This window comes from Rhizobium sp. BR 249, assembly GCF_047445895.1.
Classification (GTDB): Bacteria; Pseudomonadota; Alphaproteobacteria; order Rhizobiales; family Rhizobiaceae; genus Rhizobium.
Genome location: NZ_JARWKX010000008.1, coordinates 112704 through 168749 on the forward strand (window position 1 = coordinate 112704; position 56046 = coordinate 168749).

Genomic DNA, 56046 nt, shown 5'->3' on the forward strand with positions numbered 1-56046 from the left:
GCCGCATGCAGGCGGCGAAGCTCGTCCCATTCCGCGGCGTTGCGGCTGAAATAGGCCTGCGCCCGCTCGGCCCGCTGCCGCTTGACCTGCGAAAGCCGCTCGCCGTCGCGAAGGATGGTCGGATCGTTCTCGGAGACATGTCTCAGCAATGCCCGCACCAGCATGGCCGCCTTGCCGTCCTGCTTGAGCCGGAAATAGGCCCAGGCGCCCTCCTGATAGCGTTCGATCAGTTCGGCTTCGCCGAGCAGCTTCAGGTGGCGGGAGATACGCGGTTGGGATTGACCGAGGATTTCGGTAAGATCGGTCACCGTCAGGTCGCCGCCATCGAGAAGCGCCAGAAGACGCAGGCGCGTAGGTTCGCCGGCCGCCTTCAAGACGTCCACCAGCCCATCCAGTCCCAGCTTCAAAGGTTCGCTCATCATCGGCCCAATCAAGATATAAAGATATCTTTATGTGATTTGAAAAGCGGTGGCAAGCGGCAATTCGCACTCTCCGCGAAATTGCCTGCTCAAATTGCGACAGGCAAAATTGGGTGCGACCCAGAAGCGGTCAGCGCTTTTGGGAGGATAATATGGATAAAAAACAAAGATTTAGGCGCGTCGATTGAATCAGGTTCGGAGCACGACACGATTATACGAAAAAGCCCGAACAAACCGGGCCTCGGTTTGTTGACAAATCTCGTTCTTCACTTGACGTCATCCTCGGCGCCTTGTGCCGAGGATCTGCTGCCCTATCGACCGGAGGCAGATGCTTGGGGCACAAGCCCGAGCATGACGAAAGAGAAGTTGGCGGCTTCACCAGTTGTCAAAGCCCCGGCTGAACCGGGGCTTACAAGGCGAAAAGTCGCTGATCAGCGTGTCAGGCGCTTATGGGCCTGGCTGCCCGGGTTGAGCGCATCCGGGCCGAGGCGGCGGACCTTGTCCTGCTCGTAATCCTCGAAGTTGCCTTCGAACCATTCGACATGGCCCTCGCCTTCGAACGCCAGGATGTGCGTTGCCAGACGGTCGAGGAACATGCGGTCGTGGCTGATGATAATGGCGCAGCCGGCGAAATTCTCGAGCGCGTTTTCAAGAGCGCCCAGCGTTTCCGTATCGAGGTCGTTGGTCGGTTCGTCGAGCAGCAGAACGTTGCCGCCCGCCTTCAGCATCTTGGCGAGGTGCACGCGGTTGCGCTGGCCGCCCGAGAGATTGCCGACCTTCTGCTGCTGGTCGCCGCCCTTGAAGTTGAAGGCGCCGCAATAGGCACGCGAGTTCATGTCGAACTTGCCGAGCTTGATGATTTCGGCGCCGCCGGAGATTTCCTCCCAGACCGTCTTGTCGGCGGCCAGCGCGTCGCGGCTCTGGTCGACATAACCGAGATGCACGGTCTCGCCGATGCGGACCGAACCGCTATCCGGCTTTTCCTGGCCGGTGATCATCTTGAACAGGGTCGTCTTGCCGGCGCCGTTCGGGCCGATGATGCCGACGATGCCGCCCGGCGGCAGCTTGATCGACAGGTCGTTGATCAGCGTGCGGCCCTCGAAGCCCTTGGTGATGCCTTCCAGCTCGATGACCACCTGGCCGAGACGCTCGCTGACCGGGATGATGATCTGCGCGTCGCCGGGACGCTGCTTTTCGGCGGCCTCGACCAGCTGCTCGTAGGACTTGATACGCGCCTTGGACTTTGCCTGGCGGGCCTTCGGGCTGGAAGCGATCCATTCCTGCTCGCGGGTGATCGCCTTCTGGCGGGATGCTTCTTCGCGGTTTTCCTGCAGCATGCGCTTGGCCTTGGCCTGCAGGTAGGCGGAGTAGTTGCCTTCGTAGGGGATGCCGCGGCCGCGGTCGAGTTCCAGGATCCAGCCGGTGACGTTATCCAGGAAGTAGCGGTCGTGGGTAATCATCATCACGGCGCCGGGATAGTCGCGCAGATGCTTTTCGAGCCAGGCGATGGTTTCGGCGTCCAGATGGTTGGTCGGTTCGTCGAGCAGCAGCAGGTCCGGCTGCGACAGCAGCAGGCGGCAGAGCGCGATACGGCGGCGCTCACCACCGGAAAGGCTGGTGACTTCGGCGTCGCGCGGCGGGCAGCGCAGGGCTTCCATCGCCATCTCGACCTGGCTTTCCAGATCCCAGAGGTTCTGGCTGTCGATGATGTCCTGGAGCTTGGCGCCCTCTTCCGCCGTCTCGTCGGAATAGTTCATCATCAGTTCGTTGTAGCGATCGACGATGGCCGTCTTGGAGGCAACGCCTTCCATGACGTTCTCGAACACGGTCTTGTTCGGATCGAGTTTCGGCTCCTGCTCGAGATAGCCGACCGTGGCACCCTCGGCGAGCCAGGCTTCGCCGGTATATTCCTTGTCCTGGCCGGCAATGATGCGCAGCACGGTGGATTTACCGGCGCCGTTCGGGCCGAGGATGCCGATCTTGGCATCGGGGTAGAAGGAAAGGTGGATATTCTCCAGGATCTTCTTGTTGCCGTAGGCCTTGTTGAGGCCGGACATGTGGTAGATGAACTGACGTGCCATACTGCGCTGCTCCGGGCGGGAAACTTCGATTGTGCCGCTATGTAGGCGAAACAGCGCCTGCGGGCAACGCCGAAACCCGGTTTAGGCAGGATTTCCGGTCAGAAGCCCGCAGCGTCGACGACGCCCTCATTGCAGCCGAACGAGGTTTTTCCCGCTCCCTGGATGAGATCGCCGAGGGCCGCGGTTTTTGCCGATGCCGTCCCCGCGTCCTGGGAAAGCCCGATCGTCAGCTCGCTGATCACCCTGACATTGCCGGCCCGGCGGCAGCTCATCTTGACGCGGTCGCCGGCCCCAGGCCCGAAGCTCTTGTCGAAAGCCGCCTTGATCGCCTCGGCCTTGACGGTCTTGCCGATATTGGCGGCAAAGAGATCGCGCACCGCCGAGGCATTGAGCGCGGTCAGCAGATGCATGCTGACGCCGAAATAATCTTCCGCACTCATCTTCGTGCAGGTACCGTGCTTGACCCATTCATGCCGGTCCAGGCCGGATTGCGTGCCGGGCATCGCTTTTGCGAGCGCGGCTTGAGTCTCGGACGCCAGCGTCACCGCCGGCAGTTTGTTCCAGTCGCCGTCCTTGTCCACGCTTTTCTGGTCGTCGCTCACGCCGCAGTAATCCTGCTTCATCGGCCAGAGCCCGTGCAGCGAGAAGTTCGTCGCATCAGGACGCTCACCTGTCTGGCTCGCACATTCGGCTTTCTTCTGGTTGGTCTGGCAGAAGGCGGGCTGCCAGCTCGCAGCCAGAATGAAGCGGGTGCGCCCGCCGCCCTCCTGCGCCGTGGCGGCGCCGGCAAGAACCATCGACACGGCAAACGCCAGGGAACGCAACTGCATGCTGATCATTTCAACCCCCAAAAGAACAATACAGGAACAAATAAGCACGAAGCATGAAAGCCCGCAACCCTGAATCGCAGCAAGGTCGTAAAATTGTTATCGGATAAATCAAACGCTGATGTTGCATTTACTGGCCGATCTGGTCTCTTGCGACAGGGAGGATCTGCATGTTTTCAGATACGCAAAGGCTGGCCTTGCCGGAGGCGTCGCTCGCCTATCACCATGCCGAGGCTGCCGCGCCGGCGCGCGGCATCCTGTTGATATCGCACGGGCTCGCCGAACATTCGAAGCGCTACCGCGTCTTTGCCGAGACGATGACGGCGCGCGGCTATCACGTCTACGCCCATGATCATCGCGGTCATGGCGAGACGACGGCGCCCGACGCGCCGATCGGCCGCTTCGCCCGGCGCGGCGGCGTCGAAAGGGTGATCGGCGACGTCATCGCCATGCGCGCCCACGCAACCTCCCGTCATCCGGGCCTGCCGGTGATCCTCTTCGGCCATTCGATGGGCGGCCTCATTGCCCTCAATGCCGCGGTCACGGCTCCGGGCGACTTCGACGCCGTCGCCGTCTGGAACTCGAATTTCGCCGTCGGGCTTGCCGGCCGCGCCGCCCAGGCAATCCTGCTGGCCGAGCGCATGCTGAAGGGCTCCGACGTGCCGAGCGGACTTCTGCCGAAACTCACCTTCGGCGCCTGGGGCAAATCGATTCCCGGCCGCCGCACCGAGTTCGACTGGCTGTCGCGTCTTCCCCATGAAGTCGACAAATATGTCGCCGATCCGCTCTGCGGCTTCGACGCCTCGGTCTCCCTCTGGCTCGACGTCTTCGAGCTGACCTTCCGCGCCCCGCAGAAGGTCCGCCTCGACCGGCTGGCGCGCGACATGCCGATCCATCTCGTCGGCGGCGGAGAGGACCCGGCAACGGAACGTGGAAAAGCCATTCTCTGGTTGTCAAACCATTTGAAAGGCCACGGCTTCTCCCGTATCAGCACCGTGATATATCAGGATATGCGGCACGAAACGCTGAACGAGATCGGCGCGGAGGCTGCAACCGCAGCTTTCGCGGACTGGTGCGACGAAACCGTCGCCGGATCGCAAACGGCCAAATCCTGAGCAATAGGGATTCCATCATGAGCAGCACGACCGCCCGCCCCGCTTCGTCCACCTCCGAGGTGACGACGGGACTCGCGCTGATGTTTCTTTCGGTGATGTTCTCGCCGCTCATCGATATTTTCGCCAAGCTTGCCGTCGTCACCGTCCCCTCCGCCGAGGTCACTGCCGGCCGCTTCGTCGTGCAGGCGCTCTGCATGCTGCCGATCGTGATATGGCGGCGCAGTTTTGCCGATTTCTCCTGGCGCCAAAGCCTGTTCCATGCCATCCGCGGCGCGATCATCACCATCTCGATGATCTCTTTCGTCACCACGCTGAAATACATGGCGGTCGCCGACGCGATTGCGATCTTCTTCGTCGAGCCGATCATGGTGACGATCCTCGGCGGCATTTTCCTGAAGGAAACCATCGGCTGGCGGCGCTATACGGCCTGCGGCGTCGGCTTCTTCGGGGCGATGCTGATCATCCAGCCGAGTTTCGAGGAGGTCGGCTACATCGCGCTCCTGCCCGTCGTCAGCGCACTCTGCATCGCAATCTTCGTCCTGATGACCCGCGTCCTCTCGCATAGGGAAGATCCCTGGGCGATGCAGTTCCAGATGGGCATCTGGGGTCTCATCTTTTGCGCGCTCCTGCTTTTTATCGGCAACGGAAGCGGCTCCGATCTCTTCGACCCCGTCATGCCCGTGGGCAGCGCCTGGTTCTACGTCGCCGGCGTCGGCGCCATGGCCGCGATCGCCGGCATCTTTGGCGTCTATGCCTATCGCGCCGCCCCGGCCTCGACGCTGGCGCCGCTGCAATATTTCGAGATCGTCTCGGCGACGATCTTCGCCTGGCTGGTTTTCGGCGACTTCCCGGATGCGATCAAATGGCTCGGCATCGCTATCATCATGGCGTCGGGCCTCTATATCCTGTGGCGCGAGCGCCGCTTTGCTTCAAAGCCCGTATCCGATACATCTGAGGTGACGCTGGCGCCGTAGAGATTGCCGGGAGGAACATGACGGAGACCACGACCAAAAAGCCGCCGCTCGCTGGCATCAGGGTGATCGAGCTTGCCCGCGTGCTCGCCGGCCCCTGGGCGGGACAGATGCTTGCCGATCTCGGCGCCGATGTCATCAAGGTCGAAAATCCCGACGGCGGCGACGATACGCGCCAATGGGGGCCGCCCTTCGTCGAAAGGGCGGACGGCGAAAACCTCTCGGCCGCCTATTACCACGCCGCCAATCGCGGCAAGCGCTCCATCACCGCCGACCTGAAGAGCGAGGAGGGTCAGGATCTCGTCCGCCGCCTCGTCGCCACCGCCGATGTGGTGATCGAGAATTTCAAGCTCGGCGGCCTCGTCAAATACGGGCTCGATTACGACAGTCTGCGGAGGGTGAACCCGAAGCTCGTCTATTGCTCGATCACCGGCTTCGGCCAGACCGGCCCCTATGCCAGCCTCGCCGGCTACGACTACATCGTCCAGGGCATGTCCGGCTTCATGTCGATCACAGGCGAGCCGGGCGGCCAGCCGATGAAAGCGGGGGTGGCGATCGCCGATATCTTCACCGGCATCTATGCCGTCTCGGCGATCGAGGCCGCGCTGATCCACGCGCTGAAATCGGGCGAAGGCCAGTTGATCGACATGTCCCTGCTCGACGTGCAGTCGGCCGTGCTCGCCAATCAGAACATGAACTATCTGATCTCCGGCGCCGCACCCACCCGCCTCGGCAACGCCCATCCCAATATCTCGCCCTATGAGGTCGTGCCGGCAGCCGACGGTTATCTCATCCTCGCCGTCGGAAACGATGGCCAGTTCCGTCGCCTCACCACCATCCTCGGCCTGGAGACGATCGCCGATGACGAGCGTTTTTCCACCAACAAGGCCCGCGTCGCCAATCGCGGCGAGGTGCGCCGCCTCATCTCCACCGAGACGCTGAAATGGCAGAAGGCGGATCTCCTGAAGGCCTGCGAGGAGAATGCGGTTCCCGCTGGCGCGATCAACACGATCGAAGAGATGTTCGCCGATCCGCAGGTGCAGTCCCGCGGCCTGCGCATCGATCTTGCCGATGCCGCCGGCACGATCATCCCAGGCGTCCGGACGCCGATCGTTCTGTCCGAGACGCCGTTGCACTATGTCAGGCCGAGCCCGCGCCTCGGCGAACATAACGAAGAAATTCTGGCGGAACTCGAAGAGCGCGAGAGGAAGGCATCGTCATGAAGAAGAGCGGCGGGGCACTGATCGTCGAGGCGCTGAAGGCGAACGGCGTCAAACGCCTCTCCTGTGTGCCGGGAGAAAGCTTCCTCGCCGTCCTCGACGCCCTGCGCGACAGCGATATCGACGTTCTCGTCTGCCGCCAGGAAGGCGGTGCGGCGATGATGGCGGATTGCTGGGGCCGGCTGACCGGCGAACCCGGCATCTGCATGGTGACCCGCGGCCCCGGAGCCACCAATGCCTCCGCCGGCCTTCACATCGCCAAGCAGGATTCGATCCCGATGATCCTCTTCATCGGCCAGGTGCAGCGGGAGGCGCGTGAACGCGAGGCCTTCCAGGAGGTCGAGTTCCGCCGCGCCTTCACCGAATTCGCCAAATGGGTGGGCGAGATCGACGATGCCGCCCGCATTCCCGAATTCGTCACCCGCGCTTTTGCGATTGCCACATCGGGTCGCCCCGGCCCCGTCGTGCTGACGCTGCCGGAGGACATGCTGCACGACGAGGTGGAAGCGCCGCGCGCCAGGCGCTACGCCAGCGTCGAAGCCCATCCCGGCCGCAGGCAGATCGACGATCTCTATCTGCGTCTCCTGAAGGCCGAGCGGCCGATGGTGATCCTCGGCGGCACGCGATGGGATGCCGATGCGGTTGCCGATTTCCAGGCCTTCGCCGAACGCTTCCAACTGCCCGTCGGCTGCTCCTTCCGCCGGCAGATGCTGTTCGACCATCTCCATCCTTGTTATGCCGGCGATGTCGGGATCGGCATCAATCCCGCGCTGGCCAAGGAGATCAAGGAGAGCGACCTGCTGATCCTGCTCGGCGCCCGTATGTCGGAAATGCCGTCTTCCTCCTACACGCTGATCGATATCCCCTACCCCCAGCAATCGCTGGTCCATATCTATCCCGACGCTTCCGAGCTCGGCCGCATCTACCGTCCGGATCTTCCTATCTGCGCAGCCCCTGCCGATTTCGTCGCCGCACTCGCCGATCTGGAAGCCCCGGCCGAGCCGCACTGGGCGGAGCGCACCCGGCGCATGCACCAGGCCTATCTTTCCTGGTCGAAGCCGCCGGCGACCGGCCCCGGCGCCGTCCACATGGGACCGATCATGGAATGGCTGGAAGCCAATACCGGGCCGGACACGATCTTCACCAACGGCGCCGGCAACTACGCCACCTGGCTGCATCGCTTCCATCGTTTCCGCCGCTTCAACACGCAGGCCGCCCCGACCTCCGGCTCGATGGGTTACGGCTTGCCGGCCGCGGTGGCCGCCAAGCGGCTCTTTCCCGAGCGCGAGGTCATCTGCTTTGCCGGCGACGGCTGCTTTCTGATGCACGGCCAGGAATTCGCCACCGCCATCCGCTACGACCTGCCGCTCATCGCGATCGTCGTCAACAACGGCATGTACGGCACGATCCGCATGCATCAGGAGCGCGAATATCCCGGCCGCGTCAGCAGCACCGATCTGACCAATCCCGATTTCGCAGCCCTTGCCCGCGCCTATGGCGGCCACGGCGAAACGGTGGAAAGCACGGAGGAATTCGCCCCCGCCTTCGAGCGGGCGCGAGCGAGCGGCAAGCCGGCAATCATCGAGGTGAAGCTCGATCCGGAAGCGATCACGCCGACCCGGACGCTCTCGGAAATCGCGCAAACAAAAAGCCGGTGAGAGACTCACCGGCTTCAAGCAATCTTAAATCTGTGCGACCTTAGTCGAGCGCGGCCGTGACGATGAATTCGACCTTGTACTTCGGCGCAGCGAGCTTGGCTTCGCTGGTGGCGCGGGCCGGCGGGTTTGCCGGGTCGATCCAGGCTTCCCAGGCTGCGTTCATTTCGCCGAAATAAGCAATGTCGGAGAGATAGACGAGGGTCTGCAGGATCTTCGACTTGTTGCTGCCGGAAGCGGCAAGCAGACGGTCGACCTCGGCAAGCGCAGACTTGCACTGATCGGTGACGCTTTCGCCTTCGCCGACCTGGCCTGCGAGATAGATCGTGTTGCCGTGAATGACGGCGCCGCTCATGCGCGCGCCGACGTCGATACGCTTAATGCTCATTATAGTCTCCTTGGTGAATGAAAGGGCGCGGCGCCAAGGCGCAGCGCCGGGAAATCAGCGCCCGGAACGGGGCTCAGCTGCGGATATGATGCGTCTTCTGGTAGATCGCCGTCGAGCGGGCGCCGGAGCGGCAATAGCCGAGCATCGGCCGCGGGAATTCGTCGAGCGCATCGACCATGCCCTGCACCGCTTCCTCCGTCACGCCCATCGGTCCAACAGGCACATGGGCGATATCGAGACCGAGCTCTTTGGCGCGCGCCTCGATGGCGGAAAACGACGTCTGGTCCGGGCTTTCATGATCGGGGCGGTGGCAGACGATCGATTTGAAGCCCAGCGCCTTGATCTCATCGAGGTCTTCGAGCGTGATCTGACCCGAAACCGAATATTCATCGTCGATCTGGCGAATATCCATCGTCTTGTCTCCTCATAAATCGTGGGCTGAAGGTCTACGACGGTAGCCCGGCAAGCGTCAACAACACTTCGCTTACACGAAGGCAAAGGTCAGCGCATAGCTGCGGCTCTCGCCGGGCGCCAGCATGTTGAACTCGCCGGCCGCCTCGAGCTCGTCACGCAACACCCAGCGATGCGAAACCGGCTCGATGCCGATGATATGGGCCGGCGCCTTCTGGTTCCGCCAGATCTGCAGATAGGGCAGCGTATCGGCGCGGAAACGCACGCGCAGCGTCCTGCCGCCGATCGCGGCGATCGGACCGAGCCTGACTTCCGCAAAGCCCTCCTCCGTCGCCGGCGCATGAACGCAGAAGATGCCGCCCGGCTCTTCGCCGAAGGTCCAGGGAAAGCCGCCATTCTCCAGCATCCGGCCTTCCAGGCGCGTGCCCTCGTCCAGCCATTTGCCGCCAGTGTTCATGTGATACATCAGGAAGGTCGGCACCGTCTGGTCGCTGGTGTTGACGACCCGGTCCTCGAGCCGCACCTCGCCGGTCGCTCCGTCGATCCGCCACAGCCGCTCGATGCGCTGCGGCAGTCCGTCGACGGTCACGATGTCGATATCGGCGCGGCATTCGGCATTGCCGTTCTCGAATTTCGTCCACAGCACCTTGGCTGCATGGCCGGAGGCCGATCCGTGCAGCGGATAGACTTTGCCGTCGGCCCGGCCGGGGATCGGCTGGCGATGGCGGATATGGTCAGGCCCGCAGGTGAAGAGGAAACCTTCGAGCGAGTGATCGATTCGCGGATCGCCATCGTCGGGAATGGCCCGCTTCGGCGCGATATCCACGCCTTCGACGATGCATCCGCCGATATCCAGCACCGATGTTTCGTCCAGCATCAGGCGCGGCCCGCTTGCGGCGGCAAATTCGATCATCTCGGGTCTCCTTAGGGAATTATCGGCGGCGTAGGGTTAGGTTTCCCACCGCTCTTCGTCAATCGGCGCCGTTCCCGTCTTGTGTTTCTGCCGCAACCATGGATTTTGCGGAACTGACGCGGAGACGCAAACGTTTATGAGTAAAAGGAAATCTTAGTGATTTTCATATTTTGTTCAGCACGGTTTCATAAATTCCACACTAGCGTCAAAATTGACGGGTGTGTGTCTGCCCAGTCACTGTTCGAGGTGTGAGACGTGAATCGCTTTTTGAAGACGGCATTTTCCGTTGTGGCCGTGCTGGCAGCCTTTGCCGCCGCAGCGCCCGAGGCAGGCGCGCAGCAGTTCCGCGATCGGCGCCAGGGCGACATCGTGCTGGTCACGCCGAACGGCGAAATCCTCGACTATATCCCATCAGGCTTTGCCTATGCCCGCGACCGCAGCGGCAACCGCGTGCTGATCGACGCCTACGGCAATATCGTCGCCACCGAGATGCGCGCCCGCGGCTATTATCCGCCGCGCCCCGGCTCACATGAGGTCGATAACGGCCAATACGGCAACGATCCCTATTATGCCGATGACAACGGCTATGGCGATACGCGTTATTCCGAGCGCGGCCCCGTAACCGGCGGCATCCCGCGCGATGCGGCGATCGAGCGCCAGCCGCTCGGCGAGCAGCCCTATCCCGAGGACAACAGCATCGGCAATCCGCAGCCTGGCGACGACTATGCCTCGATTGACCCCGATCAGCAGATCCCGCCCGCCGATGCGCCGAAGGCCGCACCCGAAGAGCCCGTGATCACGCTGAAGAACAAGTCGAAGCCCGAGATCGTCGCGCTGCAGGTCTTCCTCGACCGCGCCGGCATCTCTCCCGGCGTCATCGACGGCCATATGGGCTCGAACGTCACCAAGGGGATCTATGCCTACGACCAGATGACCGGGTCGAAACTCGACCCCAACGACACCGACGCCATTCTGGAAGAACTGCGCATGAACGGCGGCCTGCCGGTCGTCAGCTATACGATCACGCCCGCCGACGCCGCCGGCCCCTTCGTCGCAGAAATCCCGGAAGACTATTCGCATAAGGCGCTGCTGCCGTCGCTCGCCTATACCTCGACCACCGAAATGCTGGCCGAGCGCTTCCACATGGATGAAGCCTTCCTCAAGGAAATGAACCCCGGCGCCGATTTCAGCGTTCCCGGCACGGTCATCAAGGTGGTCAATCCGGGCGAAGCGAAAACAGGCGAAGTTGCCCGCATCATCGCCGACAAGGGCCGCAAGCAGGTCTTCGCCTATGACAGCGCCGGCAATCTGCTCGCAGCCTACCCGGCCTCGATCGGCTCCAACGACACGCCCTCCCCGTCCGGCACGGTGACGGTCGAGCGCGTCGCCCTCAATCCCGGCTATACCTACAACCCCAAGATCAATTTCCAGCAGGGCGCCAACGACAAGATCCTCAACATCCCCCCAGGCCCGAACGGCCCGGTCGGCACCGTCTGGATGGCGCTCTCCAAGCCGACCTACGGCATTCACGGCACGCCCGAGCCTTCGAAGATCGGCCGCACCCAGAGCCACGGCTGCATCCGCCTGACCAACTGGGACGCGACCGAGCTTGCCAAGATGGTGAAGCCGGGAGTGACGGTCGAGTTCGTGGATTGACGAAGACGCGGGCGGGATCGGCGCCGCCCGCCATTTGACACAACAATCTAGCGCCGCCCACGACGGCAGTTCAAATTTGCTTCTCCTCTCCCAAAGTTTGGAACCTGAGAGCACGCCAAAAGCTATTAAATCTGTAGATTTTCCTCCATAACACTTTGGAGGTCCCATGAAATCGTTTGTTCGTTTGGCTTTGAGCGCTTTGACGGGTTTGTTCGCAGTCGGGATGGCGCAGGCTGCCGATATCTCGGAAATTCGGGTGGACTGGGCGACGTACAACCCGGTCAGCCTTATCCTGAAGGATGAAGGTATCCTGGAAAAGGAATTCGAAAAGGACGGAATCAAAATCACCTGGGTCCAGTCCGCCGGCTCCAACAAGGCGCTGGAATTCCTGAATGCCGGCTCCCTCGACTTCGGCTCGACCGCGGGTGCGGCGGCATTGATCGGCCGCATCAACGGCAACCCGATCAAATCCGTCTATGTCTATTCCCGTCCGGAATGGACCGCGCTCGTCACGCGTAGGGATACCGGTATTGCCAAGGTCGAGGACCTCAAGGGCAAATCCATCGCCGTAACGCGCGGCACCGATCCGCATATTTTCCTGGTGCGGGCGCTTGCCGATGCTGGCCTCACGGAAAAGGATGTTTCGCTTGTTCTGCTCCAGCATGCCGACGGCCGCGTTGCGCTGAAGCGCGGCGACGTCGACGCCTGGGCCGGCCTCGATCCGATCATGGCTTCCGCCGAGATCGAAGATGGCGATGTGCTCTTTTATCGCAAGCCGGAAAACAACAGTTGGGGCGTTCTCAACGTGCGTGAGGAGTTTGCCGCTGCCCATCCCGATCTCGTCAAGCGCGTGCTTGCTTCCTACGAAAAGGCACGCGCAGAAGCCTTGAAAGATCCGGCCAAGCTCAAAGCCGCGCTCGTCACCGCCACCAAGCTGCCCGAGACCGTGATCGATCGCCAGTTGGAGCGCACGAATCTCGGCTATTCCGTGATTGGCGATGCGCAGCGCGAGACGATCGAAGCCGCAGGCCTCGCTTTGCAAAAGGCCGATGTCATCAAAGCGGATGTCGATGTTTCCAAGGCGGTATCGGCCCTGATCGATCCCAACTACGCCTCCGCCGCCCTCGGCCAGTAACGCGATAGGAAACCCATTCTCATGTCGTTGGTCGACATCGCGCTGTCATGGCGCAATACCGAAACAGCAAGGGAAACCCGGCCACGCCGGGTTTTGCCTTTCAGTCATCCGATCGTCGGCATCCTATTTCCAGTCGCGTTGTTTGCCACCTGGGAGATCCTGGTCCGCACCGGGCTGGTCGGAGGCCGTTTGATGCCCCCGCCTTCGAAAATCCTCCATACGGTCTATGCACTCGCGGCATCGGGCGATCTGACGACGCATGTCGGCGCGACGCTGCGCAGAGTAGCGATCGGATTTGCCTTCGGCTCGTTGGCGGGAACGGCGCTCGGGGCGCTGACCGGCTATTCCAGGCTGCTCGCACGCCTGCTCGACCCGACGCTGCAGGCGCTCAGAGCCATTCCGTCGATCGCCTGGGTGCCGCTGTTCATCCTGTGGTTCGGCATCTTCGAAGCCTCCAAAGTTGCCTTGATCGCCGTCGGCGTCTTCTTTCCGGTCTATCTCGGGGTCTACGGCGCCGTCATCGGCGTCGACCGGCGCATCGTCGACGTCGGCCGCGTCTTCCGGCTTTCGGGGTTCGAACTCATTCGCTTGATCCTGCTGCCGGCGGTTCTTCCGGATTTTGTCCTGGCGCTGCGCGCCGGCCTCGGTCTCGGTTGGATGTTCGTCGTTGCAGCGGAGTTCATGGGCGCGTCGGAGGGCCTGGGTTATCTTCTGGTGGATGGTCAGCAGCTCGGGAAACCGGATCAGATTCTGGCTGCCATCTTGATCTTCGCCGTCGTCGGCAAAGCGACCGACAGCCTGCTCCTGATTGCGAGCACGCCGTTCCTGCGCTGGCGCGACAGCCATACGAGCGGGATCTGACATGCTCGATATAAGCTCTCTATCCAAGATCTATCCCAACGGAACGCACGCGTTGCAAGACTTTTCCCTGAATATCGGAAAGGGCGAACTGGTCGCGGTCATTGGCGGGTCGGGCTGCGGCAAAAGCACTCTACTGAGGCTGTTGTCTGGCCTGGAAGCGCCCACGCAGGGCGAAATCAGCCTCAAGGGACGGCGGCTGGCGGAGCCGGACCCGCTGGTGAATATCGTTTTCCAGGAGCCTCGCCTCTTTCCCTGGCTGACGGTCGCCGACAATATCGGTTTCGGCCTGCGCCATCTCTCAGGCAGCGAACGCGACGAGCAGGTATCGGCGGCCCTGGAGAAGATCGGCCTTCGCGGCTACGAGAAACGCTGGATCAAAGAGCTGTCCGGCGGGCAGGCTCAGCGTGTGGCCTTGGCGCGCGCCCTCGTGACGAAGCCGGCCGTGCTTTTGCTGGACGAACCCTTCTCCGCGCTCGATGCGATGACGCGTGTCGAACTGCAAGATCATTTGATCGATCTCTGGCGTGTGAATGCCACGACGATGCTGCTCGTCACCCACGATATCGAAGAGGCGGCGTTTCTGGCGGATCGGGTGGTCGTGATGCGCCCCCGACCAGGGCGCATTCTCGAAGTGGTCGATATAGGCTTGCCGCGGCAACGCAATCGCATGTCGGACGAACTGGCCTCAGTCAAAAGACGCCTGTCCGACCTTCTGGCCTACTCCCTCAATGAGGGTGGGCGCTCCGCAAGCGCCTGAAAGACGAAATGCGTCACGGGACAAACCGGACGCATTTCATTGGAGAAAGCGGAAAACTGTCAGGCTGCCGTCGCCATCCGGGCCGAGGCCGTCAGCCTGACCGGCAGCTTGCGCATCATTTCCTCGGCGAAACAGGTGGCGTTCTCACGCGCCTTGTCGAGATTGCTGACGCGTGTGGGGTCGATCGTGTGCAGCGTGCCGCCACAGTCGAAGATGTCGCGGAAAGCCGAGCGTTCGATGATCGCGGTGTCCAGCACCGGCACGTGCCGCTCGCTGAGCAGCGACTTGACGAGCTGCAGCGCCCGCGTCGTCACCATCGAGTTGACGCGGGTCAGCACCACCGAATGGCCGATCTTGATGCCCGCCTTCTCGTCCAGGTACTGCAGCAGTTCGAGCACTTGCGCCCCGCCCCGCGCATCCATCGCACAGCCCTGGATCGGGATCAGCACGTGGTCGGAAAGGCCGACGGCGGTGGCGAGCAGCGGGTTGCGCGCGCCCGGCAGGTCGACGATGAAATAGTCGGTATTGTGCTTGTTCTCGCTGATATGCTGCGGCAGCGAGGCGGTAGTCACGAAATCGATCACCGAAATATTGGGCACATCGCCGGAGATCTCATGCCAGCGTGAAATCCAGTGCTGCGGATCGGCATCGAGAATGGTGACGCGATAACCCTTGCGGGCAAGCTCGGTCGCGAGCAGCAGAACTGCGGTCGTCTTGCCGGCGCCGCCCTTGGTGTTTGCGAAAGTAATGACTGGCATGTTCGGTCCTCGGAGGAAAAATGGCGCGAGCCGGAATCGCTCTTTTTACGCACCGTCGGAGCATCGTGCGGTTAACCTATCCTTTCCAATCATGGTTAACAAATTCCAAACGCGCGCGGCGAAATTGCAGCCTGTATTTTTCATATCCCTAAAACTAGAGCCTTTCCGGGTTAGATTGCAGCATTCTGTTGGCTCAAACGGAGTCGGATGGTCGACCGGCCGGCGCGCGTCGTAGCCCAGGTCTACGGCCAAGCCGGCCGGTCGATCAGCCGGCCCGTTTCAGCCAACCCGAAGGGCCGGGCATGTTTCCGCCAGGATCAAAGGCGATCGGCTCGGACGTACCAAGAGGTATGCCCTTCGCCAATCGCCTTTGCCCTGACGAAAACCTGCTTCGGCAGAATGCTGCAATCTAACCCGGAAAGGCTCTAAGGATGCCGCCGATACAAAAAAGCCCGGAGAGCCAATGGCTTCCGGGCCAGTTTGAAGGTCCGCCTCAAGCTTTCAGAAGCAATCCCTGAACAGCGCCTTGGTGTTTTCGAGCGTCATCGCCACCGGGTTGCCGCCCGCACTCGGATCTTCGATCGCCATGGCCGACAATTCGTCGATGCGGTCGGGTGCAGTTCCCATCGCCGTCAGCGTATCCGGCACGCCGAGCTCGGAGCGGAGCTTCAGCACATAATCGTAGAAGCCGTCGAAACCGCCCGAAATGCCGAGATAGGCGGCCGCCCGGCCGATCTTCTCCTCGATCGCGGCGCGGTTGAAGCGCAGCACCGCCGGCATGACAACCGCATTGGTCATGCCGTGATGGGTGTTGTAGACGGCACCGATCGGGTGCGACAGCGCATGGATGGCGCCGAGGCCCTTCTGGAAGGCGACCGCGCCCATGGCGGCGGCAGCCATCATGTTGGCGCGGGCTTCGAGATCGGTGCCCTCCCGATAGGCGCGCGGCAGGAATTCCTTGACGAGCCGCATGCCTTCGAGCGCGATGCCGGCCGACATCGGGTGGTAGAAGGGCGAGGAATAAGCTTCCAGGCAATGGGCGAAGGCATCCATGCCGGTGCCGGCGGTGATGATCTTCGGCATGCCGACCGTCAGTTCCGGATCGGAGATGACGACGCCGGGCAGGAACTTCGGATGGAAGATGATCTTCTTCACATGCGTTACGGAATTGGTGATGACGCTGGCGCGCCCAACCTCCGAGCCGGTGCCGGCCGTCGTCGGCACGGCGACGATCGGCGCGATGCCATCGAGGCTCGCGCGCGTCCACCAGTCGCCGATGTCTTCGAAGTCCCAGACCGGCCGCGTCTGACCGGCCATGAAGGCGACACATTTGCCGAGGTCGAGACCTGAGCCGCCGCCGAAGGCGACGACGCCGTCATGACCGCCGTCCTTGAAAGCCTTGACGCCAGCTTCGAGGTTCTTCTCGTTCGGGTTCGGATCGACATCGGCGAAGATCGCCCGGCCAAGCCCGGCATCTTCGAGGATATCGAGCGCATTCTTGGTGATCGCCATCGAGGCGAGGCCGCGGTCGGTGACGAGCAGCGGCTTTTTGATGCCGAGGCTCTTGCAGGCGTCCGCCAGTTCCTTGATGCGGCCCCGGCCGAGCTTGACCGATGTCGGATAGCTCCAATTTGCGGTGATGTTGCTGCTCATGCTGTGACTTTCTTCAGGTGGAAGGATTTCGGGCGAGTCAGATTCTGGAAACCGATGATCGAGAGCGAACCGCCGCGGCCGGTCTCCTTGACACCGGTCCAGCAGAGCGCCGGATCGAGATAGTCGGCGCGGTTCATGAAAACGGTGCCGGTTTCGATCTCGCGGCCAAGCCGCGCCGCCCGCTCGACATCCTTGGTCCAGAGCGAGGCGGTCAGCCCGTACTGGCTGTCGTTCATCAGGGCGAGTGCCTCCTCGTCGCTCTTCACCTTCATGATGCCGACGGCCGGACCGAAAGTCTCCTCGCGCATGAAGGCCATGGAATGGTCGACATCGACGAGGACCTGCGGCGCGAGATAGGCGCCGCCGTCGTCCTGGGGGAAAAGCTTGGGGTCGACGAGCGCCTTGGCGCCCTTCGCGACCGCATCGGCGATCTGCTCGCGCACCACCTTGGCGAAACGCTTGTTCGCCATCGGCCCGAGCGAAGTTTCCGGATCGAGCGGATTGCCGAGCTTGTAGTTCGAAACCCAGGCAACCGATTTCTCGACGAAAGCGTCATAGAGCGATTCATGCACATAGATGCGCTCGATGCCGCAGCAGCACTGGCCGGAATTGTAGGTCGCGCCGTCCATCAGCGTATCGACGGCCGCATCGAGATCGGCGTCTTCCATGACATAACCCGGATCCTTGCCGCCGAGTTCGAGGCCGAGGCCGGTGAAAGTGCCGGCAGCCGCCCGCTCCATCGAGCGGCCGCCTTCGACCGATCCGGTGAAGTTGACGAAATTGAAGCTGCCGGCGGCAATCAGCGCCGACGTGGTCTCATGGTCGAGGAAAACGTTCTGAAACACGTCTTCGGGAACGCCGGCCTCGATAAAGGCCTGCACCAGCCGTTCGCCGACAAGCAGCGTCTGCGAGGCATGTTTCAGCACCACCGTATTGCCGGCCATCAGCGCCGGCGCGATCGTGTTGATCGCCGTCATGTAGGGATAGTTCCAGGGTGCGACGACGAAGACGACGCCATGCGCTTCGCGCTCGATGCGGCGCTCGAAACGGTCGCTCTCCTCGACGACGACAGGCGCCAGCGCATCCGCCGCAATCGAGGCGACATAGTTGGAGCGCTCGTTGAAGCCCTTGTATTCGCCGCCGTATTTGATCGGCCGGCCCATCTGCCAGGCAAGCTCCGGCACGACGACATCGGACATCTCGTTCAGTCGTGCGGCGCCCTTCAGGACAAGCTGGACACGCTCTTCAAGCGGCCGTTTCGCCCAGGCCTTCTGCGCCTTGCGGGCGCGCGCCACCACGTCCTTGGCGGCGTCGAGCGAAAGTGCCGCGCGCTCCGCGTAAACCGATCCGTCGACCGGTGAAATGCATTGGATCATTGCCATGATCGTTTCCTGTCCTCGTATCATTCAAAATTCAGGTGGGCGACGGCCCCTCATCCGCCTGCCGGCACCTTCTCCCCGCAAGCGGGGCGAAGGGGGATGGCCGCGACCTCTCCGTTCCTCGCCAACATCTCGCAGGGCACGTCCCCTCTCCCCGCAAGCGGGGTCCGAAGGACGGGTCGAGACCAGTGGCTCGACCCCGGCAAGGCTTAGGGTGAGGGGCAAACCCGCAAAATGCTATTAAGCTCTTTCGAACCCGCGCGCCACTTCCCAATCGGTGATGCGGCGGTCGTATTCTTCCTGCTCCCATTCGGCAGCACGGGTGTAATGGTCGATGACGTCGTCGCCGAAGGCTTTGCGCAGCATTGCCGATTCCGTCATTTCAGTCGTTGCCGCGCGCAGCGTGCGTGGGATTTCGCGAATGTCCTTGCCGCCATAGGCGTCACCGACGAAGGGAGCTTCGAGCTCCAGCTTGTTCTCGATGCCGTCGATACCGGCGGCAAGCAGCGCGGCAAAGGCGAGATAGGGATTGAGATCGGAGCCGCCGACGCGGCATTCGATACGGATTCCCTTGGTCTCCTCGCCGCAGAGGCGATAGCCGGCAGTGCGGTTGTCCTTGCTCCAGATCGCCTTGGTCGGCGCGAAGGTGCCGGCCATGAAGCGCTTGTAGGAATTGATGTAGGGCGCCAGGAAATAGGTGATCTCGCTCGCATGGGCGAGAAGCCCGGCGATGTAATTGTGCATCAGCGGCGACATGCCGTATTTGCCGGTGTGATCGAAGAACAGCGGCTTTTCCTCGAGGCTCCAGAGCGACTGATGGATATGCGAGGAACTGCCGGCGGCATTGTAGTTCCACTTGGCGAGGAAGGTGATGGCCTTGCCCTTCGACCAGGCGATCTCCTTGCAGCCGTTCTTGATGATCGCATGCCGGTCGGCCATGGCGAGCGCATCGGCATAACGCACGTTGATCTCCTCCTGGCCGGCGGAAGCCTCGCCCTTGGAGTTCTCGACCGGAATGCCCGCGCCCTGCAGCCCGGTGCGGATCGCCCGCATCACCTCTTCTTCCTTTGTAGTCTGGAAGATGTGATAGTCCTCGTTATAGGCGCTGGCGAGCTTGAGGTTGCGGTAGCCCGCGGTATGCGCCGCCTCATAGCTCTGGTCGAACAGGAAGAATTCCAGCTCCGAGGCCATATAGGCCTTCATGCCCATGTCTTCGAGGCGCTTCACCTGCTTCTTCAGGATCGCGCGCGGCGAATGGGCGACCTCTTCATGGGTGTGATGGTCGAGCACGTCGCAGAGTACGAGCGCCGTGCCTTCGAGCCAGGGAATGCGGCGCAGCGTCGCAAGATCCGGCTTCATCGTGTAGTCGCCGTAGCCCTTTTCCCAGCTCGTCGCCTTGTAGCCGGAGACGGTCTCCATCTCCATGTCGGTGGCTTGCAGGTAGTTGCAGCTGTGCGTTTCCTTCCAGGCGCTTTCGACGAAATATTCCGCCTGGAAACGCTTGCCCATCAGCCGGCCCTGCATGTCCACCTGGCAGGCCAGAACCGTATCGATGCGCCCCTCGGCAACATCCTTCCTGAGATCGTCGATTGTGTAGCTGCTGCTCATGATTGATCCGCCTGAAATTGGAATTGAGAAGATCGGGGCAACGAAATCGCATGCGCTCGGCCGGATGATGGCCTGATGCCTTTTCGTTGAACCGGTGATGGGGCCGCAGGATGCGGCCCCGCCATTGGAGAGGGAAGCCCCGATGCCTTAGCGTTCGCCGCTTTCGCCGACGGCTGCTTCGGCCGCTGCGATCTCGGCCTGGCGTTTTGCCACATCGGCGCCGATCGGCGGCCCCTTGAAGCGCCGGCTCTCGAAGCCGAACCAGACGATTGCGGTGACCACGAGGAAACCGACGGTGATGTAGAGCGCCCATTCGTTCGGCGGCTGGATGCCGAGAATGAAGATCAGGACCATCGCGATGATCGTCAGCACGGCAAAGAGCTTGAAGATCCCTTCGCCGAGGTTCCACGGCCCCATCTTGTCCCACTTCGACGTGCCCCAGGCGAAGAGGCCGAGCGTGATCGGGATCGCGAAGGAGAAGAACAGGAAGATGACCGTGCACGAGACGACGATCGTGTAAACCGGCGTGTCGCCGATCGTAACCAGCGAGGAGCCCCAGACGAACAGCACCGACAGGATCGATCCGGTCCAGATCGCGGCCACCGGGGTGCGGTACTGCGGGCTGACCTTCGACAGCGCCTTGGAGGCCGGCAGGCCGCCGTCACGCGAGAAGGCGAAGATCATGCGGGAGACCGAGGTGACGGTTGCAAGGCCGCACAGCCACTGGCTGACGAGGATCGCCAGATAGAGGATGTCCTTGACGATCGGGTTCACCTGGCTGTCCATCGCCCAGAAGAACACGTTCCAGCCCTGTTTTGCCGCATCGTCCATGTTCGGCAGCATGAGCACGAAGGCGCACAGCATGATATAGCCGAAAAGCGCCGACCACAGGACCGAAGCGACCATGCCGCGCGGCACCGACTCGGCGGCCTTGACGGTTTCTTCCGACGTATGCGCCGAAGCGTCGTAGCCGGTGATCGTGTAGATCGGCAGCAGCAGGCCGAGCAGGAAGACCCAGGTGCCCGAGGTGGACGGCCAGACGTTGCCGCCGACTTCGCCGGAATAATTGGCGAAGGTGAAGAGGCGGCCGAACTCATAGGAAGGGGCTGCGAGCAGGCAGACGACCGCGAGCGCGATCGAGCTTGCGAAGATCAGATAGCCCGAAAAATCGGTCAGCTTCGCGGTCAAGCCGATACCCATGTGGTTCACCAGCGCCTGCGCGCCGGTGATGATCACCAAGAACAGGATGCGCACCGTCGTCGTGTCAGTCAGCCCGAGATAGGTGGTGCCGAAGGAACCCATGAAGAAATAATAGGTGCCGACGTTGATGGCGCCGAGCACGGTGACGAGACCGAGCAGGTTGAACCAGGCGGTCAGCCAGCCGGTGAAGCGGTTGCCGAGGATCGAGCCCCAGTGATAGAGGCCGCCGGCCGTCGGATAGGCGGAGCTGATCTGCGCCATGGCGACGGCAAAGACGAGCGAGATGAAGCATCCCACAGGCCAGCCGATGCCGATCGCCGCTCCGCCGGCGCCCGAAGTCGCCTGCGCCAGCGAATTGATGCCGCCGGAGAGAATGCAGATGATGGAGAATGATACGGCGAAGTTCGAGAACGAACTCATTCGCCGTTCGAGTTCCTGGGCATAGCCCATCGAATGCAGGATATGCACATCCTGCTTCTTATCAAGTTCGGTATAGTCCGACATGACTTCCCCCTGTTCACGACCGGCCGCGGAATTGCGGGCCGGTCCAGTGCCAATTGCCCGCGGCATTTTCGCCATGCGGACGTCCGCAGATTAACTGCTCCCTCGGGTCTTCTTTTTTATTCAGGATTCCAGGCTGTGCTGGAGAAGTCCTGTCAGATAGTCGGCCATGACCCCTTGGCCGCCATCGTCTGCGATGAGGTCGTTGCGGACCTCGATCATCACATTGCGCAAGCCGTTCGAAAGCCCGTGCAGGATCAGCGTGTGGGTCACGCCATCCTCCGGCCCGTAAGGCTGGTTGCGTTCAGTCCTGTAAAGCGGCGCTTCGGCCGCAGCGTCCAGCATGCGGTCGGCAAGCCGGCTGTCTTCGTCGTGCAGTATGCCGAGTTCGACGGCGCGTTGCCGGCCGTGATAGATCGGCGTGAAGCTGTGCATCGTCACGATGACGGTATCCTGCCCCCTCGCCCGCCGATCGCGGATCAGCCCGCGAATGGCGTCGTGGAAGGGCACGTAAAGCGCATCAGTGCGCGCCAGGCGTTCCCCGGCATTCAAATCCTTGTTGCCGGGAATGGCATAGATCTCGCTGGTCTCCGGCATGGCGCCCGGTGAACTGGGCGGCCGGTTGCAGTCGTAGATGAGCCGGGAGAAGCGCTGGTAGACGAGCGTTGCGTCGAGTGCTTGCGATATGCCGCGGGCAACGGCGAGCGCGCCCGGATCCCAGGCGATATGGCTCGACAGCGCTTCGCTGGGCAGGCCGAGATCGCCGAAGGTGGCAGGAAGCGTTTTCGACGCATGCTCGCAGACGAGCAATACCGGGCTCCGGCCTTCGATGCGCTCGATCCCGACGCAATCGCCGTCCGCTTCGCTGAGGATTTTCGGCCGGGCCAGCACCAATGGCGCCACTCCTATCCCTTAATAAAATATTTATAAGAAAAGAATTCTTCAGGTTTCGACGAGTGTCAAGCGGCCGCTGAAAATTTCTTTTCATGACAGCAGTTGACATGGATTATGACAGCGTTGTTAACTTTGGTTGGGAAAGTGGCGCTAGACCATCCCGGGGAGCAAAATTGGTGACAGTTGCGTCAAAGACGGTTTCGGACGTCATACATTCGCATTTCGGGCTGTTGACGCGCGCCGAAAAGCAACTGGCTGAGAGCCTTCTCGACAATTATCCGGTGTCCGGCCTCGGCAGCATTACCACCATCGCCGAGAATGCCGGCGTGTCCACCCCGACCGTCGTGCGCATGGTGCAGAAGCTTGGTTTCAAAGGCTATCCGGATTTTCAGGCGCACCTGCATCTGGAAGTCGAGGCGACGATTTCCAACCCGATTGCCAAGCACGATCGCTGGGCGCAGAATGCCCCGGGAACCCATATCCTCAACCGCTTCGCCGATGCCATCATGGGCAATCTGCGCCAGACGCTGACCGATCTCGACACCGCGACCTTTGACAGCGTCGCCTCGCTGCTGTCGGACCGCAAGCGCGGCCTCTATTTCGTCGGCGGCCGCATTACCGGCGCGCTGGCCGAGTATTTCTTCACGCATATGCAGGTCATCCGGCCGGCAACGACGCTACTCTCGTCGAACTCCAGCAGCTGGCCGCAATATGTTCTCAACATGAATGCCGGCGATATCCTGATCATCTTCGACATCCGTCGTTATGAGCAGGAAATGGTGAGCCTTGCCACCGCCGCCCGCAAGCGCGGCGCCGAAATCGTCGTCTTCACCGATCAGTGGAATTCGCCGGCCGCCAAACTTGCGCGGCACGCTTTCCGCGTCCGTATCGAAGCGCCGTCGGCCTGGGATTCGTCGGTCGTCACCCTTTTCATCGTCGAGGCTCTGATCGAGGCCGTCCAGAATTCGACCTGGGACGAGACGAAGGAGCGCATGAAGACGCTTGAGGGCTTGTTCGAGCAGACCAAGCTTTTCCGCAAACCGGGTTAGGAGGACAAGATCAAAGAGAGGAAAAACAATAGCGGGCTTGGCGAAAGTGAACGATGCCGTCGCAAATGAAACATCTGTCACAAGCGCCTGCTATTCCGGCAAAATTAACGTCATCCAACCGTCACACAAGCTTCATGTAAGCTGATTAACAGCATCGCCAGACACTGAAACCCGAAGGAGAACAACAGTGATCTCTAACATTTCTCGACTGCTGTCGCTTTCTACTGCGATGATCGTGGCTTCGACCGCGATCGCCGCCGCAGAACCGAGCGCGGAACTGATCGCCGCCGCCAAGAAGGAAGGCACGCTGACCACGATCGCTCTGCCGCATGACTGGTGCGGCTATGGCGAAGTCATTGCCGGCTTCAAGGCCAAGTATGGCCTCGAAGTCAACGAACTGAACCCGGATGCCGGCTCGGGCGACGAAATCGAAGCCATCAAGGCCAACAAGGGCAACACCGGCCCGCAGGCTCCCGACGTCATCGACGTCGGCCTCTCCTTCGGCCCGTCCGCCAAGAAGGACGGCCTGATCCAACCTTACAAGGTATCGACCTGGGATTCGATCCCGGACACCGCCAAGGATGCCGAAGGCTACTGGTACGGCGACTATTACGGCGTTCTCTCGTTCCTCGTGAACAAGGATCTCGTCAAGGAATCGCCGGCTGACTGGGCCGACCTGAAGAAGGGCGACTACGCAAACAGCGTCGCTCTGGCAGGTGATCCGCGCACCGCCAACCAGGCCGTTCAGGGCGTCTATGCCGCCGGTCTTTCCGCATCCGGCGGTGACGCCGCCAAGGCAGGCGAAGAAGGCCTGAAGTTCTTCGCCGAACTCAACAAGGCCGGCAACTTCGTGCCTGTCGTCGGCAAGGCTGCTCCCTTCGCGCAGGGCTCCACGCCGATCATCGTCGCCTGGGACTACAACGCCCTTTCCTGGGGTGAAGGCCTGAAGGGCAATCCTCCGTTCGAAGTCGTCGTTCCGAAGACAGGCGTCGTCGCCGGCGTTTACGTCCAGGCGATTTCCGCCTTCGCTCCGCACCCGAACGCTGCCAAGCTCTGGATGGAATACCTCTATTCGGACGAAGGTCAGCTCGGCTGGCTGAAGGGCTATTGCCACCCGATCCGCTTCAACGATCTTGCCAAGAACAACAAGATCCCGAAGGACCTGCTCGACAAGCTGCCGCCGGCAGCAGCCTATGAAAAGGCTGTCTTCCCGACGCTCGAAGAACAGGCTGCCGGCAAGGAAGCCATCACCAAGAACTGGGATTCCGTCGTCGGCGCCAACGTCAAGTAACATCCAATCCGGCCTCCCCGCCCCAAAGGCGGGGAGGTTTTCTCACTCCGACGCCCCAGGATGAGCTTTTCATGAGTACCGTTTCAACGCCAATGGTGGGCAGCACCCCCTTGATCAACAAAGACCGTGTGATCGACTGGCTGGGTATTGCGCCCTTCATTATTTTCTCTCTGCTGTTCCTGATCATCCCCACGCTTTATCTCGTGGCGGGCGCGTTCCTGACGCCCGAGGGCAATTTTACGCTGAAGAATATCGGCGATCTCTTTACGCCATCGATCATGAGCGCTTACTGGATCAGTATCCGGGTCTCCGTGGCATCCGCTCTCGGCGGCGCACTCATCGGCTTCTTTCTCGCCTGGGCCGTCGTGCTCGGCGGCCTGCCCGCCTCGGTACGCTCGACGCTTCTGACCTTCTCCGGCGTCGCCTCGAATTTCGCCGGCGTGCCGCTCGCCTTCGCCTTCCTCGCAACGCTTGGCCGCACCGGCCTCGTGACGGTTTTCCTGCGGGAATGGTTCGGCTTCAATCTCTATGGCACCGGCTTCAACCTGCTGTCCTTCCTCGGCCTCACCATCACCTACATGTATTTCCAGATCCCGCTGATGGTGCTGATCCTGACGCCGGCGCTTGACGGCATGAAGAAGGAATGGCGCGAAGCCTCTGAGATCCTTGGCGCCACCAACCGTCAATATTGGACGATGGTCGCCCTGCCGATCCTCTGGCCGAGCCTGCTCGGCACGACCCTGCTGCTCTTCGCCAACGCCTTCGGCGCCATCGCCACCGCCTTCGCGCTGACCGGCAGTTCGCTGAACATCGTGCCGATCCTGCTCTACGCGCAGATCCGCGGCGACGTTCTGCACAACGCCAACCTCGGTTACGCCATCGCGCTCGGCATGATCGTCATCACAGGCGTGTCCAATATCCTTTATCTCATGCTGCGCATGCGCGCCGAGCGGTGGCAGAAATGAAAACACAACGTCTCGGAGCCTGGATCGCCATCATTCTCGGCGCATCCTATTTCATCATCCCGCTGATCGGCACCATCGAGTTTTCGCTGCGCATGCGCCGCGGCGAATACAGCCTCGATGCCTATCAGTCGGTTTTCTCGGACGCTCAGTTCCGCGAGACCTTCGGCTACTCCATGCTGATGGCATTGCTCACCATCGTCTTCGGCATGCTGCTCGTCGTGCCGACGGCCTATTGGGTGCGCCTGCGCCTGCCGCAGATGCGCCCGGTCGTCGAGTTCATCACGCTGCTGCCGCTGGTCATTCCGGCGATCGTCATCGTCTTCGGCTACCTCAGAATGTACAATTCCTCGTCCTACCTGCCGCTGACGGGTTCGACGACAGGGACCAACGCCCTGCTGGTCTTCTCCTATATCACGCTGTCCCTGCCCTATATGTATCGCGCCGTCGATACCGCCATGCGCGCCATCGATGTGCGCACGCTGACGGAAGCGGCCGAAAGCCTCGGCGCCCGCTGGACGACCATCATGTTCCGCTGCATCTTCCCGAACGTGATGAGCGGCGTACTCTCCGGCGCCTTCATCACGCTGGCGATCGTCATGGGCGAATTCACCTTCGCCGCCCTGCTCAACCGCCCGGCCTTCGGCCCCTACCTGCAGCTCGTCGGCGCCAACAAGGCCTATGAGCCTTCGGCGCTCGCCGTCATCGCTTTCTCGATCACCTGGCTCAGCATGGGCCTGCTCAACCTCGTTTCCCGCTTCGGCAAAGCCCGCCCGGCAAAGGCTTAAGGTAACCGGCTCATGTCTTTTCTCACACTGAACAACATCCAGAAGTCCTTCGGCCCGGTCCAGGTCGTCAAGAATTTCAACATGAACATCGAGAAGGGTGAATTCATCTCCTTCCTCGGGCCGTCGGGCTGCGGCAAGACGACCGTCCTGCGCATGATCGCCGGCTTCGAAACCCCGACCGGCGGCACTCTGACCATCAACGGCAAGGACCAGAGCGCGCTGAAGCCGAACCAGCGCAATATCGGCATGGTCTTCCAGGCCTATGCTCTCTTCCCCAACATGTCCGTGCACGACAACGTCGCCTTCGGCCTCAAGGTCGCCGGCGCGCCCAAGCCCGAGATCGACGCCCGCGTCAAGGAAATGCTCGGCCTGATCAAGCTCGATCACCTGGCCGATCGTTACCCCTACCAGCTGTCGGGCGGCCAGCAGCAGCGCGTCGCACTTGCCCGCGCGCTCGCCGTCAAGCCGCAGGTGCTGCTGCTCGACGAGCCGCTGTCGGCCCTCGACGCCAAGATCCGCGTGTCGCTGCGCGAGGAAATCCGTCAAATCCAGCAGCAGCTCGGCATCACCACCGTCTTCGTCACCCACGACCAGGAAGAGGCTCTGTCCATCTCCGACCGCATCGTGGTGATGAATGCCGGCAAGGCCGATCAGATCGGCTCGCCCTTCGAGATCTACAACAAGCCGGCCACGCGCTTCGTCGCCTCCTTCGTCGGCACGCTGAACCTGATCGAGGCCAAGGTCGTAGACCCCGACACCAACCTCATCCAGATCGGCGATCAGAAGATCACGCTGAAACAGTCGGTCGCAGCCCACAAGGCCGGCGAAACCATCTCGCTGGCACTGCGCCCGGAAGCAGGCTCGCTCTCCGACACCGCCAGAAGCGACACCGCCCTGACCGGCCAGGTCGTCTCGGCCCACTTCCTCGGCTCGGTCATCCGCACCCGCATGAATGTCGGCGGCAACGTCATCTCCTTCGACATGTTCAACAGCCCCGGTGTGACCCCGCCGCAAGCCGGCGAAACCGTAACCCTCCGCTTCATGGCCGCCGACCTACTCGTCATCAGCGATTGATATTCGCGGGATACCGCTCACGAAAAAGGCGCCGCAAAACGGCGCCTTTTTGTTATTCGGAATGATGCAGGAGACGCCAGCCTTGGGACGAAGGCATGGCCACGAATCTCTTCTCCCCAGCGGGGAGAAGGTGCCGGCAGGCGGATGAGGGGGCCACACGGCACAGCATTGATCGTCCTGCTCTCGGCACAACAATAACAAATGTTCTGCCGTGTGGCCCCCTCATCCGACCCTTCGGGCCACCAACCGGGGTCGAGCCGCGGGTCTCGACCCGTCCTTCGGACCCCCGCTGGGGAGAAGAGGGAACCAAGTCGCCTGCCCACGGCTGAACGATTGATGTTTCAGACCCTCAGCGGATCGCCCGATCATCCGCATCGAAGCGATGCACACGCGCCTGGTCCGGCGTCGCATAGACGATCTCGTCGGGCTCATACTGATGCTCGCCGAAGAGGCGCGCCGTCAGCAGGCCGCACTGCTCGGATTCCAGATAGATGATCGTATCCGCGCCGAGATGCTCGACATGCACGACCTTCGCGGCCCACGTCCCCTGCTCACGCGACAGCGTCATATGTTCCGGCCGCACCCCGATCGTCTTGGCGCTGTGATCGCCGACCTTTTCGCCCGCGATGAAATTCATCTGCGGCGAGCCGATGAAGCCGGCGACGAAGACGTTGGCCGGGCGATTGTAAAGCTCCATCGGCGAGCCGATCTGCTCGATCGCGCCGGCATTCAGTACGACGATCTTGTCGGCCAGCGTCATCGCCTCGACCTGGTCGTGGGTGACGTAGATCATCGTCGCCTTCAGGCTGCGGTGCAGCCGGGCGATTTCGAGCCGGGTCTGGACGCGCAGCGCCGCATCGAGGTTCGACAGCGGCTCGTCGAACAGGAAGAGCTCCGGCTCGCGAACGATGGCGCGGCCGATCGCAACGCGTTGGCGCTGGCCGCCTGATAGTTCGGCCGGCCGGCGTGCGAGATAGGGCGCGAGAGACAGCATGCCAGAAGCCTTGCCGACGCGTTTGTCGATCTCGTCCTTGGGCGTACCGGCCTGCTTGAGGCCGAGGCCCATATTGTCCTTGACCGTCAGATGCGGATAGAGCGCATAGGACTGAAACACCATGGCGATGCCGCGCTTGGCCGGCGGCGTCAGCGTCTCATCTCGGCCGTTGATGACGACGGCGCCCGAGGTGACGTCCTCGAGGCCGGCGATGCTGCGCAGAAGCGTCGATTTCCCGCAGCCGGACGGCCCGACGAAGATGACGAATTCGCCGTCCTTGACCTCGAGGTCGATGCCTTTCAGCACCTCATGCGTGCCATAGGTCTTGCGGATGGATTTGAGTTGAAGCGATCCCACTGTCTTTCCCTTACAATCTGACCGGCTGGCCGGTACGCACGCTCTCGTCGGCGGCAAGGCAGATGCGCAGCGACGCCACCGCATCCGCCATATGGCGGTCGAGGTTCAGATCCTCGCGGATCGCCCTCAGCATGAAGGCCTGTTCCAGGTCGCAGAGCGCCTGATGACCGGGCTCGCCCGTCATCCTCATATCCTGGTCTGGCCGGATGAACTTGCCGTCCGGGCCGGTTTCGGCCGTATGCAGACGGATCACGGAGGTCTTGGTGTGCGTGTCGATGTCGTCGGACTTGGCGTTCGGATCCATGACGATCGACACCGCCCCCTTTGGCGACATCACGTCCTTCACGAAGAAGGCGGTCTCCGAGATCATCGGCCCCCAGCCGGCCTCGTACCAGCCGACCGAACCGTCTTCGAACAGCACCTGCAGCTGTCCGTAATTATACATGTCGGCGGCGATCTCATCGGACAGGCGCAGCCCCATGCCGCGCACCTCGACGGCCCTGGCGTCGGTGATCTGGCACATGACGTCGACATAATGCACACCGCAATCGACGATCGGCGAAGTCGTGCGCATCAGCGACTTGTGCGTCGCCCAGGTCGGGCCACTGGACTGCTGGTTGAGGTTCATGCGGAAGACGTAAGGCGGGCCGAGTTTGCGCGCCTCCTCGATCAGCTTCGTCCAGGACGGGTGATGACGTAGGATATAACCGATCACCAGCTTGCGCCCGGCCTTCTCAGCCGCCGCCACGACCCGCTCGGCATCGGCGACGGTGGTCGCCAGCGGCTTCTCGACGAAGACATGGCAGCCGGCCTCGAAAGCGGCGACGGCATAATCGGCATGGCTGTCGGAATAGGTGTTGATCGAGCAGAGATCCGGCTTCAGCTCCGCAAGCGCCGTCGCGAAGTCGGGGTGAACGGTATAGCCCTGCAGTTCTGGCTCCAGCTTCGGCACAGAGCGGTTGACGAGACCGACGATCTCGAAGCCGGGATTGTTGTGATAGGCGAGCGCATGGCTGCGGCCCATGTTGCCGAGGCCGGCCACGAGGACGCGGATCGGTTTCTCCTGGCTCATTTGACCGCTCCCGAGGTGATGCCGCGGATCAGTTGCCGCGAGAAGATGACGTAGAGGATCAGGATCGGCAGGATGGCGAGCGAGAGCGCCGCCAGCACCGCGTTCCAGTTGGTGACGAACTGGCCGATGAAGATCTGCGAGCCGAGCGTCACGGTCTTGGTGCTTTCCGCAGGCGCCAGGATCAGCGGGAACCAGAGGTCGTTCCAGATCGGGATCATCGTGAAGACGGCGACCGTCGCCATGGCCGGGCGCACCAGCGGCAGCACCAGGCGGAAGAAGATCGCATATTCGGAGAGGCCGTCGATGCGCCCGGCATTCTTGAGATCATCCGAGACCGTGCGCATGAATTCCGACAGGATGAAGATCGCCAGCGGTATGCCCTGCGCGGTATAGACGAGGATCAGCGCCGTCAGCGTATTGACGAGGCCGGCCGCCACCATGCCCTGCAGGATCGCCACCGTGCCGAGACGGATCGGGATCATGATGCCGATCGCCATATAGAGCCCGAGCAGCATATTGCCGCGGAAACGGTATTCCGACAGCGCGAAGGCCGCCATGGCGCCGAACAGCAGCACCAGCAGGATCGAGACGATCGTGACGATGAAGCTGTTCTGGAAATAGGTGGCGAAATCCCCCTGCCCCAGCACCGTCTGGTAGCCGACGAGGCTGAAGGTCGACGGCGTCGGGATCATCAGCGGCTCGCGGAAGATCGAGGCGCGATCCTTGAACGAGTTGACGATGGTCAGGAACACCGGAAACAGCGCGACCAGCGTATAGGCGCCGAGCGCCAGGTGCACGAGGCCGGTGCGGAGGGGAGATGTGCGTGCCTTGGACATGCGCGCTCCTCAGAACTGGTAGCGACGCATGCGCCGCTGGATGACGAAGAGATAAAGCGAGACGCCGGCGAGGATGATGAGGAACATCACGGTCGCAATCGTCGCGCCCATCGAGCGGTCGCCGAGCTGAAGCTGGAAACCGAAGAAGGTGCGGTAGAGCAGCGTGCCGAGAATGTCGGTCGACATATCGGGCCCGGCAAGCGCGCCCTGCACGGTGTAGATCAGGTCGAAGGCATTGAAATTGCCGACGAAGGTCAGGATCGAGATGATGCCGATCGCCGGCAGGATGAGCGGCAGCTTGATCTTCCAGAACTGCGCCCAGCCGGTGACGCCGTCGCATTCCGCCGCCTCGATCACCTCTTCGGGGATGCTGAGAAGCGCTGCATAGATCAGCATCATCGGAATGCCGATATATTGCCAGTTCGAGATCAGCGACACCGCGATCAGCGCCGAACCCGGCTTCCCAAGCCACGGCGCGAACAGGAATTTCAGACCGATGAGATCGAGCATCCAGGGCGCCACACCCCAGATCGGCGACAGGATCAGCTTCCAGATGAAGCCGACGATGACGAAGGAGAGCAGTGTCGGCAGGAATATCGCCGTGCGGTAGAAAGCAACACCGCGCAGCTTCGGCACCGAAAGCAGGGCTGCAAGCGCAATGCCGATCGGGTTCTGCACGCACATGTGGATGACGAAGAAGATCAGGTTGTTGACGAGCGCGTTCCAGAAATCATGCGCCCAGCGCGGATCGCCGAACAGAACCTTGAAATTCGCCAGGCCGACGAAGGCAGGCTGCCCGTCGACCGTATTGTAGAGCGAGAGCCTCAGCGTTTCGATGAGCGGCAGCACCATGACGGCGGAGTAAACGATCACCGCGGGCAGCATGAAGACGAAGATGTGCCAGCGCACCGGGCGCTTGATCGGGACGATATCGGCCGCGTTGTCGGTTTCGCTCATGGCTTTTGCCTTGTTGTTAGATAGATCTTGGAGCCGGGAAGTTGGACTCTTATGCATCGTCAAGATGCCTCTTCGCTAAGGCGAACCGCCATGCCTCGGCATGACGAAAGACCCCTTCTGGCCTGCCGGCCATCTTCCCCACAAGGGGGAAGAAGACTCGCGGAACGATCCCCTCCCTGCCGGAACCACGCATTTGCGGCCGACTAAGCCCCTCCCCCTTGTGGGGAGGGGTTGGGGAGGGGTTTCACATCACTTGGCCGGCTTGTACCAGCTGTCGAGGCCCTTCTGCAGCTTTTCGGCGGCAACCGCAGGCGTATCCGTGCCGTTGATGACGTTGGCCGATTCCACCCAGGTCTCGTTTTCGAGGTTCGGCGTGCCGCGCGACAGGATCTGGTAGGTCGAGCGCACGGTCGACTTGTACGGGCCGCGCCAGGAGACGAATTCCTGGGCAAGCGGATCGGACATCTTGACCGGGTTGGAGTTCAGGCTGAAGAAGCCCGGCAGGGAGTTCGCGTAAATGTCGGCGAACTCGGGCGAAGCGACCCAGCTCAGGAACTTCTTGGCTTCCTCGGCATGCGTGCTCTTCGCGTTCAGGGCAACGCCGATATCCGGATGGTCGGAGATGTAGCCCTGGTCGCCGGCCTTCGGAACCGGCGGCGGGAAGGCGCCCATCTTGAACTGCGCCTGCGTGTTGAAGAGCGCGATTTCCCAGGAGCCGGCCGGATAAATGGCGGCGCGGCCGAGGGTGAAGAGGTTCTGGCTGTCCGAATAGGTCTGGGCTTCGAAACCGTCGCCGAGATAGGGCTTCCACTTGGCAAGCTCTTCATAGGGCTTGACCCAGTCGGCGTCGGTGAGCTTCTGCTTGCCCGCGATCAGGGCTTCACGGCCTTCCTCACCCTTCCAGTAGTTCGGGCCGATGTTCTGGTAGCCCATGGTCGCGGCTTCCCAGAGGTCCTTCGTGCCCATGGCGAGCGGGATATAGGTGCCGTCGGCCTTGATCTTGTCGAGGGCTGCGAAGAACTCGTCTTCCGTCTTCGGAATTGATATGCCGAGCTTGTCGAAGGCATCCTTGTTGTAGATGAAGCCATGGATGACCGAAGCCATCGGCACGCAGAAGGTCGACTTGCCGTCGTCGGTCGACCAGGCCGCCTTGGCGACCGGCGAGAAGTTCTCCATGCCCGGCAGGCTGGTGATGTCGACGAGCTGCTTCTTGTTGAAGAGTTCGAGCGAGGCGTCGAACGGGCGGCAGGTGATGATGTCGCCTGCAGAGCCGGCATCGAGCTTGGCGTTCAGCGAAGCGTTGTATTCGGTCGGCGCGGTCGGCGAGAAGACGATCTTGATGCCCGGGTTCTTGGCTTCGAACGCCGGGATGATCTTCTCCTGCCAGATCTGCAGGTCGTCATTACGCCAGCTTTCCACAGTCAGCGTGACGTCGGCGGCGTGGACGAGACCTGCCGACGTCAGCAGGCTGGAGGCAAGCAGGAAGCTTTTCAGAGCAGTGTTTTTCATTTCCCTCTCCTGTTTAGCGCCGATAGGCGCCGTTTTCGATCTGAAACAAGCAATTGGCGTGCATGAGGAAACACCCAACGCCCCTTGGAGGACCGCCAGCGGCTGCCGGTCCCGAAAGCTCGATAGACGCGAAGGCGGATCGCCTGCGGTCGTATTGCGCACGTTTCAGTGACCTGCACCGGACGCGCTGAAATGATCGGAAAGCCGATGCCCGCCTGAATTCCACCGCCGGCCCGACAGGCCGCTGGCATTCTGGCAATCATCCTCGAAGCGGTTCCGGCTTGGCTTTGCTGCCGATTTTCGTAGGCTTCGAAACGCTGTTCCCTTTTGTCGAATTAAGTCCAAAAAAATACCAATTGTCCAGCCAAATTTTAACTTTTCGCCCAAACAAACTTCATTAAAAAATTTTATTAAGCAAAATCAATACGATAAAAAGATAAAATTTCTCCGTAATTCCCACTTGGTAAATGGTATTTTTTTGGTATTGTAAGAAAAACCAAGGGGAACGGCGTATCGGAGGCCCGATGACGGAGCTTGCAATCGGCATAGATGGCGGCGGAACGAGCTGCCGGGCAGCGGTCGCGGATAAAGACGGCAATGTCCTCGGCCGCGGCAAGGCAGGCCCCGCCAACATTCTGTCCGACCTGGAAAACTCTCTCCTCAACATCGTCGAATCCGCCCGGCAGGCGCTCAGCGACGCCGGTCTCGACGCCGAAGCTGTGACCTCGGCTGTATCAGTCGTCGGCGTCGCCGGCGCCAATGTCATGGATTACGGCCAGCGAATCGAAAGAGCCCTGCCCTTTGCCGAAGGCCGTGTCGTCACCGACGCCCTGATTTCCCTGCAGGGCGCGCTCGGCGATGCCGACGGCATCGTCGGCGCCTTCGGCACCGGCTCGGTCTACAATGCGCGAAGAGATGGCCGGCTGAACGGCATCGGCGGCTGGGGCTTCATCGTCGGCGACCAGGCAAGCGGCGCCCGCCTCGGCCGCGACCTCATGGAACACGCGCTGCTCGCCCATGACGGGGTGCGCTTGGGATCGGCGATCACGGAAGCGGTCATGGCCGAATACGGCAACGACCCGGAGCGCATTGTCGATTTCGCCCATACGGCGCGGCCGACGGATTTCGCCCGCTACGCGCCCATGGTCTTCAAGCATGCCGCCGAAGGCGATGTGGTTGCGATCGGCATCGTCAAGGATGCCGCAATGGCGATCGGCGAAAGCCTCGACGCGCTGCTCTGGCCGGAATGCCCGTCCATCTGCCTGCTCGGCGGCCTTGCGGAAGCCTACGAGCCCTGGCTTTCCCGCTACAAGCCGCTGCTCGCCAGGCCGAAGAACGATGCGCTGCAGGGCGCGGTGGAACTTGCGGTCAAGCTCCTGAACGATCAGCAGAAAGGTGCGGCATGACCGACGATCTCGCCACCCTCCTGTCCCTGCAGCGGCTACAAGCGGCCGGCACCGGCCCGCTCTATGTCAAGCTGCGCCGCACGCTCGAAGAAGCCGTGCGCACCGGCACGCTCGGCCACGGCGATGCGCTGCCGCCGGAACGCGACATCGCCGAATTCGCCGCCGTCAGCCGCGTCACCGTGCGCAAGGCGATCGACGAACTCGTCGCCGACGGACTGCTGGTGCGCCGCCACGGCTCGGGCACCTTCGTCGCCAAGCCGGTTTCCAAGGTCGAACAACGCCTGTCGCAACTCACCTCCTTTACAGAGGATATGGCGCGCCGTGGCATGTCGTCCCGCTCCGAATGGCTGCACAAGGGCGTCCACACCCCCTCGCCCGACGAGATGATGATCCTCGGCCTCGGCACCGACGTGAAGGTTTCGCGCCTCTCCCGCCTGCGCATCGCCGACGACCAGCCATTGGCGATCGAAAACGCTAGCGTCTCCGGCGAATTCCTGCCCGACCCCTCCGCCGTCACCAATTCGCTCTATGCCGAGCTCGAACGCCTCAACGTCCGTCCGGTGCGCGCCGTACAGCGCATATCGGCGACCAATATGAAGGAAGCCGACGCCCAGCTTCTCGGCGTTCCCGTGGGTGCGGCCGGCCTGTCGATCGAGCGCATCTCCTATCTCGGTTCCGGCCGCGCCGTAGAATTCACCCGCTCGCTCTATCGCGGCGATGCCTATGACTTCGTGGCCGAGCTGACGATTGGGGTCACATAAGCCCTACCAGAAACGGGCGATCCAAAGTTGATTTCCGGCGAGTTCATCGAAGACCACGTCGGCGGAGATGATCGGTATCCCATTCTCCATGGCGGTCGCAGCGAGAAACCGGTCGAACGGATCACGATGCGCCCAGTCCATTGTGGCTGCGGCCAGACAGACGTCCGCGGTCAATGCTGCTGCAATGGCGCCCTGCTCCTGCAACAAGTCCGGCAGCCGGCTGACGAAAGGCTGCATCTCCGGCCATTTGCCGAGACGCACCTTCTGTCCGATTTCAAACAGGGATATCGGGCTGACAAGAATGGTCTCAGCCTTTTCGATCAGAGCGATCGCCTTGGCCGAGAGCCGCTTGTCGCCTGTCAGCGACCACGCCCAGGCATGGGTGTCGAGCAGAAGCGAATTCACTCGATCCCTTCCCAGGCCGCGACTTCGCTTTCCTCAATAGGCTCGAAAAAGTCCGGCCCATCTCCAGCAACCTGCCCTTTGAGCAGACCGATCTTGAAGGAAGACTGCACGATCGGAATGATCTTCACGACAGGCTTGCGCCCCTTGGCGATCACCACTTCCTCACCGGAAAGGGCGGCATCAATCAATTTCGACAGATTGGTCTTTGCCGCATGAATGGTCACTTGCATCGCAGCCCTCATTAGCTAACTTGGCTAAGAATATCATGCCGATCTCGATTCCGCTATCGAATTCAAACAGCCGAACTGGGGGAATTATCGAGCCACATCAAAAGCATGAAGCCGGAAGGTGAATCACTTTCCGGCTTCATTGTCTCTTGATTCATCACATTAAGAACGGCGAGCGCGTCTCTACGCCGCGTCCTCAATCTCCTCATCCGCCTTGCGAGGCACGTAGTTCAGCACCGGCCCAAGCCACCGCTCGACCTCGGAAATCTCCATGCCCTTGCGCTTGGCATAGTCTTCCACCTGATCGCGCTCCACCTTGGCGACGCCGAAATAATAAGAGTCGGGGTGGCCGATATAGATGCCGGATACGGACGAGCCGGGCCACATCGCGTAGCTTTCCGTCAGCTTCACGCCGGCGGTTTTTTCCGCATCGAGCAGCTTGAAGAGCGTCGCCTTTTCCGTGTGGTCGGGCTGGGCGGGATAACCCGGCGCCGGGCGGATACCGGCATAGGCTTCACCGATGAGATCCTCGTTGCTGAGGTGCTCATCTCTCGCATAGCCCCAATATTCGCGACGCACCTCTTCGTGCATGCACTCGGCAAAGGCTTCGGCGAAACGGTCGGCCAGCGCCTTGACGAGGATCGAGGAATAGTCGTCGTTCGACCGCTCGAAACGTTCGGCGATGGCGATTTCCTCGATGCCGGCCGTCACCACGAAGCCGCCGACATAATCCTGCACGCCGCTCGTGACAGGCGCCACGAAGTCCGAAAGCGCCACATTCGCACGCCCGTCCCGCTTCGAAAGCTGCTGGCGAAGCGTGTAGAAAGTGGCAAGCTCCTGGCTGCGGCTTTCGTCGGTAAAGAGGCGGATATCGTCGCCGACGGCGCCGGCCGGCCAGAAGCCGATGACGGCGCGCGGGCGGAACCACTTCTCGTCGATGATCTTCTTGAGCATGGCCTGGGCATCGGCCCAGAGCGCACGCGCCGCCTCGCCCTGCTTCTCGTCTTCGAGAATGGCCGGGAAACGGCCGCGCAGTTCCCAGGTCTGGAAGAACGGTGTCCAGTCGATGTATCTGGCGAGTTCCGCCAGATCGTAATCCTCGAACACCCGTGTGCCGAAGAACTCAGGCTTCGTCGGCTTGTAGGCCGACCAGTCGACCTTATGCGCATTCTCGCGAGCCCGCGACAGAGGCAGGCGCACCTTCTCCGCTTCGCTGCGGGCATGGGCAGCCGCCACCTTGGCATATTCGGCCCTCACATCGTCGACATAGCCCTGCCGCGTTTCCGGCGAGAGCAGCGCCGAGACGACGCCGACGGCGCGGCTCGCATCGGTCACGTAGATCGCCTGTCCCTTGTCGTAGCCGGGATGGATCTTCACGGCGGTATGCACGCGGCTGGTCGTGGCGCCACCGATCAGCAGCGGGATCTCGAAGCCCTGCCGCTCCATTTCGGCCGCGACATGCACCATCTCGTCGAGCGACGGCGTGATCAGGCCGGAAAGGCCGATGACATCGACCTTTTCGGCAATCGCCGTTTCGAGGATCTTCGTCGCCGGCACCATGACGCCGAGGTCGACAATCTCGTAATTGTTGCAGGCAAGCACGACGCCGACGATGTTCTTGCCGATATCGTGCACATCACCCTTGACCGTCGCCATCAGGATCTTGCCTGCCGACCGCCGTTCTTCGCCGCCGTTGAGGCGCTTTTCCTCTTCCATGTAGGGCAGCAGCACTGCGACCGCCTGTTTCATGACGCGCGCCGACTTGACCACCTGCGGCAGGAACATCTTGCCCGAACCGAACAGGTCGCCGACGACGTTCATGCCGGCCATCAGCGGCCCTTCGATGACGTGCAGCGGACGGGCGGCCTGCTGGCGCGCCTCCTCCGTATCGGCTTCGATATATTCGGTAATGCCGTTGACCAGCGCATGTTCGAGACGCTTCTCGACGCTCCATTCGCGCCAGGAAAGGTCCTGGACGCGGCCTTCCCTTGCGCCGGCGCCACGGAAACGCTCGGCCACTTCGAGCAGCCGCTCGGTGCTGTCGGCGCGGCGGTTCAGCACCACGTCCTCGCAGGCCTCGCGCAGCTCGGGATCGATGTTATCGTAAACGGCGAGCTGGCCGGCATTGACGATGCCCATGTCCATGCCCGCCTGGATGGCGTGGTAGAGGAACACGGCATGCATCGCCTCGCGCACCGGCTCATTGCCGCGGAACGAGAAGGACAGGTTGGAGACGCCGCCGGAGATATGCACGAGCGGCATGCGCTCACGGATCGTCCGCGTCGCTTCGATGAAGTCGACGCCGTAATTATTGTGCTCCTCGATACCGGTCGCGACCGCGAAGATATTCGGGTCGAAGATGATATCCTCGGGCGGGAAGCCGATCTTTTCCGTCAAGAGCTTGTAGGCGCGCGTGCAGATCTCGACCTTGCGGTCGTAATTGTCGGCCTGCCCCGTCTCGTCGAAGGCCATGACGACGACGGCAGCACCGTAATTGTGCAGGAGCCGCGCCTGGGCGAGGAAGTTCTCCTCGCCTTCCTTGAGCGAGATCGAGTTGACGATCGGCTTGCCCTGCACGCGCTTCAGGCCGGATTCGATGATCGAGAATTTCGACGAGTCGATCATGACGGGCACGCGGGCGATGTCGGGCTCGGCGGCGATCAGGTTGAGGAACTCGACCATCGCCTTTTCGGAATCGATCAGGCCCTCGTCCATGTTGATGTCGATCACCTGCGCGCCGTTCTCGACCTGGTCGCGCGCGACATCGAGTGCTGCAGTGTAATCGGCATTGGTGATCAGCTTGCGGAACTTCGCCGAGCCGGTGACGTTGGTGCGCTCGCCGACATTGACGAAAGGAATGTCCTTGGTCAGCTCGAAGGGTTCGAGACCGGACAGCGACATGAACGGGCGATGCTCGGGAATCGGCCGCGGCTTGTATTTCGCGACGGTCTCGGCAATCGCCCTGATATGTTCCGGCGTCGAGCCGCAGCAGCCGCCGACGATATTGACCAGGCCTTCGCGCGCGAAGCTGTCGATCTGCGCCGCCATCAGCTCCGGCGTTTCGTCGTACTGGCCGAACTCGTTCGGCAGGCCGGCATTCGGATAGGCGCAGATGAAGGTATCGGCAACGCCCGAAAGCTCCTGCAGATGCGGGCGCATCGCATTGGCGCCAAGCGCGCAGTTGAGGCCGATCGTGAAGGGATTGGCATGGCGCACCGAGTTCCAGAAAGCCGAGGGCGTCTGGCCGGAGAGCGTGCGGCCGGAAAGGTCGGTGATCGTGCCGGAGATCATCACCGGCAGGCGCACGCCCTTGGCCTCGAAGCGCTCCTCGCAGGCGAAGATCGCGGCCTTGGCGTTCAGCGTGTCGAAAATCGTCTCGATAAGGATGATGTCGGCGCCGCCGTCGATCAGCCCGTCGATCTGTTCGCCATAGGCGTCACGCAGGTCGTCGAAAGTGACGGCGCGGAAACCGGGATTGTTGACGTCGGGCGAGATCGAAGCGGTGCGGTTGGTCGGGCCGATGGCGCCGGCGACGAAGCGGCGGCGGCCGTCCTCGCGCTCGGCGCGGATTGCCGCGCGGCGCACGATCTCCGCACCTTCCTTGTTCAGCGCATAGACCTCGCCTTCCATCTGGTAATCGGCCTGCGCGATGCGGGTCGAGGAGAAGGTGTTGGTCTCGAGGATATCGGCGCCGGCCTTGGCGTATTTGTAATGGATCTCTTCGATCGCATCCGGCTGGCTCAGGATCAGAAGGTCGTTATTGCCCTTCTGATGGCAGGCGCAGCCGATGAAGCGCGTGCCGCGAAACTGGTCTTCGTCATAGCCCAGCCCCTGGATCTGCGTGCCCATGGCGCCGTCGAGAACAAGGATGCGTTCGCTCGCAGCTTTCTTCAAAGCCGCGAAAACTTCACTGCCGTCACGCTTGCCCCCTTCGGGACCAAAGAGATTATCGAACACGGGAGGGCTCCTTGACGTCGTAAGACCAGACTTCCAAATCACATAAAGATATCTTTATGTCAATATATGCCTGGCGATTTCCTGCTTTTCAAGCCTCGAGCGCTGCGCCTCTTTTCAGAGAAGCAACATCTTGAATCTGCGCGCATTGCGTCAACCGAAACCGCTTCCGATTTCCAAGCAGGCGCGCTAATCGGATGACAGACTCGCCCGACCTCTATATAGGCGTTTGCGACATCGTGCGCACGAAATCGGAGGAGTATCATGGCACCTGCAACCGCCAAGGCCACACTCGGAAACTGGACGACCCGCGCCTATCATCGCGGCTGGCTGCTCGCCCAGGCCAACGGCCTCTTCGATTTCTTCCAGCACAATTCCATCAACCCGAAGGGCGGCTTCTACGATCTCGACGACACCGGCAAGCCGCTCGATGCCGAGGGCCAGGTTCGCGGTATCCACATCGCGGCGCGCGCGGTGCATTGTTTCTCGATCGGCGCCCTGCTCGGCCGTCCCGGCGCCTCCGACGTCGTCGACCACGGCATGGATTATATCTGGAACCATCATCGCGACCGCAAGAACGGCGGTTACTTCTGGTCTCTCGACAATAATGGTCCCGTCGATTCCAACAAGCAGGGCTACGGCCATGCTTTCGTTCTCTTGGCCGCCTCATCCGCCAAGACGATCGGCCATCCGCTCGCCGACGGCATGCTCGCCGACATCACCGAGATCCTGAACACCAAGTTCTGGGAACCGCGCCATGGCGCGATCGCCGAAGAATTCACCGCCGACTGGCAGCCGCTCGACGGCGGCGTCTATCGCGGCCAGAATTCCAACATGCACCTGACCGAAGCGCTGATGGCCGCCTTCGAAGCCACCGGCGACAGGCAATACCTGACCAAGGCCGAAAGCATCGCCGATCTCGTCATCCGCCGTTCGGCCGGTTCGGTCGACTGGCGCGTCGCCGAACATTTCGATGCCGAATGGAACCTCGATAAGGATTACTACCATCCGAACGAAATGTTCCGCCCGGCCGGCACGACGCCCGGCCATTGGCTGGAATGGGCCCGCCTCATCCTGCAGCTCTGGGCGCTCGGCGGCAAACGCATCGAATGGATGCCGGATGCGGCGAAAGCCCTTTTCGAGCAATCCATGGTCCTCGGCTGGGACAACGACAAGGGCGGCTTCTTTTATACGCTCGACTGGGCGGATAAACCGGCCAAGCGCAACAAGCTCTGGTGGCCGGCCTGCGAAGGTGCTGCCGCCGCACACTTCCTCAACGAGCACCTGCCGAGCGACTATCACGAGGAATGCTACCGCAAGATCTGGAACGTCATCGAGCGCGCCTTCATCGACCACAAGAACGGCGGCTGGCATGAGGAACTGACGGAAGACCTCGTGCCCTCGCACTCTCTCTTCCCCGGCAAGGGCGACATCTACCACGCCCTCCAGGCCTGTCTCATTCCGCTCTTCCCGGCGACGGGCAGCCTGACGAAAGGCATCCTGGAGGCCGGCGGCAGGCTCTGAGGCGAAAGCCTCACGAGCCCCGTGCGGTATTTTGCATTTACAGCTAGCTCTCGAACAGACGCACCGCTATATCTGCATCATTGAGGTCGCGTCGCACACGATCCTCTTCGTCGCGTATATCGCGAAGTTTCCGTTCAAGGTCTTGCACAATCGCCCTATTGGCATAAGAACTTGCTTCCGCAGGATCTTTCTTCATCTTTTCCTGCAGCTCTTCAAGCTCTTCTTCCTTCTCTTCATAGTCGTCTTCAAGCTGCGCCAGCTTCGATTTGAGCGAATACTGACGATAGCCGACCTCGTGGCCGCGCAGGAACTCTGCTTCAGTGTTGGGTAGGCATAGACCGTTATAACCGCGCCCGTGCTGTCCTTGCCAGAGACCGCTCTCCGCTGTGCAATAGCGCAGTAGGCCTTTCTTGTAGCCTTGGTTCCAAAGAGTGATGTCCGGGACGACCTTCACTCGTTTGCAGGACTTGATATGCCCTTCAAACCGCGCTTGCGGCAGATAACCGTTGAAGCCGTCGGTGAAACCTATCCCTTTCCAATCCCCGGCAAGGCATTCCTTCTTGGAGATCGTGTAGCAGGAGGTCAGGAGCAGACTGATGCCGAGGGCGGCAAGGACGAAAAACAAACGCAGCATAACGCTCTCGAATTTAGAACAAAACAAGAACGAAATAACAGTTCCACACCCGTTCGTCTACGGACGCACGTCAGTTTTGGCGATTTTATTTTATCGCGAAGGAACAGCCTCTCCGGTCAAGTCGAGACCGATAGCAAGCTCCGAAGCCGGATCAATAACCCGGCGCAGGCAATGCGACGTTCGGATTCCGCTGGAACCACTCGACATCCTCGTTGACGCGGTCGAGATCGTCCTGCACGTCGCGCTGGTCGCGGCGGATGTCGTGCATGTCGTCTTCCAGATCCTCGATCCGCCGGCGCAGCTCGGATCTCTCCTCGTCCTTGGCGTCTCTCAGCTTGTCGGAAAGCTCGTCGATGCTGATTTCCTTGGAGCTGTAGTCGTTCTGCATCGAGGTGAGGCGTTCCTGCAGCCCATGCTGCTTGGCTCCGAGGTTAAATCCGCGCAGGAAGCCCGGTGCCGTTTCCGGCGGGCAGACATTGGCATAACCGCTGCCCGCCTGGCCGCGGGCGAGCCCGCTGAGCGGCGTGCAATAGCGCACGAGGCCCGTCTGATATCCCTGGAACCAGATCGTCTGGTCGGGCACGATCTTCACCCGCTCGCAGGATTTCGCATGCGCCGCGAAGCGCTGCTGCGGCTCATAGCCCGCCGCGCCGTCGCTCTCGCCGATCACCCGCCAATCGGCGGCGACGCATTCCTCCTTGGAAAGCGTGTTGCAGGAGACGAGAAAAAGACCAAAACCGATGGTGGCAGAAAGCGCGAGGAACAGGCGGATCATGGTGTCCCGGGTGAGGTTAAGGAGGGCGATGCCGCACCTTAACCGCGGGACAAGCACACGTCACCGGAGGGAGGCCGCGATTTTGCAATTTTCGTGGCTTTTTTCTGTCAAAATTGGGGCAGAAACCACCGGATCAAAACGAGGCGAGCCGCAGCGTGTCCAGATCCTTCGCCAGCATCAGCGCCAGGGCCTCGACAACGAGATTATGGTCGTCGCGCTGCGGCAGGCCGGAGACCGTGACTGCACCGATGCAGCCCGTGCCCCTGACGTTGATCGGGAAACTGCCGCCATGCGGGGCATAATCGTCGCCGGAAAGCCCGTTGTCTTCGACCGTCTTGCCGTCCTTCCGGAGCTTCAGACCGGAAGCATAGCTGCTGTGGAAATAGCGCAGCACCATGTTGCGCTTGCGGCGGACCCAGTTGACATTGTCGGGCGTCACGCTTGGGAGCGCCACATAGAAGACCGGCATCGAATGCAAGGTCACGTCGATCGCGATGCCGAGGCCGCGCTCGGTACCGAGTTCCTGCAGAAGCTTGCCGAGCTGCCATGCCGTCGTGAGATCGAAAGCGTCGAAGCTCAGCGCCTCTTCCTGCTCCGCGATCCGGCTGAGATCGTTCTCGATGGTCATGAAAAGCCTCCTCTGCCGCATTGATCCGCTGCAGACCATTCTCGCGGGAGGCGAAAAAGTAAAGCAAAAACTTGGATCTGCCCCCAGAGCCTTTCCGGGTTAGATTGCAGCATTCTGTTGGCTCAAACGGAGTCGGATGGTCGACCGGCCGGCGCGCGTCGTAGCCCAGGTCTACGGCCAAGCCGGCCGGTCGATTAGGCGGCCCGTTTCAGCCAACCCGAAGGGCCGGGCATCTTTCCGCCAGGATCAAAGGCGATTGGCTCGGACGTACCAGGAGGTATGCCCTTCGCCAATCGCCTTTGCCCTGACGAAAACCTGCTCCGGCAGAATGCTGCAATCTAACCCGGAAAGGCTCTAACATCAGAGCCTCGGCGTGAGCATCTCGAAACGGTCGCGAATGGTGGCGCAGGTATCGCCGCCCAATCTCGCAATGGCATCGACCGCGGCCGGATCGACATGCAGCCTCTCGGGATCGACGACGCCGTCGCGGTAATGCGCATAGACGATCTCGCCCATGATGATCTGCCGCGAGCGGCCGAGCTCCAGCGTCACATGCCGCCTGCATTCGAAGGCGGCCGGCGCCTCCGCGATGAAGGGAGAGGCCACCTTCTCACCCGGCATCGCCGTCAATCCCGCCTCCTTCAGCTCATCGACCTCGCGCGGATATTTGGCGCCGCAGACATGCATGGCCTCGGCGATCGCGAACGAGACGATGTTGACCGTGAAGACCTCGGTCATGCGGATATTGTGGCCGGTGTCCTTGAACGACATATCGGCATTGTTCTCGACACCGATCGCCAGGATCGGCGGATCGGCCGAGAGGCAATTGAAGAAGCTGAAGGGCGCGGCGTTGATCCGCCCGTGCTCGTCGACCGTCGTCACCAGCGCGATCGGCCGCGGAATGATCGTGCCGATCATCAGCTTGTAGCGTTCGCGCTCGGTGAGTTCTTTGAAATCGAAGGAAACGGCCATGGCTCAGCCGGCCGGCCGCGCCGGTGCGAAGGCGCTCATCGCCCCGCTGAAAACCTTCGGCAGCGGCGAGGCATAGGAGCCGCGTTTGCTGGTGGAAAGCCCGAGCGACACCAGCGCCTCGGCCTGTTTGACGGCGGCCGCGACACCATCGACGACAGGCACGCCGTAGATCTCCTGCAACTCCCTTGCGAGATCCGTCATGCCGGCGCAGCCGAGCACGATCGCCTCGGCGCCGTCTTCCGCAAGCGCCCGCTCGATCTCGGCCCGAAGCTTGCCGATCGCGCCCGAGGCCGCATCTTCGAGCTCCAGCACCGGAATGTCGGAGGCGCGCACCTTGGCGCGCTCGCCCATGCCGTAGCGGCGCACCAGATTGTCGATCAGCACCCGTGACCGCTCCAGCGTCGTCACCACGGTGAAGCGCTGCGCCAGAAAGCCCGCGGTGACGACAGCGGATTCGCAAAGCCCGAGGATCGGCACATCGGCGAAGCTGCGCGCCGCTTCGAGCCCGGTATCGTCGAAGCAGGCGATGACGGCTGCGTCATAGCCCTCGCCCTGCCGCTCCCTGAACTCGGAAAGCAGGCCGGGGATCGCCAGCGCGCCATCGTAATGCCCCTCGATGGAGACGGGTCCCATGCGCGAGGTGGCTGCGATAATCTCCGTGCCTGAAGCAGCCACCGCGCGCGCGGCGGTCGCGGCCTTCTCGGTCATGGAGGCCGTGGTATTCGGATTAACGATGAGGATGCGCATTTCAGCCTGTCTTTGCCTGTCTCCGGCTGAGCATGGTCATGATGCCGAGCGCGATGAGAATGATGGTGAAGGAAAACAGTGTCGTCACCGTGCCGAGGGCATAGAGCACCGGCGTCGTGACGTTGGTCGTCATGCCGTAGATTTCGAGCGGCAGCGTATTGTAAGTGCCTGAGGTCATCAACGTGCGGGCGAATTCGTCATAGGAGAGCGTGAAGCCGAACAGGCCGACGCCGATCAGGCTCGGCGCGATCATCGGCAGCACGACATGGCGGAACGTCTGCCAGGACGTGGCGCCGAGATCGCGCGCCGCTTCTTCATAGGCCGGCGAAAAACGGTTGAAGACGGCAAACATGATTAGCACCCCGAAAGGCAGCGTCCAGGTCAAATGCGCCCCGAAGGCCGAGGAATACCAGGCGGGCTTCAACCCTCCCTCCTGGAAGACGACGCCGATGCCGAGCGAGACGATGATCGACGGCACGACAAGGCTTGCGACGGTGGCGTAGAACAGCACCGTCGAGCCACGGAAACGGCGGCGGAAGGCAAGGCCGGCAAGCAGCGACACGACGACGGTCACCACCATCACCATCAGCCCGAGGGTGAAGGAGCGACGGAACGAGGCGCCGAAATCACCGACCGCCTGCTTCTCGAACAGGTTGAAGAACCAGTGCGTGGAAACGCCGTTCATCGGAAAGGTCAGGCCGCCGTCCGGTCCCTGGAAGGAGAGGATCAGGATCGCCGAGAGCGGGCCGTAGAGGAAGAGCACGAAGACGATGAAGAAGATCGCCAGCAGATAGAATTCCAGGCCGCGTTTTTCGTGGTTCATCTCAAAGCTCCTTGCGGATGTCGACGACGCGCAGGATGGCGGCGACCATCAGCAGAACCACCGCAAGCAGCACCACGGCATTGGCGGCGGCCGCCGGATATTGCAGCAGCGACATCTGGTTCTTCATCATCAGCGCCACCGACGCGCTCTGGCCGCCGGACATCACCTGCACGGTGGAGAAATCGGCCATCACGAGTGTGACGACGAAGATCGTGCCGATCGCCATGCCGGGTTTGGCGAGCGGAATGACGACGTTCCACAGCACCTGCCAGCCGGACGCGCCGGCATCGCGCGCCGCTTCGAACAGCGAGCGGTCGATGCGCATCAGCGTGTTGAAGATCGGCGTCACCATGAACAGCGTATAGAGATGCACCATGGCGAGCACGACGGCGAAATCGGAATAGAGCAGCCATTCGATCGGCTGCGGGATCACGCCCATCTCGATCAGCGTCGAATTGACGAGGCCGTTGCGCCCGAGCACCGGGATCCACGAGATCATCCGGATGATGTTCGACGTCATGAACGGCACGGTGCAGACGAGAAAGAGGATCATCTGCGTCGAGGTCTTGCGGATATGGAAAGCCAGGAAATAGGCGACCCAGAAACCGATGACGAGCGTCAGCCCCCAGACGATGGCGGTGAATTTCAGCGTGTTGAGATAGGTCTTCCACGTCACCCACGAACCGAGCGTATCGGTGTAGTTCATGGTGAGGAAATCGGGATAGAGGCCGGCGAAGTCGTAATCCCAGAAGCTCACGACTGATATCATCGCGATCGGCAGCAGGAAGAAGAAACCCAGGATGGCGATCAGCGGCGTCGCCTGGAGGTAGGAGATGGCGGATGGGGAAAGCCTCAGTCCACGTCTGCCGCGCACGCCCTGGCCGTCCTCCTCTGTTTCCGCCGCAATGGTCGCCATATCCGGTTCTCCGTTCTGATTACATCAAACGGAACGAAGGTGCCTGCCGCCCCCTCATCCGCCTGCCGGCACCTTTGCCTGGGTCGAGCCACTGGTCTCGACCCGTCCTTCGGACCCCCGCTGGGGAGAAGAGATTCGCGGCAGCGCCTCGGCCACCGCGACCTTGCTTTCAGATAGGGAAGGCTCAAAAGACCCTTCCCAACCCTCCCCACAAGGGGGAGGGAGTTTTGTGCCGCATCGCCTCCGGACTCCCTCCCCCTTGTGGGGAGGGTTGGGGAGGGGAAAGCGGCAAGCGCTTACGCCGCGATGAACTCGTTCCAGCGGCGGACCATGTAGCGGTCCTCGTCCATGACTGAGTTCCAGCAGGCGACCGCGCCCATGCGGGCTTCGAAGGAGCCGCCGTCGCGCACGGCGCCGGCCTTTTCCATGACCTTGCCTTCCGGAGAGAGGATATCGCCCTGCGCCGGCTTGCCCTCGATCCAGTAGCCCCATTCGTCTGCGGTCATGAAACCCTTGGCGGTCTCCATGCAGGCGGAATAGTAGCCCTGGCGGTTGAGGTAGCCGCCGACCCAGCCTGACGTGTACCAGTTGATGTATTCATAGGCCGCATCGAGCTGAGCGCCCTTGAGGTGCGAGGCAAGGCCGAGGCCGCCGCCCCATGCGCGGTAGCCTTCCTTGAGCGGCTGGTACTTGCAGGCGATGCCCTTGGAGCGGACGGCGGCAACGGCGGGCGACCACATCGACTGGATGACGACTTCGCCCGACGCCATCAGGTTGACCGACTCATCGAAGCTCTTCCAGAAGGCGCGGAACTGGCCGTCGCCCTTGGCCTTGATCAGGAATTCGATCGTCTTGTCGATCTCTTCCTTGGTCATGTTGCCCTTGTCGGCATATTTGATGTTGCCCATGGCTTCCATGATCATCGCCGCATCCATGATGCCGATCGACGGGATGTTGAGGATCGAGGTCTTGCCCTTGAACTTCGGGTCCATGATGTCGGCCCAGCTCGTAATGTCGCGGCCGACGAGATCCGGGCGGATGCCGAGCGTATCGGCATTGTAGATCGTGGGAACCATCGTCATCCACTGCGTCGGTTCCTTGGCGAATTTCTTGGCGTCCTGCGCCTCGACGAAGCCGACCGTGTGCGGCGCGGTGCCCTGGGCGATGACGCTCTCCGGCTTCATCTTGCCGTCGATGAACAGCGGCACGATCTTGTCGTAATATTTCAGCTTCTTGACGTCCATCGGCTGCAATACGCCTGTCGGAAACACCTTCTTGGCGATCCAGTATTCGATGTCGGCGATATCATAGCTGTCGGGCTGGGTGACGGCGCGCTGGGCGGCCGCGTCGGAATCGGTCGCCGTCATCTCCAGCGTGATGCCGAGATCGGCTTTGCACTTCTCGGCGATGGCGTTGATGTTGGAAACGCCGGTGCCGAACTGGCGAAGCGTGATGTTCGTCTGCGCCCAGATGGTGGGAAAGCCGGTGATGGCGCCGGAGCCGGCAATGGCGCCGACGGCGGCGGCACCCGTCTTCAGGAGCGCGCGGCGGGAAAGACCCTTCTCCGCCTTGGTCGATGTTATCTCAGTCATGTCAGTTCCCCTTTTCTTGATGTGGAAGTTCATGGTCTTGGTGGTTCATGCGGAGGCGCGGCCGAGAAGCACCGCATCCTCGAGCGCCCAGCTGAGCGAGACGGCGTCGCCGACGGCGACCGGCCGGGCGAAATAATCGCCGTCATCATCAATGACGGTGAAGTCGTCGCTGCCGGCGCCGAAAACGGTGATCTTCACGGAGGAGCCGCGATATTCGACGTTGGAGACGATGCCGTTGAAGCCAAGCGTCCATTCGGTCGCCACCTGCAGGCGCACGCGATCGGTGCGGATGCCGATATCGACGGGCTCGCCGACCTCCCTGCCCGTCCCGCGCACGGAAAAGCTCTGGCCTTCGGGCACGGTCATGACGATCACGCCGTTCTCGCTTGATGTCACCCGGCCGGAGAGCACGTTATGGTCGCCCATGAAGCGCGCGACGAAGGCGGTTGCCGGCTTCTCGAAAACCTCGCGCGGGGCGGCCGCCTGCTCGATCCGGCCGTCATTCATGATGACCATGACGTCGGCGAGCGCCATCGCCTCTTCCTGGCTGTGGGTGACGTGGACGAAGGTGATGCCGAGCGACTTCTGAAGCTTCTTCAATTCGGCGCGCATGCGGATCTTCAGGAACGGGTCGAGCGCCGACAGCGGCTCGTCGAGCAGCAGTGCCTCGGGATCGGTGATCAAGGCGCGCGCCAGCGCCACGCGCTGCTGCTGACCGCCGGAAAGCTGGGCCGGGCGCCTGTTGGCATAGGCATCCATCTGCATCAGCTTCAGCATTTCAAGCGCCTTGGCCCGCCGCTCCGCCTTGTCGACGCCTTTCATCTTCAGGCTGAAGGCGACGTTGTCGATCAGGTCGAGATGCGGGAACAGCGCATAGGACTGGAACATCATCGCCGTGCCGCGCTTGGCCGGCGGATAGTCTGTAACGACCACGTTGCCGAGGCGGATATCGCCCGAGGAGATGCTCTCATGGCCGGCGATCATGCGCAGCGTCGAGGTCTTGCCGCAGCCGGAGGGACCGAGGAAGCAGCAATAGGAGCCGGCCGGAATCTTCAGGCTGATCCCATGGACCGCCGTCGTCGCCCCGTAGACCTTCGAAACGGATACTATATCGATCTCTGCCGCTTTCGACATCACGCCTTCCCCTGTTCGGCAGGAAAGATGCATCTGCCGTGCCAAACAGTGTTAGACACCTCAAGCCATTATGAATAAAGGATTTTCTCGGGTATGAGCCTGTAAGCGCAAAACAGGAGCAGAACATCGTCTGCACATGATTTAGGCTATCGTCCTCAATTTATGCAAAAGATCGTATACAATTTCATCGCCGCTTCGAGCACAAATTCCGTTTAACTTTTGCCGCGAAGCCGGATATGGTTTGCCCGTCATCAGGGAATGAAATTCATGAAATCCGCCGCCAAGGCCGTGCAGGCCGAAGAACCCGCCGAAACCGGCGCGCAACAGATCCGTGACGCCATTCGCGAGGCGATCGTCGAGCGCAGGCTTTCTCCCGGCACCAAGCTTTCGGAAAGCGATGTCGGCAATCTCTTCAAGGTCAGCCGCACGCTCGCCCGCGCCGCCCTGCAGGCGCTCTCCTACGAAGGCCTCGTCAGCGTCGAGAAGAACCGCGGCGCCTTCGTCGCCTACCCCTCGCCCGAAGAAGCCCGCCAGATCTTTGCCGCCCGCCGTCTGGTCGAGCCCGGCATCTTGCGCGAGGCGGCGGCGCGGATCACGCCGGCCGATATCAGGCAGCTGAAACAGCTCCTGCTGGAGGAAGGCCGCCTGATGAGCGAACGCGGCCAGACGGCGCGCCGCGCCGAGATCAAGGCGTCGGGCGATTTCCATCTGATGCTGGCGGAAATCTCGGGCAATGCGATCATGCAGCGCTTCATGGAGGAGCTCGTCGCCCGCTCGTCGCTGGTGATCGCGCTCTACGGCCAGTCGACCGCGTCGAGCTGCGGCCATTCCGAACATGGCGACATCATTTCAGCGATCGAAAGCAACGACCTCGACCGCGCCTGTCAGTTGATGCTGCACCACATCGCCCATATCGAGACCGATCTCGATCTGCGCGAGCGCAAGAGCCTCGGCCTCAAGGAAGCCTTCGAACTCTAACCAAGCCGGCCTACCAAGGCGTCTGCTTCGGCAGCGTCTCGAAGGCCTCGAAAATCTCCTCGGCCGTGCGCGGCTCGCTGGAGCGCAGCTTCACGGTGCCGTCGCGGCCGATCAGGATCAGCCCGAAGTCACCGGAGGGCGGTCCCTGCAGCCGCTCGCGAATGTCGTCGGCGTCGAGTTCCCAGCCATCGTCGAACAGCGCGAAAGCGCCGCCGCCGGCAATGATGAACACCTCGATATCCTCTTCGATGAGGCGCATATGCGCCTTGCGCAGCCACTCGTCCTGAATGACGGCGCGGTCGTCCTGGGCATCGGCAAAGATGAGCAGCACCCGCTTGCTGTCGCGAAACGGCTCCAGCGATTGCGGAAGCTCAGGCTCGCGTCGCGGCGTGCCGATGATTTCGTGAACAATGGATTTCAGCATGATATTCATTCCTCGCCCGGCACTGACGGCGGGCCTGCCGAAATAACGGCTGGGAATGGGTGAGGTTCCGCAGAAGGCGGAAAAGGATCGCAGCTTCGCGCCGCGATCCCTTCCTGTGTCAGTCGCGGTTCTGTTCTTCGGCTGCGTGAGCCGAAACGGCAACGAGATCCGCCGTACCGTTGGCAAGGAGGCGCTTGCGCACCAGCACGCGCATGACACGTGCAGCCGTCGAGAAGGTCATCTGATCGAGCGGGCCTTCGCCCTCCCACGGCTTGGTCAGCCGTTCGGTGACGGCGCCGACGATATTCATCGGCACGATGTCGGTGCATTCGCGCATGGCTTCGAAAACGAAGCTGATTGGGATGACCCGTCCCTCGTAGGTCACGATCGGCTCGGTCAATTCGCTGTCCCATTCCTCGAAGGCATAGAGCGCTTCGCGAAACAACTGCTGGAGGTTGAACGGCGCGTGGCCGTCATGAAGTGGCGGCAGGGCATTCATCATGTCTGTCTCCTCTTGATGGGTTGAAGCCAAAGTCCTCCGGTATCGGTCGCGCCAACGCGGGGAATGGAGCGTTTTGCTGCCCCCTGCGAACCGAATAACACTATTGATTCTATAGAGTAACACGCAGGGGTAAAGCCCATTTCTGGGCCGCCGCGGAAGCCAATTTCATAACGCGCTGATATTATTGCATGTTTTAGTCGAAAATTTCTGAAAAACTACCGGCCTTAAAAAACTATGCCACAGCCGGATAGACGCTTCGGAATGGCACGATAAGGGCGAAAAACCCTGAAAATTCACGGAACTTTTGGCGCTGAAATTTGTTTTGTTCTCACAACAGCCAAACTAACCGGGGTTACCACCAATGACGCAAATCCGTGAACCGGAGCGCCGAAGCAGAATCCTGCGCGGCCGTCCCTACAGCCTTGATGAATTCGCTTCCAAATACGGCCTGCAAAACGACCAGGCCGAAAGCCTGTTCACCCGCTTCGGCCCCTCCTCGATCGAGCTCGATCTGCTGATGGCCGCCAAGCGCCGTGCGCCGGCTCGCCATGACATTGCCGAATAACCCCGTTGACGAATGGAATGGATAAATGAGCAGCAGACGCCACGAATGGATCAGCAAGAGAGCCTACGCGATCTGGGAAGAACAGGGCCGCCCCGATGGTCGTGATGACGAACACTGGCGTCAGGCGGTTGCCGAACGCGAAGCGCTGGAACGCACCCAGGCTTCCATCGACGGCCGCGAGGTGCTGGTGAAGTTCCGTCCCAAGCCGCCGCGACCGGAGCTGCCGCGCCTGGACTGGATCAATCCTTCGACCAAGGTCGGCTGAACCCATCCGCGCCGGCTCAGTTCAGGCTGAGCCGGAAGCGGGCCTGAAACCCTCCCCGCCGCCCAGCGCAATGTTCTGTGCCTGGTGCCACAGGCTCATCTTTCGAAACATCAAGTCCTTCGCCCCTTCGGGTTTGAAGGAAAGGAAGCTCGCTCCGGCATCCGGTTGGCCGGCTTGTCGCGCAATGGCAATCAGCCGAACCGCCATGACCGGATAGCATCCGATCCATCAGGTGCCGCAATGGCACAATGTAAGCTTTTGCACAAATTTGAGTGCGTCAGGCGGGAACACTTCGTCAAGCATGACGGCACAATTCCGTGGAGTAATAGAGCGCTTTTCAACAGCCGGAACCCGGCATCGCCGCTCGACTTTCGCGTCGCAAAATCGCAAATGAAAAAGATGGAAACGTTTTTACATAGCGGCAGGAGATTCGCGTCACCGCCACGGCGCCGGCTTCGATATCCGGCCGATCCTGCTTATATCGGGGAAAGCCTGATGCCCGCCGGCACGGGCAGGCCCTGTCAAAAAGCGCTGGTTTCCTCGCAAAGCGCCCGGTGGACCGCGGTCCAGAACAGCGCCAGCGGGGTATCGCCGTTGCGTTCGGCAACGAGGGCGCGGATCAGCGCTTCGGAGCCTGCCATGTCCTGCCAGCTGGATTTCAGGCCCTTGGCGGCCTGTTGGCATTCGGCAATTTCGAACGGTCTCTTGCTGTCCATATGAGGCCTCCACATGCAAGGCGCTAACAGACAGGCCCCGGATTGTCATTCCCCGCATATGTGGGGATGCCTTGTATTTGTGACAGTGCTCACGGTAGGATTGAGGGAATTGGGGCAGTTGAAATGATCGAGAATACTTACAGCGACAAGTTCGAGTCCGCCTTCGAACAGATAAAGGCGGCGGCCAATGTGGATGCCGCCATCCGCATTCTGCAGGCGGAATATGCTCTCGATTTCGTCACCTACCATCTTGCCCAGACGATCGCGAGCAAGATCGATTCCCCCTTCGTGCGCACCACCTATCCGGATGCCTGGGTCTCCCGCTACCTCCTGAACAGCTATGTGAAGGTCGATCCGATCGTCAAGCAGGGCTTCGAGCGTCAGCTGCCCTTCGACTGGAGCGAAGTCGAGCCGACGCCGGAGGCCTATGCCATGCTGGTCGACGCCCAAAAGCACGGCATCGGCGGCAACGGCTACTCCATCCCCGTCGCCGACAAGGCGCAGCGCCGCGCCCTTCTGTCGTTGAACGCCCGCATCCCGGTCGAGGAATGGAACGAGCTGGTCCGCCGCTACCGTAATGAATGGATCGAAATCGCCCATCTCATCCACCGCAAGGCCGTCTACGAGCTGCATGGCGAGAACGATCCGGTGCCGACATTGTCGCCGCGCGAGATCGAGTGCCTGCACTGGACGGCCCTCGGCAAGGATTACAAGGATATCTCGGTCATCCTGGGCATATCAGAGCATACCACGCGCGATTACCTGAAGACCGCCCGCTTCAAGCTCGGCTGCGCCACGATATCGGCCGCCGCTTCGCGGGCCGTGCAGCTGCGCATCATCAATCCCTAGGATCAAAGATCTAGCAAAATCAAAACCGAAGCGCCGTGGTCCTTGCCGCGCCCGGTTGCACATGTCCTGACCGGATTCATCATACTTTTGGGCTAATCCCCCCATCTGAGGGGGCTCATCTGAGGGAATTTCCGATCCTCGCATCCTGAACCATTCTGCTCTCCACGGACTTGCAAACGCTGGAGGGCAAAATGTTCGTTATTATTCAGGCACATGAGTATCAGAAGTATGCCGCCGTACTCGACCAGATGTTTCGCCTGCGCAAGAAGGTCTTCGCCGATACGCTCGGCTGGGACGTTCCGGTGATCGGCCCCTACGAACGCGACAGCTACGATTCCCTCTCCCCCGCCTATCTCGTCTGGTGCAACGACAGCCGCACCCGCCTCTATGGCGGCATGCGCCTGATGCCGACGACCGGCCCGACCCTGCTCTACGACGTCTTCCGCGAGACGTTCCCGGCCGCTGCCGATCTCGTCGCCCCCGGCATCTGGGAAGGCACGCGCATGTGCATCGACGAGGAAGCGATCGCCAGGGACTTCCCGAAAATCGATGCCGCCCGCGCCTTCTCGATGATGCTGCTCGCACTGTGCGAATGCGCACTCGATCACGGCATCCACACGATGATTTCCAACTACGAACCCTACCTCAAGCGCGTCTACAAGCGCGCCGGGGCCGAAGTGGAAGAACTCGGCCGCGCCGATGGATACGGCAAGTATCCCGTCTGCTGCGGCGCCTTCGAAGTCTCGGACCGCGTGCTGCGCAAGATGCGCGCCGCCCTCGGCCTGACCCTCCCCCTTTATGTCAGACACGTTCCGGCCCGCTCGGTCGTAACCCAATTCCTGGAGATGGCAGCATGAACCGCATCATTGAAACCGCAACGCAGAAAGATATCGGCGCGCTGGAGCGCCACGTCCTCGCCTCGCGAGACATCGCCACCCAGATGGGGGATTCCTTCCTCTCCTATCTCCTCTCGATGGCCCTCTTCACGATCTACGAGAAGAAGGCCCGTTATGAAAACGAGGCGCTGAAGAGCGGCTCGGCTGAAGATGCGGTCCTCCCCCGCCGCGCCTGAAGACGAGCATGCCTCCCGGCCGCCCCGCGCGCAGCCCGAAACCGGCAACAGGTTTCCATGGGCTGCGCGCCGCGGTCACGCCATCAGGGAATCGATCGTCGTGATCAGCGTATCGTGCATGTAGGGCTTCGGCAGGAAGGCCGTATTGGCCGGCAGCGCCATCGGATCGAGCCGCACCATGCCTGACGTGATGATGATGCCGATGTTCGGCCGCATCGCTCTCACGCGCTTGGCAAGCTGAAGGCCGTCCATGGAGCCCGCCATATTGACGTCGGTGAAGAGAATATCGACATCCTGCCTCCCCTTCAGCACCACCATCGCCTCATCGGCATTCGCCGCCTCCAGCGCCACATGGCCGACATCCTCCAGCACATCGAGGATATTGAACCGGATTATCGGCTCATCCTCGACGATGAGCACCACGGCACTGTTCGAAGCCATCTGCGACCGCCCCCTTCATCGACTACATCTCGATAATTGTAGCCCGCGCGAGAAGCTTCCAGTGCCCCGCCCATGAAATATACATCGTCCACAGATGCTTGCGCTCTCCGCTTGTGGCTCCCTGCAATTTGCGTTAGAGCGAAACCCATGCTGCGGGAACCATTGCCCCGGCATCACGGTGTCTATCGCTGACGCCAAGGGCCTGTAGCTCAATGGTTAGAGCCGGCGGCTCATAACCGCTTGGTTGGGGGTTCGAGTCCCTCCGGGCCCACCAGTCATACAAATAATCAATAAAATCAATAACTTACTTCTTTTAAAAATCACTCAAAAACAGTGATTTTAGGCGGTTTTGCGGGTACTTTTGCGGTCATATACCCTAGCCACATATGCTCAAAATGCTCGCACCGCGATTTTTGGCTTAGTATAAAATAGCGCGGCGGTGCGG

At 61.6% G+C, this 56046-nt stretch carries 55 protein-coding genes and 1 tRNA gene (1 of these 56 cut by a window edge); 23 read left to right on the plus strand and 33 right to left on the minus strand.

Annotated features, from left to right (window positions below):
• From QD408_RS09995 to QD408_RS10005, 3 genes are all read right to left on the minus strand, one after another.
• A protein-coding gene (locus QD408_RS09995) for an ArsR/SmtB family transcription factor (RefSeq protein WP_414139193.1) crosses the window boundary here: on the minus strand, positions 1-419 show its 5' end (the start). Its footprint begins 607 nt before the window's first position; the window shows 419 of its 1026 coding nt (coding positions 1-419); it begins with the start codon at positions 417-419; its stop codon lies off the left edge, out of view.
• Between the two features lie 431 nt (positions 420-850).
• Complete coding sequence (gene ettA, locus QD408_RS10000) at positions 851-2500, minus strand: energy-dependent translational throttle protein EttA (RefSeq protein ID WP_414139194.1); 1650 nt, start codon at positions 2498-2500, stop codon at positions 851-853.
• 98 nt (positions 2501-2598) lie between these two features.
• On the minus strand, positions 2599-3339 hold the full coding sequence (locus tag QD408_RS10005; protein ID WP_088673213.1) for a ribonuclease T2 family protein: 741 nt from the start codon (positions 3337-3339) through the stop codon (positions 2599-2601).
• Positions 3340-3497: 158 nt separating this feature from the next.
• Here QD408_RS10005 and QD408_RS10010 point away from each other — a divergent pair, with 158 nt between their 5' ends.
• Genes QD408_RS10010 through QD408_RS10025 form a run of 4 tightly spaced genes read left to right on the plus strand, consistent with a single transcriptional unit; the run spans position 3498 to position 8291 of the window.
• On the plus strand, positions 3498-4442 hold the full coding sequence (locus QD408_RS10010) for an alpha/beta fold hydrolase (RefSeq protein WP_414139195.1): 945 nt from the start codon (positions 3498-3500) through the stop codon (positions 4440-4442).
• A 17-nt stretch (positions 4443-4459) separates the two neighbouring features.
• On the plus strand, positions 4460-5416 hold the full coding sequence (locus QD408_RS10015) for a DMT family transporter (RefSeq protein WP_414139196.1): 957 nt from the start codon (positions 4460-4462) through the stop codon (positions 5414-5416).
• Positions 5417-5433: 17 nt separating this feature from the next.
• Positions 5434-6636, plus strand: a complete 1203-nt coding sequence (locus QD408_RS10020) for a CaiB/BaiF CoA transferase family protein (RefSeq protein WP_414139197.1) — start codon at positions 5434-5436, stop codon at positions 6634-6636.
• The gene (locus QD408_RS10025) at positions 6633-8291 is read left to right on the plus strand and encodes a thiamine pyrophosphate-binding protein (RefSeq protein WP_414139198.1); all 1659 of its coding nucleotides are present in this window, start codon (positions 6633-6635) and stop codon (positions 8289-8291) included. The genes QD408_RS10020 and QD408_RS10025 overlap by 4 nt, the downstream gene beginning before the upstream one ends.
• Before the next feature lie 40 nt (positions 8292-8331).
• On the opposite strand, the gene QD408_RS10030 is transcribed toward QD408_RS10025, so the two are convergent.
• The 3 genes from QD408_RS10030 to QD408_RS10040 form a co-directional block, all read right to left on the minus strand.
• Positions 8332-8676 (minus strand): RidA family protein, encoded by a 345-nt coding sequence (locus QD408_RS10030; RefSeq protein ID WP_088681307.1) that lies wholly within the window; start codon positions 8674-8676, stop codon positions 8332-8334.
• A gap of 73 nt (positions 8677-8749) precedes the next feature.
• Positions 8750-9088 (minus strand): TIGR01244 family sulfur transferase, encoded by a 339-nt coding sequence (locus QD408_RS10035; RefSeq protein WP_088681306.1) that lies wholly within the window; start codon positions 9086-9088, stop codon positions 8750-8752.
• A 72-nt stretch (positions 9089-9160) separates the two neighbouring features.
• A complete protein-coding gene (locus QD408_RS10040; RefSeq protein WP_414139199.1) occupies positions 9161-10000 on the minus strand; it encodes an aldose 1-epimerase family protein in 840 nt (279 codons plus the stop codon).
• A 255-nt stretch (positions 10001-10255) separates the two neighbouring features.
• Between QD408_RS10040 and QD408_RS10045 the strand changes: the two genes are divergently transcribed.
• From QD408_RS10045 to QD408_RS10060, 4 genes are all read left to right on the plus strand, one after another.
• Complete coding sequence (locus tag QD408_RS10045) at positions 10256-11656, plus strand: L,D-transpeptidase (protein WP_414139200.1); 1401 nt, start codon at positions 10256-10258, stop codon at positions 11654-11656.
• Positions 11657-11822: 166 nt separating this feature from the next.
• The gene (locus QD408_RS10050; protein WP_414139201.1) at positions 11823-12791 is read left to right on the plus strand and encodes an aliphatic sulfonate ABC transporter substrate-binding protein; all 969 of its coding nucleotides are present in this window, start codon (positions 11823-11825) and stop codon (positions 12789-12791) included.
• 21 nt (positions 12792-12812) lie between these two features.
• Positions 12813-13652 (plus strand): ABC transporter permease, encoded by an 840-nt coding sequence (locus tag QD408_RS10055; RefSeq protein ID WP_414139202.1) that lies wholly within the window; start codon positions 12813-12815, stop codon positions 13650-13652.
• Between the two features lies 1 nt (position 13653).
• The gene (locus tag QD408_RS10060; RefSeq protein ID WP_414139203.1) at positions 13654-14409 is read left to right on the plus strand and encodes an ABC transporter ATP-binding protein; all 756 of its coding nucleotides are present in this window, start codon (positions 13654-13656) and stop codon (positions 14407-14409) included.
• Between the two features lie 59 nt (positions 14410-14468).
• Here QD408_RS10060 and QD408_RS10065 read toward each other — a convergent pair whose 3' ends face one another.
• The 6 genes from QD408_RS10065 to QD408_RS10090 all read right to left on the minus strand — a co-directional run bounded on the left by QD408_RS10065 (position 14469) and on the right by QD408_RS10090 (position 22402).
• Positions 14469-15167, minus strand: a complete 699-nt coding sequence (locus tag QD408_RS10065) for a ParA family protein (protein WP_088681300.1) — start codon at positions 15165-15167, stop codon at positions 14469-14471.
• Positions 15168-15668: 501 nt separating this feature from the next.
• On the minus strand, positions 15669-16820 hold the full coding sequence (locus tag QD408_RS10070) for an iron-containing alcohol dehydrogenase (RefSeq protein ID WP_414139204.1): 1152 nt from the start codon (positions 16818-16820) through the stop codon (positions 15669-15671).
• On the minus strand, positions 16817-18202 hold the full coding sequence (locus tag QD408_RS10075) for an aldehyde dehydrogenase family protein (RefSeq protein WP_414139205.1): 1386 nt from the start codon (positions 18200-18202) through the stop codon (positions 16817-16819). Before QD408_RS10075 ends, QD408_RS10070 begins: the two co-directional genes overlap by 4 nt.
• A gap of 237 nt (positions 18203-18439) precedes the next feature.
• Complete coding sequence (locus QD408_RS10080) at positions 18440-19807, minus strand: glutamine synthetase family protein (RefSeq protein ID WP_088681297.1); 1368 nt, start codon at positions 19805-19807, stop codon at positions 18440-18442.
• Positions 19808-19954: 147 nt separating this feature from the next.
• Positions 19955-21511, minus strand: a complete 1557-nt coding sequence (locus QD408_RS10085) for an amino acid permease (RefSeq protein ID WP_190237396.1) — start codon at positions 21509-21511, stop codon at positions 19955-19957.
• A 120-nt stretch (positions 21512-21631) separates the two neighbouring features.
• A complete protein-coding gene (locus tag QD408_RS10090) occupies positions 21632-22402 on the minus strand; it encodes an N-formylglutamate amidohydrolase (RefSeq protein WP_414139206.1) in 771 nt (256 codons plus the stop codon).
• 176 nt (positions 22403-22578) lie between these two features.
• Here QD408_RS10090 and QD408_RS10095 point away from each other — a divergent pair, with 176 nt between their 5' ends.
• The 5 genes from QD408_RS10095 (at position 22579) to QD408_RS10115 (ending at position 27566) form a co-directional block, all read left to right on the plus strand.
• Entirely contained in the window at positions 22579-23451 is an 873-nt protein-coding gene (locus tag QD408_RS10095) for a MurR/RpiR family transcriptional regulator (protein ID WP_088681409.1), read from the plus strand.
• 187 nt (positions 23452-23638) lie between these two features.
• On the plus strand, positions 23639-24742 hold the full coding sequence (locus QD408_RS10100; protein ID WP_088681294.1) for an ABC transporter substrate-binding protein: 1104 nt from the start codon (positions 23639-23641) through the stop codon (positions 24740-24742).
• 71 nt (positions 24743-24813) lie between these two features.
• Positions 24814-25707, plus strand: coding sequence for an ABC transporter permease (locus QD408_RS10105; protein WP_088681293.1), 894 nt, complete (start codon positions 24814-24816; stop codon positions 25705-25707).
• The gene (locus tag QD408_RS10110; RefSeq protein ID WP_088673195.1) at positions 25704-26492 is read left to right on the plus strand and encodes an ABC transporter permease; all 789 of its coding nucleotides are present in this window, start codon (positions 25704-25706) and stop codon (positions 26490-26492) included. The genes QD408_RS10105 and QD408_RS10110 overlap by 4 nt, the downstream gene beginning before the upstream one ends.
• A 12-nt stretch (positions 26493-26504) precedes the next feature.
• The gene (locus QD408_RS10115; protein ID WP_088681292.1) at positions 26505-27566 is read left to right on the plus strand and encodes an ABC transporter ATP-binding protein; all 1062 of its coding nucleotides are present in this window, start codon (positions 26505-26507) and stop codon (positions 27564-27566) included.
• Between the two features lie 349 nt (positions 27567-27915).
• On the opposite strand, the gene QD408_RS10120 is transcribed toward QD408_RS10115, so the two are convergent.
• From QD408_RS10120 to QD408_RS10140, 5 genes are all read right to left on the minus strand, one after another.
• Positions 27916-28917, minus strand: coding sequence for an ABC transporter ATP-binding protein (locus tag QD408_RS10120; protein WP_414139207.1), 1002 nt, complete (start codon positions 28915-28917; stop codon positions 27916-27918).
• A 10-nt stretch (positions 28918-28927) separates the two neighbouring features.
• Positions 28928-29989, minus strand: coding sequence for a Gfo/Idh/MocA family protein (locus QD408_RS10125; protein ID WP_414139208.1), 1062 nt, complete (start codon positions 29987-29989; stop codon positions 28928-28930).
• Positions 29986-30825: a carbohydrate ABC transporter permease gene (locus QD408_RS10130; protein WP_414139209.1), complete on the minus strand. Its 840-nt coding sequence runs from the start codon at positions 30823-30825 to the stop codon at positions 29986-29988. Before QD408_RS10130 ends, QD408_RS10125 begins: the two co-directional genes overlap by 4 nt.
• 9 nt (positions 30826-30834) lie before the next feature.
• Positions 30835-31782 (minus strand): carbohydrate ABC transporter permease, encoded by a 948-nt coding sequence (locus QD408_RS10135; protein ID WP_088681288.1) that lies wholly within the window; start codon positions 31780-31782, stop codon positions 30835-30837.
• Positions 31783-32031: 249 nt separating this feature from the next.
• Positions 32032-33291, minus strand: a complete 1260-nt coding sequence (locus QD408_RS10140; protein ID WP_414139210.1) for an ABC transporter substrate-binding protein — start codon at positions 33289-33291, stop codon at positions 32032-32034.
• A 524-nt stretch (positions 33292-33815) separates the two neighbouring features.
• On the opposite strand from QD408_RS10140, the gene QD408_RS10145 reads away from it, so the two are divergent.
• Positions 33816-34697: a BadF/BadG/BcrA/BcrD ATPase family protein gene (locus QD408_RS10145; RefSeq protein ID WP_414139211.1), complete on the plus strand. Its 882-nt coding sequence runs from the start codon at positions 33816-33818 to the stop codon at positions 34695-34697.
• A complete protein-coding gene (locus QD408_RS10150; protein ID WP_088681285.1) occupies positions 34694-35458 on the plus strand; it encodes a GntR family transcriptional regulator in 765 nt (254 codons plus the stop codon). The genes QD408_RS10145 and QD408_RS10150 overlap by 4 nt, the downstream gene beginning before the upstream one ends.
• A gap of 3 nt (positions 35459-35461) precedes the next feature.
• Here QD408_RS10150 and QD408_RS10155 read toward each other — a convergent pair whose 3' ends face one another.
• The 3 genes from QD408_RS10155 to metH all read right to left on the minus strand — a co-directional run bounded on the left by QD408_RS10155 (position 35462) and on the right by metH (position 40047).
• A complete protein-coding gene (locus tag QD408_RS10155; protein ID WP_088681284.1) occupies positions 35462-35863 on the minus strand; it encodes a type II toxin-antitoxin system VapC family toxin in 402 nt (133 codons plus the stop codon).
• A complete protein-coding gene (locus tag QD408_RS10160; RefSeq protein WP_088681283.1) occupies positions 35860-36093 on the minus strand; it encodes a type II toxin-antitoxin system Phd/YefM family antitoxin in 234 nt (77 codons plus the stop codon). Before QD408_RS10160 ends, QD408_RS10155 begins: the two co-directional genes overlap by 4 nt.
• A 180-nt stretch (positions 36094-36273) precedes the next feature.
• Positions 36274-40047, minus strand: coding sequence for a methionine synthase (metH, locus tag QD408_RS10165; RefSeq protein WP_414139212.1), 3774 nt, complete (start codon positions 40045-40047; stop codon positions 36274-36276).
• A 261-nt stretch (positions 40048-40308) separates the two neighbouring features.
• On the opposite strand from metH, the gene QD408_RS10170 reads away from it, so the two are divergent.
• Positions 40309-41568 (plus strand): AGE family epimerase/isomerase, encoded by a 1260-nt coding sequence (locus tag QD408_RS10170; RefSeq protein WP_088681281.1) that lies wholly within the window; start codon positions 40309-40311, stop codon positions 41566-41568.
• A 43-nt stretch (positions 41569-41611) separates the two neighbouring features.
• Here QD408_RS10170 and QD408_RS10175 read toward each other — a convergent pair whose 3' ends face one another.
• The 9 genes from QD408_RS10175 to QD408_RS10215 all read right to left on the minus strand — a co-directional run bounded on the left by QD408_RS10175 (position 41612) and on the right by QD408_RS10215 (position 49789).
• Positions 41612-42202 carry a DUF2799 domain-containing protein gene (locus QD408_RS10175; protein ID WP_414139213.1) on the minus strand — a complete coding sequence of 197 codons (591 nt, stop codon included), beginning with the start codon at positions 42200-42202 and terminating at the stop codon, positions 41612-41614.
• Between the two features lie 151 nt (positions 42203-42353).
• Complete coding sequence (locus tag QD408_RS10180) at positions 42354-42977, minus strand: DUF2799 domain-containing protein (protein ID WP_414139214.1); 624 nt, start codon at positions 42975-42977, stop codon at positions 42354-42356.
• Positions 42978-43110: 133 nt separating this feature from the next.
• The gene (locus QD408_RS10185) at positions 43111-43605 is read right to left on the minus strand and encodes a heme-degrading domain-containing protein (RefSeq protein WP_414139215.1); all 495 of its coding nucleotides are present in this window, start codon (positions 43603-43605) and stop codon (positions 43111-43113) included.
• A 360-nt stretch (positions 43606-43965) separates the two neighbouring features.
• Positions 43966-44577: a flavin reductase family protein gene (locus QD408_RS10190; RefSeq protein ID WP_414139216.1), complete on the minus strand. Its 612-nt coding sequence runs from the start codon at positions 44575-44577 to the stop codon at positions 43966-43968.
• Between the two features lie 3 nt (positions 44578-44580).
• Positions 44581-45324, minus strand: a complete 744-nt coding sequence (locus tag QD408_RS10195; RefSeq protein WP_414139217.1) for an aspartate/glutamate racemase family protein — start codon at positions 45322-45324, stop codon at positions 44581-44583.
• Position 45325: 1 nt separating this feature from the next.
• Positions 45326-46147, minus strand: coding sequence for an ABC transporter permease (locus tag QD408_RS10200; RefSeq protein ID WP_414139218.1), 822 nt, complete (start codon positions 46145-46147; stop codon positions 45326-45328).
• 1 nt (position 46148) lies between these two features.
• Positions 46149-47063, minus strand: a complete 915-nt coding sequence (locus QD408_RS10205) for an ABC transporter permease (RefSeq protein WP_088681274.1) — start codon at positions 47061-47063, stop codon at positions 46149-46151.
• A gap of 296 nt (positions 47064-47359) precedes the next feature.
• A complete protein-coding gene (locus QD408_RS10210; protein ID WP_088681273.1) occupies positions 47360-48655 on the minus strand; it encodes an ABC transporter substrate-binding protein in 1296 nt (431 codons plus the stop codon).
• Between the two features lie 45 nt (positions 48656-48700).
• Positions 48701-49789 carry an ABC transporter ATP-binding protein gene (locus QD408_RS10215; protein ID WP_088681272.1) on the minus strand — a complete coding sequence of 363 codons (1089 nt, stop codon included), beginning with the start codon at positions 49787-49789 and terminating at the stop codon, positions 48701-48703.
• Between the two features lie 267 nt (positions 49790-50056).
• On the opposite strand from QD408_RS10215, the gene QD408_RS10220 reads away from it, so the two are divergent.
• Positions 50057-50767 (plus strand): GntR family transcriptional regulator, encoded by a 711-nt coding sequence (locus tag QD408_RS10220; protein ID WP_088681407.1) that lies wholly within the window; start codon positions 50057-50059, stop codon positions 50765-50767.
• Positions 50768-50777: 10 nt separating this feature from the next.
• Here QD408_RS10220 and QD408_RS10225 read toward each other — a convergent pair whose 3' ends face one another.
• Positions 50778-51191 (minus strand): DUF4174 domain-containing protein, encoded by a 414-nt coding sequence (locus tag QD408_RS10225; RefSeq protein WP_088681408.1) that lies wholly within the window; start codon positions 51189-51191, stop codon positions 50778-50780.
• A 118-nt stretch (positions 51192-51309) separates the two neighbouring features.
• Entirely contained in the window at positions 51310-51693 is a 384-nt protein-coding gene (locus tag QD408_RS10230; protein ID WP_088681271.1) for a hypothetical protein, read from the minus strand.
• Positions 51694-52054: 361 nt separating this feature from the next.
• Between QD408_RS10230 and QD408_RS10235 the strand changes: the two genes are divergently transcribed.
• Positions 52055-52258 (plus strand): hypothetical protein, encoded by a 204-nt coding sequence (locus QD408_RS10235; RefSeq protein ID WP_088681270.1) that lies wholly within the window; start codon positions 52055-52057, stop codon positions 52256-52258.
• A 25-nt stretch (positions 52259-52283) separates the two neighbouring features.
• Positions 52284-52523, plus strand: a complete 240-nt coding sequence (locus tag QD408_RS10240; RefSeq protein ID WP_414139219.1) for a DUF2934 domain-containing protein — start codon at positions 52284-52286, stop codon at positions 52521-52523.
• 521 nt (positions 52524-53044) lie between these two features.
• Here the strand turns inward: QD408_RS10240 and QD408_RS10245 are convergent.
• Positions 53045-53239, minus strand: coding sequence for a hypothetical protein (locus QD408_RS10245; protein WP_088681268.1), 195 nt, complete (start codon positions 53237-53239; stop codon positions 53045-53047).
• A 123-nt stretch (positions 53240-53362) separates the two neighbouring features.
• On the opposite strand from QD408_RS10245, the gene QD408_RS10250 reads away from it, so the two are divergent.
• The 3 genes from QD408_RS10250 (at position 53363) to QD408_RS10260 (ending at position 55160) form a co-directional block, all read left to right on the plus strand.
• Complete coding sequence (locus tag QD408_RS10250) at positions 53363-54088, plus strand: LuxR family transcriptional regulator (RefSeq protein ID WP_414139220.1); 726 nt, start codon at positions 53363-53365, stop codon at positions 54086-54088.
• A gap of 191 nt (positions 54089-54279) precedes the next feature.
• Positions 54280-54945: an acyl-homoserine-lactone synthase gene (locus tag QD408_RS10255; protein ID WP_414139221.1), complete on the plus strand. Its 666-nt coding sequence runs from the start codon at positions 54280-54282 to the stop codon at positions 54943-54945.
• Positions 54942-55160, plus strand: a complete 219-nt coding sequence (locus tag QD408_RS10260; RefSeq protein WP_088681265.1) for a hypothetical protein — start codon at positions 54942-54944, stop codon at positions 55158-55160. Before QD408_RS10255 ends, QD408_RS10260 begins: the two co-directional genes overlap by 4 nt.
• Before the next feature lie 75 nt (positions 55161-55235).
• Here QD408_RS10260 and QD408_RS10265 read toward each other — a convergent pair whose 3' ends face one another.
• On the minus strand, positions 55236-55601 hold the full coding sequence (locus QD408_RS10265) for a response regulator (RefSeq protein ID WP_088681264.1): 366 nt from the start codon (positions 55599-55601) through the stop codon (positions 55236-55238).
• Between the two features lie 198 nt (positions 55602-55799).
• Between QD408_RS10265 and QD408_RS10270 the strand changes: the two genes are divergently transcribed.
• Positions 55800-55875, plus strand: a tRNA-Ile gene (locus QD408_RS10270).
• The last annotated feature ends 171 nt before the right edge of the window (positions 55876-56046 follow it).

What these genes read in the sequence shown, in the direction of transcription:
- QD408_RS10015 (WP_414139196.1), top strand. Translation starts at nt 4,460, where the DNA reads ATGAGCAGCACGACCGCCCGCCCCGCTTCGTCCACCTCCGAGGTGACG.
- QD408_RS10190 (WP_414139216.1), bottom strand. Translation starts at nt 44,577, where the DNA reads ATGGCCGTTTCCTTCGATTTCAAAGAACTCACCGAGCGCGAACGCTAC.
- QD408_RS10185 (WP_414139215.1), bottom strand. Translation starts at nt 43,605, where the DNA reads ATGACCATCGAGAACGATCTCAGCCGGATCGCGGAGCAGGAAGAGGCG.
- QD408_RS10220 (WP_088681407.1), top strand. Translation starts at nt 50,057, where the DNA reads ATGAAATCCGCCGCCAAGGCCGTGCAGGCCGAAGAACCCGCCGAAACC.
- QD408_RS10055 (WP_414139202.1), top strand. Translation starts at nt 12,813, where the DNA reads ATGTCGTTGGTCGACATCGCGCTGTCATGGCGCAATACCGAAACAGCA.
- QD408_RS10075 (WP_414139205.1), bottom strand. Translation starts at nt 18,202, where the DNA reads ATGGCAATGATCCAATGCATTTCACCGGTCGACGGATCGGTTTACGCG.
- ettA (WP_414139194.1), bottom strand. Translation starts at nt 2,500, where the DNA reads ATGGCACGTCAGTTCATCTACCACATGTCCGGCCTCAACAAGGCCTAC.
- QD408_RS10180 (WP_414139214.1), bottom strand. Translation starts at nt 42,977, where the DNA reads ATGATCCGCCTGTTCCTCGCGCTTTCTGCCACCATCGGTTTTGGTCTT.
- QD408_RS10175 (WP_414139213.1), bottom strand. Translation starts at nt 42,202, where the DNA reads ATGCTGCGTTTGTTTTTCGTCCTTGCCGCCCTCGGCATCAGTCTGCTC.
- QD408_RS10210 (WP_088681273.1), bottom strand. Translation starts at nt 48,655, where the DNA reads ATGACTGAGATAACATCGACCAAGGCGGAGAAGGGTCTTTCCCGCCGC.
- QD408_RS10125 (WP_414139208.1), bottom strand. Translation starts at nt 29,989, where the DNA reads ATGAGCCAGGAGAAACCGATCCGCGTCCTCGTGGCCGGCCTCGGCAAC.
- QD408_RS10205 (WP_088681274.1), bottom strand. Translation starts at nt 47,063, where the DNA reads ATGGCGACCATTGCGGCGGAAACAGAGGAGGACGGCCAGGGCGTGCGC.
- QD408_RS10195 (WP_414139217.1), bottom strand. Translation starts at nt 45,324, where the DNA reads ATGCGCATCCTCATCGTTAATCCGAATACCACGGCCTCCATGACCGAG.
- QD408_RS10140 (WP_414139210.1), bottom strand. Translation starts at nt 33,291, where the DNA reads ATGAAAAACACTGCTCTGAAAAGCTTCCTGCTTGCCTCCAGCCTGCTG.
- QD408_RS10215 (WP_088681272.1), bottom strand. Translation starts at nt 49,789, where the DNA reads ATGTCGAAAGCGGCAGAGATCGATATAGTATCCGTTTCGAAGGTCTAC.
- QD408_RS10145 (WP_414139211.1), top strand. Translation starts at nt 33,816, where the DNA reads ATGACGGAGCTTGCAATCGGCATAGATGGCGGCGGAACGAGCTGCCGG.
- QD408_RS10240 (WP_414139219.1), top strand. Translation starts at nt 52,284, where the DNA reads ATGAGCAGCAGACGCCACGAATGGATCAGCAAGAGAGCCTACGCGATC.
- QD408_RS10250 (WP_414139220.1), top strand. Translation starts at nt 53,363, where the DNA reads ATGATCGAGAATACTTACAGCGACAAGTTCGAGTCCGCCTTCGAACAG.
- QD408_RS10130 (WP_414139209.1), bottom strand. Translation starts at nt 30,825, where the DNA reads ATGTCCAAGGCACGCACATCTCCCCTCCGCACCGGCCTCGTGCACCTG.
- QD408_RS10070 (WP_414139204.1), bottom strand. Translation starts at nt 16,820, where the DNA reads ATGAGCAGCAACATCACCGCAAATTGGAGCTATCCGACATCGGTCAAG.
- QD408_RS10020 (WP_414139197.1), top strand. Translation starts at nt 5,434, where the DNA reads ATGACGGAGACCACGACCAAAAAGCCGCCGCTCGCTGGCATCAGGGTG.
- QD408_RS10260 (WP_088681265.1), top strand. Translation starts at nt 54,942, where the DNA reads ATGAACCGCATCATTGAAACCGCAACGCAGAAAGATATCGGCGCGCTG.
- QD408_RS10085 (WP_190237396.1), bottom strand. Translation starts at nt 21,511, where the DNA reads ATGTCGGACTATACCGAACTTGATAAGAAGCAGGATGTGCATATCCTG.
- QD408_RS10135 (WP_088681288.1), bottom strand. Translation starts at nt 31,782, where the DNA reads ATGAGCGAAACCGACAACGCGGCCGATATCGTCCCGATCAAGCGCCCG.
- QD408_RS10065 (WP_088681300.1), bottom strand. Translation starts at nt 15,167, where the DNA reads ATGCCAGTCATTACTTTCGCAAACACCAAGGGCGGCGCCGGCAAGACG.
- QD408_RS10230 (WP_088681271.1), bottom strand. Translation starts at nt 51,693, where the DNA reads ATGATGAATGCCCTGCCGCCACTTCATGACGGCCACGCGCCGTTCAAC.
- QD408_RS10010 (WP_414139195.1), top strand. Translation starts at nt 3,498, where the DNA reads ATGTTTTCAGATACGCAAAGGCTGGCCTTGCCGGAGGCGTCGCTCGCC.
- QD408_RS10235 (WP_088681270.1), top strand. Translation starts at nt 52,055, where the DNA reads ATGACGCAAATCCGTGAACCGGAGCGCCGAAGCAGAATCCTGCGCGGC.
- QD408_RS10225 (WP_088681408.1), bottom strand. Translation starts at nt 51,191, where the DNA reads ATGCTGAAATCCATTGTTCACGAAATCATCGGCACGCCGCGACGCGAG.
- QD408_RS10005 (WP_088673213.1), bottom strand. Translation starts at nt 3,339, where the DNA reads ATGATCAGCATGCAGTTGCGTTCCCTGGCGTTTGCCGTGTCGATGGTT.
- QD408_RS10110 (WP_088673195.1), top strand. Translation starts at nt 25,704, where the DNA reads ATGAAAACACAACGTCTCGGAGCCTGGATCGCCATCATTCTCGGCGCA.
- QD408_RS10030 (WP_088681307.1), bottom strand. Translation starts at nt 8,676, where the DNA reads ATGAGCATTAAGCGTATCGACGTCGGCGCGCGCATGAGCGGCGCCGTC.
- QD408_RS10265 (WP_088681264.1), bottom strand. Translation starts at nt 55,601, where the DNA reads ATGGCTTCGAACAGTGCCGTGGTGCTCATCGTCGAGGATGAGCCGATA.
- QD408_RS10170 (WP_088681281.1), top strand. Translation starts at nt 40,309, where the DNA reads ATGGCACCTGCAACCGCCAAGGCCACACTCGGAAACTGGACGACCCGC.
- QD408_RS10105 (WP_088681293.1), top strand. Translation starts at nt 24,814, where the DNA reads ATGAGTACCGTTTCAACGCCAATGGTGGGCAGCACCCCCTTGATCAAC.
- QD408_RS10200 (WP_414139218.1), bottom strand. Translation starts at nt 46,147, where the DNA reads ATGAACCACGAAAAACGCGGCCTGGAATTCTATCTGCTGGCGATCTTC.
- QD408_RS10115 (WP_088681292.1), top strand. Translation starts at nt 26,505, where the DNA reads ATGTCTTTTCTCACACTGAACAACATCCAGAAGTCCTTCGGCCCGGTC.
- QD408_RS10080 (WP_088681297.1), bottom strand. Translation starts at nt 19,807, where the DNA reads ATGAGCAGCAGCTACACAATCGACGATCTCAGGAAGGATGTTGCCGAG.
- QD408_RS10035 (WP_088681306.1), bottom strand. Translation starts at nt 9,088, where the DNA reads ATGGATATTCGCCAGATCGACGATGAATATTCGGTTTCGGGTCAGATC.
- QD408_RS10255 (WP_414139221.1), top strand. Translation starts at nt 54,280, where the DNA reads ATGTTCGTTATTATTCAGGCACATGAGTATCAGAAGTATGCCGCCGTA.
- QD408_RS10025 (WP_414139198.1), top strand. Translation starts at nt 6,633, where the DNA reads ATGAAGAAGAGCGGCGGGGCACTGATCGTCGAGGCGCTGAAGGCGAAC.
- QD408_RS10160 (WP_088681283.1), bottom strand. Translation starts at nt 36,093, where the DNA reads ATGCAAGTGACCATTCATGCGGCAAAGACCAATCTGTCGAAATTGATT.
- QD408_RS10060 (WP_414139203.1), top strand. Translation starts at nt 13,654, where the DNA reads ATGCTCGATATAAGCTCTCTATCCAAGATCTATCCCAACGGAACGCAC.
- QD408_RS10150 (WP_088681285.1), top strand. Translation starts at nt 34,694, where the DNA reads ATGACCGACGATCTCGCCACCCTCCTGTCCCTGCAGCGGCTACAAGCG.
- QD408_RS10245 (WP_088681268.1), bottom strand. Translation starts at nt 53,239, where the DNA reads ATGGACAGCAAGAGACCGTTCGAAATTGCCGAATGCCAACAGGCCGCC.
- QD408_RS10050 (WP_414139201.1), top strand. Translation starts at nt 11,823, where the DNA reads ATGAAATCGTTTGTTCGTTTGGCTTTGAGCGCTTTGACGGGTTTGTTC.
- QD408_RS10040 (WP_414139199.1), bottom strand. Translation starts at nt 10,000, where the DNA reads ATGATCGAATTTGCCGCCGCAAGCGGGCCGCGCCTGATGCTGGACGAA.